The sequence below is a fragment of the Gordonia rhizosphera NBRC 16068 genome, assembly GCF_000298195.1.
GTDB classification, from domain to species: domain Bacteria; phylum Actinomycetota; class Actinomycetes; order Mycobacteriales; family Mycobacteriaceae; genus Gordonia; species Gordonia rhizosphera.
Map to the genome: position 1 here is coordinate 1 of NZ_BAHC01000126.1, position 57,117 is coordinate 57,117.

Annotated in this window: 54 protein-coding genes, 1 pseudogene and 1 riboswitch (1 of these 56 only partly in view); of the genes and pseudogenes, 14 read left to right on the forward strand and 41 right to left on the reverse strand. The window is 66.0% G+C overall.

From position 1 onward, the window contains the following. Positions 1–292 precede the first annotated feature (292 nt). The gene (locus GORHZ_RS15850) at positions 293–952 is read right to left on the reverse strand and encodes an MBL fold metallo-hydrolase (protein WP_006334583.1); all 660 of its coding nucleotides are present in this window, start codon (positions 950–952) and stop codon (positions 293–295) included. Positions 953–983: 31 nt separating this feature from the next. Continuing rightward, positions 984–1,436 (reverse strand): DUF2752 domain-containing protein, encoded by a 453-nt coding sequence (locus GORHZ_RS15855; protein ID WP_040532265.1) that lies wholly within the window; start codon positions 1,434–1,436, stop codon positions 984–986. Between the two features lie 164 nt (positions 1,437–1,600). Here GORHZ_RS15855 and GORHZ_RS15860 point away from each other — a divergent pair, with 164 nt between their 5' ends. Together GORHZ_RS15860 and GORHZ_RS15865 are read left to right on the forward strand one after the other, a co-directional pair. After that, a complete protein-coding gene (locus tag GORHZ_RS15860) occupies positions 1,601–2,971 on the forward strand; it encodes an acyl-CoA dehydrogenase family protein (protein WP_006334585.1) in 1,371 nt (456 codons plus the stop codon). Between the two features lie 29 nt (positions 2,972–3,000). After that, a complete protein-coding gene (locus tag GORHZ_RS15865; protein ID WP_006334586.1) occupies positions 3,001–4,224 on the forward strand; it encodes an acyl-CoA dehydrogenase family protein in 1,224 nt (407 codons plus the stop codon). A 9-nt stretch (positions 4,225–4,233) separates the two neighbouring features. Here the strand turns inward: GORHZ_RS15865 and GORHZ_RS15870 are convergent, their stop codons facing one another. The 11 genes from GORHZ_RS15870 to GORHZ_RS15920 form a co-directional block, all read right to left on the reverse strand. Continuing rightward, entirely contained in the window at positions 4,234–4,713 is a 480-nt protein-coding gene (locus GORHZ_RS15870; protein ID WP_040532260.1) for a universal stress protein, read from the reverse strand. Between the two features lie 97 nt (positions 4,714–4,810). Then, a complete protein-coding gene (locus tag GORHZ_RS15875) occupies positions 4,811–5,179 on the reverse strand; it encodes a fluoride efflux transporter FluC (RefSeq protein WP_006334588.1) in 369 nt (122 codons plus the stop codon). Beyond that, the gene (crcB, locus tag GORHZ_RS15880) at positions 5,176–5,679 is read right to left on the reverse strand and encodes a fluoride efflux transporter CrcB (protein ID WP_006334589.1); all 504 of its coding nucleotides are present in this window, start codon (positions 5,677–5,679) and stop codon (positions 5,176–5,178) included. Before crcB ends, GORHZ_RS15875 begins: the two co-directional genes overlap by 4 nt. Before the next feature lie 29 nt (positions 5,680–5,708). Next, positions 5,709–5,797, reverse strand: a riboswitch (Fluoride riboswitch). Positions 5,798–5,925: 128 nt separating this feature from the next. Further along, positions 5,926–6,990, reverse strand: a complete 1,065-nt coding sequence (locus GORHZ_RS15885; RefSeq protein ID WP_006334590.1) for an ABC transporter ATP-binding protein — start codon at positions 6,988–6,990, stop codon at positions 5,926–5,928. 32 nt (positions 6,991–7,022) lie between these two features. Further along, on the reverse strand, positions 7,023–8,051 hold the full coding sequence (locus tag GORHZ_RS15890; RefSeq protein ID WP_006334591.1) for a LacI family DNA-binding transcriptional regulator: 1,029 nt from the start codon (positions 8,049–8,051) through the stop codon (positions 7,023–7,025). Continuing rightward, the gene (locus GORHZ_RS15895) at positions 8,048–9,499 is read right to left on the reverse strand and encodes a GH1 family beta-glucosidase (protein ID WP_006334592.1); all 1,452 of its coding nucleotides are present in this window, start codon (positions 9,497–9,499) and stop codon (positions 8,048–8,050) included. The genes GORHZ_RS15890 and GORHZ_RS15895 overlap by 4 nt, the downstream gene beginning before the upstream one ends. After that, positions 9,496–10,326, reverse strand: coding sequence for a carbohydrate ABC transporter permease (locus GORHZ_RS15900; RefSeq protein WP_006334593.1), 831 nt, complete (start codon positions 10,324–10,326; stop codon positions 9,496–9,498). Before GORHZ_RS15900 ends, GORHZ_RS15895 begins: the two co-directional genes overlap by 4 nt. After that, a complete protein-coding gene (locus GORHZ_RS15905) occupies positions 10,323–11,345 on the reverse strand; it encodes a carbohydrate ABC transporter permease (RefSeq protein ID WP_006334594.1) in 1,023 nt (340 codons plus the stop codon). The genes GORHZ_RS15900 and GORHZ_RS15905 overlap by 4 nt, the downstream gene beginning before the upstream one ends. A gap of 4 nt (positions 11,346–11,349) precedes the next feature. Then, positions 11,350–12,639 carry an ABC transporter substrate-binding protein gene (locus tag GORHZ_RS15910; protein WP_006334595.1) on the reverse strand — a complete coding sequence of 430 codons (1,290 nt, stop codon included), beginning with the start codon at positions 12,637–12,639 and terminating at the stop codon, positions 11,350–11,352. A 363-nt stretch (positions 12,640–13,002) separates the two neighbouring features. After that, positions 13,003–14,883, reverse strand: coding sequence for a propionyl-CoA synthetase (locus GORHZ_RS15915; RefSeq protein ID WP_006334596.1), 1,881 nt, complete (start codon positions 14,881–14,883; stop codon positions 13,003–13,005). 154 nt (positions 14,884–15,037) lie between these two features. After that, positions 15,038–15,286: a DUF2630 family protein gene (locus GORHZ_RS15920; RefSeq protein ID WP_006334597.1), complete on the reverse strand. Its 249-nt coding sequence runs from the start codon at positions 15,284–15,286 to the stop codon at positions 15,038–15,040. Positions 15,287–15,502: 216 nt separating this feature from the next. Between GORHZ_RS15920 and GORHZ_RS31690 the strand changes: the two genes are divergently transcribed. Together GORHZ_RS31690 and GORHZ_RS31695 are read left to right on the forward strand one after the other, a co-directional pair. Continuing rightward, a complete protein-coding gene (locus tag GORHZ_RS31690) occupies positions 15,503–16,279 on the forward strand; it encodes a hypothetical protein (protein WP_245551440.1) in 777 nt (258 codons plus the stop codon). Further along, entirely contained in the window at positions 16,243–16,473 is a 231-nt protein-coding gene (locus GORHZ_RS31695) for a hypothetical protein (protein WP_006334599.1), read from the forward strand. Before GORHZ_RS31690 ends, GORHZ_RS31695 begins: the two co-directional genes overlap by 37 nt. Before the next feature lie 152 nt (positions 16,474–16,625). On the opposite strand, the gene GORHZ_RS15930 is transcribed toward GORHZ_RS31695, so the two are convergent. The 7 genes and pseudogenes from GORHZ_RS15930 to GORHZ_RS15955 all read right to left on the reverse strand — a co-directional run bounded on the left by GORHZ_RS15930 (position 16,626) and on the right by GORHZ_RS15955 (position 24,872). Continuing rightward, positions 16,626–18,032, reverse strand: coding sequence for an aldehyde dehydrogenase family protein (locus tag GORHZ_RS15930; protein WP_006334600.1), 1,407 nt, complete (start codon positions 18,030–18,032; stop codon positions 16,626–16,628). A 51-nt stretch (positions 18,033–18,083) separates the two neighbouring features. Beyond that, the gene (locus GORHZ_RS15935) at positions 18,084–18,887 is read right to left on the reverse strand and encodes an HpcH/HpaI aldolase family protein (protein WP_006334602.1); all 804 of its coding nucleotides are present in this window, start codon (positions 18,885–18,887) and stop codon (positions 18,084–18,086) included. Next, positions 18,872–19,657, reverse strand: coding sequence for a 2-oxo-hept-4-ene-1,7-dioate hydratase (hpaH, locus tag GORHZ_RS15940; protein ID WP_006334604.1), 786 nt, complete (start codon positions 19,655–19,657; stop codon positions 18,872–18,874). The genes GORHZ_RS15935 and hpaH overlap by 16 nt, the downstream gene beginning before the upstream one ends. 225 nt (positions 19,658–19,882) lie before the next feature. After that, entirely contained in the window at positions 19,883–21,046 is a 1,164-nt protein-coding gene (hpaD, locus tag GORHZ_RS15945; protein ID WP_006334605.1) for a 3,4-dihydroxyphenylacetate 2,3-dioxygenase, read from the reverse strand. 71 nt (positions 21,047–21,117) lie between these two features. Then, positions 21,118–22,635 carry a 5-carboxymethyl-2-hydroxymuconate semialdehyde dehydrogenase gene (hpaE, locus tag GORHZ_RS15950; protein ID WP_040532266.1) on the reverse strand — a complete coding sequence of 506 codons (1,518 nt, stop codon included), beginning with the start codon at positions 22,633–22,635 and terminating at the stop codon, positions 21,118–21,120. 171 nt (positions 22,636–22,806) lie between these two features. Beyond that, positions 22,807–23,397: pseudogene (locus tag GORHZ_RS31260) on the reverse strand (GntR family transcriptional regulator); the annotation flags it as partial. After that, positions 23,379–24,872: a fumarylacetoacetate hydrolase family protein gene (locus GORHZ_RS15955; RefSeq protein ID WP_040532262.1), complete on the reverse strand. Its 1,494-nt coding sequence runs from the start codon at positions 24,870–24,872 to the stop codon at positions 23,379–23,381. The gene GORHZ_RS15955 and the pseudogene GORHZ_RS31260, both read right to left, overlap by 19 nt. Positions 24,873–25,069: 197 nt before the next feature. Between GORHZ_RS15955 and GORHZ_RS15960 the strand changes: the two genes are divergently transcribed. Continuing rightward, positions 25,070–27,007: an FAD-binding monooxygenase gene (locus GORHZ_RS15960; protein ID WP_006334611.1), complete on the forward strand. Its 1,938-nt coding sequence runs from the start codon at positions 25,070–25,072 to the stop codon at positions 27,005–27,007. Next, entirely contained in the window at positions 27,004–28,476 is a 1,473-nt protein-coding gene (locus GORHZ_RS15965) for an NAD-dependent succinate-semialdehyde dehydrogenase (protein ID WP_006334613.1), read from the forward strand. Before GORHZ_RS15960 ends, GORHZ_RS15965 begins: the two co-directional genes overlap by 4 nt. A 64-nt stretch (positions 28,477–28,540) precedes the next feature. Here the strand turns inward: GORHZ_RS15965 and GORHZ_RS15970 are convergent, their stop codons facing one another. Next, positions 28,541–29,134: a TetR/AcrR family transcriptional regulator gene (locus tag GORHZ_RS15970; RefSeq protein WP_040532267.1), complete on the reverse strand. Its 594-nt coding sequence runs from the start codon at positions 29,132–29,134 to the stop codon at positions 28,541–28,543. 189 nt (positions 29,135–29,323) lie between these two features. On the opposite strand from GORHZ_RS15970, the gene GORHZ_RS15975 reads away from it, so the two are divergent. Genes GORHZ_RS15975 through solA form a run of 4 tightly spaced genes read left to right on the forward strand, consistent with a single transcriptional unit; the run spans position 29,324 to position 35,104 of the window. After that, positions 29,324–31,249, forward strand: coding sequence for a primary-amine oxidase (locus tag GORHZ_RS15975; RefSeq protein WP_006334617.1), 1,926 nt, complete (start codon positions 29,324–29,326; stop codon positions 31,247–31,249). 42 nt (positions 31,250–31,291) lie between these two features. Further along, entirely contained in the window at positions 31,292–32,770 is a 1,479-nt protein-coding gene (locus GORHZ_RS15980; RefSeq protein ID WP_006334619.1) for an APC family permease, read from the forward strand. A 46-nt stretch (positions 32,771–32,816) separates the two neighbouring features. After that, complete coding sequence (locus GORHZ_RS15985) at positions 32,817–33,947, forward strand: ornithine cyclodeaminase family protein (protein ID WP_006334621.1); 1,131 nt, start codon at positions 32,817–32,819, stop codon at positions 33,945–33,947. A gap of 35 nt (positions 33,948–33,982) precedes the next feature. Beyond that, positions 33,983–35,104, forward strand: a complete 1,122-nt coding sequence (solA, locus tag GORHZ_RS15990) for an N-methyl-L-tryptophan oxidase (protein WP_006334623.1) — start codon at positions 33,983–33,985, stop codon at positions 35,102–35,104. Between the two features lie 53 nt (positions 35,105–35,157). Here the strand turns inward: solA and GORHZ_RS15995 are convergent, their stop codons facing one another. The 14 genes from GORHZ_RS15995 to GORHZ_RS16060 all read right to left on the reverse strand — a co-directional run bounded on the left by GORHZ_RS15995 (position 35,158) and on the right by GORHZ_RS16060 (position 48,653). Continuing rightward, positions 35,158–36,039 carry an arginase family protein gene (locus GORHZ_RS15995; RefSeq protein ID WP_006334625.1) on the reverse strand — a complete coding sequence of 294 codons (882 nt, stop codon included), beginning with the start codon at positions 36,037–36,039 and terminating at the stop codon, positions 35,158–35,160. Then, positions 36,029–37,495, reverse strand: a complete 1,467-nt coding sequence (locus GORHZ_RS16000) for a purine-cytosine permease family protein (protein WP_006334627.1) — start codon at positions 37,493–37,495, stop codon at positions 36,029–36,031. The genes GORHZ_RS15995 and GORHZ_RS16000 overlap by 11 nt, the downstream gene beginning before the upstream one ends. A 1-nt stretch (position 37,496) precedes the next feature. Next, entirely contained in the window at positions 37,497–37,841 is a 345-nt protein-coding gene (locus tag GORHZ_RS16005; protein WP_006334629.1) for an EthD family reductase, read from the reverse strand. A 147-nt stretch (positions 37,842–37,988) separates the two neighbouring features. Beyond that, a complete protein-coding gene (locus GORHZ_RS16010) occupies positions 37,989–38,954 on the reverse strand; it encodes an AraC-like ligand-binding domain-containing protein (protein ID WP_006334631.1) in 966 nt (321 codons plus the stop codon). A 61-nt stretch (positions 38,955–39,015) separates the two neighbouring features. Beyond that, a complete protein-coding gene (locus tag GORHZ_RS16015) occupies positions 39,016–39,447 on the reverse strand; it encodes a nuclear transport factor 2 family protein (protein ID WP_006334632.1) in 432 nt (143 codons plus the stop codon). Positions 39,448–39,487: 40 nt separating this feature from the next. Further along, a complete protein-coding gene (locus GORHZ_RS16020; protein ID WP_006334634.1) occupies positions 39,488–40,003 on the reverse strand; it encodes a nuclear transport factor 2 family protein in 516 nt (171 codons plus the stop codon). After that, complete coding sequence (locus GORHZ_RS16025) at positions 40,003–40,503, reverse strand: PPOX class F420-dependent oxidoreductase (RefSeq protein WP_006334636.1); 501 nt, start codon at positions 40,501–40,503, stop codon at positions 40,003–40,005. The genes GORHZ_RS16020 and GORHZ_RS16025 overlap by 1 nt, the downstream gene beginning before the upstream one ends. 58 nt (positions 40,504–40,561) lie before the next feature. Next, positions 40,562–41,404: a mycofactocin-coupled SDR family oxidoreductase gene (locus GORHZ_RS16030; protein ID WP_006334638.1), complete on the reverse strand. Its 843-nt coding sequence runs from the start codon at positions 41,402–41,404 to the stop codon at positions 40,562–40,564. 17 nt (positions 41,405–41,421) lie between these two features. Next, entirely contained in the window at positions 41,422–42,549 is a 1,128-nt protein-coding gene (locus tag GORHZ_RS16035) for a sugar ABC transporter substrate-binding protein (protein ID WP_006334640.1), read from the reverse strand. A 91-nt stretch (positions 42,550–42,640) separates the two neighbouring features. Then, positions 42,641–43,681: an ABC transporter permease gene (locus tag GORHZ_RS16040; RefSeq protein ID WP_006334642.1), complete on the reverse strand. Its 1,041-nt coding sequence runs from the start codon at positions 43,679–43,681 to the stop codon at positions 42,641–42,643. Continuing rightward, positions 43,678–45,279, reverse strand: coding sequence for a sugar ABC transporter ATP-binding protein (locus tag GORHZ_RS16045; RefSeq protein WP_169330675.1), 1,602 nt, complete (start codon positions 45,277–45,279; stop codon positions 43,678–43,680). Before GORHZ_RS16045 ends, GORHZ_RS16040 begins: the two co-directional genes overlap by 4 nt. Next, positions 45,276–46,115 (reverse strand): mycofactocin-coupled SDR family oxidoreductase, encoded by an 840-nt coding sequence (locus GORHZ_RS16050; protein WP_006334646.1) that lies wholly within the window; start codon positions 46,113–46,115, stop codon positions 45,276–45,278. The genes GORHZ_RS16045 and GORHZ_RS16050 overlap by 4 nt, the downstream gene beginning before the upstream one ends. Before the next feature lie 55 nt (positions 46,116–46,170). Then, positions 46,171–48,141 carry an oxidoreductase gene (locus GORHZ_RS16055; protein ID WP_006334647.1) on the reverse strand — a complete coding sequence of 657 codons (1,971 nt, stop codon included), beginning with the start codon at positions 48,139–48,141 and terminating at the stop codon, positions 46,171–46,173. 14 nt (positions 48,142–48,155) lie between these two features. Continuing rightward, the gene (locus tag GORHZ_RS16060) at positions 48,156–48,653 is read right to left on the reverse strand and encodes a nuclear transport factor 2 family protein (protein WP_006334648.1); all 498 of its coding nucleotides are present in this window, start codon (positions 48,651–48,653) and stop codon (positions 48,156–48,158) included. Positions 48,654–49,002: 349 nt separating this feature from the next. On the opposite strand from GORHZ_RS16060, the gene GORHZ_RS16065 reads away from it, so the two are divergent. Then, entirely contained in the window at positions 49,003–49,992 is a 990-nt protein-coding gene (locus GORHZ_RS16065) for an AraC-like ligand-binding domain-containing protein (RefSeq protein ID WP_006334649.1), read from the forward strand. A 55-nt stretch (positions 49,993–50,047) separates the two neighbouring features. Here the strand turns inward: GORHZ_RS16065 and GORHZ_RS16070 are convergent, their stop codons facing one another. The 5 genes from GORHZ_RS16070 to GORHZ_RS16090 are packed head-to-tail and all read right to left on the reverse strand — an operon-like array spanning position 50,048 to position 53,789. After that, positions 50,048–50,479: a hypothetical protein gene (locus GORHZ_RS16070; RefSeq protein WP_006334650.1), complete on the reverse strand. Its 432-nt coding sequence runs from the start codon at positions 50,477–50,479 to the stop codon at positions 50,048–50,050. After that, entirely contained in the window at positions 50,479–51,726 is a 1,248-nt protein-coding gene (locus GORHZ_RS16075; RefSeq protein WP_006334651.1) for a molybdopterin-dependent oxidoreductase, read from the reverse strand. The genes GORHZ_RS16070 and GORHZ_RS16075 overlap by 1 nt, the downstream gene beginning before the upstream one ends. Further along, positions 51,723–52,412 (reverse strand): hypothetical protein, encoded by a 690-nt coding sequence (locus GORHZ_RS16080; protein ID WP_006334652.1) that lies wholly within the window; start codon positions 52,410–52,412, stop codon positions 51,723–51,725. The genes GORHZ_RS16075 and GORHZ_RS16080 overlap by 4 nt, the downstream gene beginning before the upstream one ends. Then, the gene (locus tag GORHZ_RS16085) at positions 52,399–53,094 is read right to left on the reverse strand and encodes a TIGR04282 family arsenosugar biosynthesis glycosyltransferase (protein WP_006334653.1); all 696 of its coding nucleotides are present in this window, start codon (positions 53,092–53,094) and stop codon (positions 52,399–52,401) included. The genes GORHZ_RS16080 and GORHZ_RS16085 overlap by 14 nt, the downstream gene beginning before the upstream one ends. After that, positions 53,091–53,789 carry a glycosyltransferase family 2 protein gene (locus tag GORHZ_RS16090; RefSeq protein ID WP_006334654.1) on the reverse strand — a complete coding sequence of 233 codons (699 nt, stop codon included), beginning with the start codon at positions 53,787–53,789 and terminating at the stop codon, positions 53,091–53,093. Before GORHZ_RS16090 ends, GORHZ_RS16085 begins: the two co-directional genes overlap by 4 nt. Before the next feature lie 112 nt (positions 53,790–53,901). On the opposite strand from GORHZ_RS16090, the gene GORHZ_RS16095 reads away from it, so the two are divergent. From GORHZ_RS16095 to GORHZ_RS16105, 3 genes are read left to right on the forward strand one after another with little or no spacing between them, the layout of a single operon-like run. After that, on the forward strand, positions 53,902–55,275 hold the full coding sequence (locus GORHZ_RS16095; RefSeq protein WP_006334656.1) for a hypothetical protein: 1,374 nt from the start codon (positions 53,902–53,904) through the stop codon (positions 55,273–55,275). Between the two features lie 20 nt (positions 55,276–55,295). Further along, positions 55,296–55,982, forward strand: coding sequence for a response regulator transcription factor (locus GORHZ_RS16100; RefSeq protein ID WP_006334658.1), 687 nt, complete (start codon positions 55,296–55,298; stop codon positions 55,980–55,982). Next, entirely contained in the window at positions 55,979–57,010 is a 1,032-nt protein-coding gene (locus GORHZ_RS16105; protein ID WP_006334659.1) for a sensor histidine kinase, read from the forward strand. Before GORHZ_RS16100 ends, GORHZ_RS16105 begins: the two co-directional genes overlap by 4 nt. A gap of 12 nt (positions 57,011–57,022) precedes the next feature. Here GORHZ_RS16105 and GORHZ_RS16110 read toward each other — a convergent pair whose 3' ends face one another. Then, positions 57,023–57,117 carry the end of an NAD-dependent epimerase/dehydratase family protein gene (locus tag GORHZ_RS16110; RefSeq protein WP_006334660.1) on the reverse strand. It continues 961 nt past the right edge of the window, so 95 of the gene's 1,056 nt are visible here — the last part of the coding sequence; its start codon lies beyond the right edge, outside the window; it ends in the stop codon at positions 57,023–57,025.

The following is a 57,117-nucleotide window of genomic DNA, read 5'->3' on the forward strand; positions in this document are numbered from 1 at the left end:
CCACGCTCGCCGCACTCCGACTGAAATCGGCCCCCTGAGGGTTCGCCGAGGGGTTATCCCCTCGGACGCGTGCCACGGGGCCGGTTTCAGTCCGCACCCGGTCGGCGGGGCCGATCCAGTCGGAGTCCGACCCCACCGCCGCTCCCTCGTCGTTGGATGTCACTGGCCCCACCCGACTGCTGAAAGTGACCCCGTGACGGCCGTCCGAGGGGATATCCCCTCGGACGCGTGCCACGGGGCCGGTTCCAGCAGGGCGGGTCGGCGTCGTCCGGGTCAGGGCCGATCGGTGTCGTCAGAGTTCGACGGCCGATTCCTTGTCGAGCACCACGAACTCGGTCGCCGCGGCCTTCATCTCGGTCAGCCGCCCGTAGTGGATGCCAGTACCCGCGTCGGACAGGATCGCCTGGTGGATCGGCACGGCGACACGGGGCGCCATCGCGCGCAGATAGTCGACCGATTCGCTGAGCTTCATCCACGGCGCCGCCGACGGCAGCGCGAGGACGTCGACCTTCTCGAACGGGATGTAGAAGGAGTCGCCGGGATGCATGAAGCGGCCGGTCCCCGACGATGAGTCCAGGACGTAGGCGACATTGTCGATCACCGGGATCTCCGGATGGATCACCGCGTGCCGTCCCCCGGTGAACCGCGCGGTGATCTCCCCGATCTGCACTCGCGAACCCGGCTGCGCGGCGGTCCACGGTCCGGCGACGTCGTCGCCGTTGAGTTGGGCAGTGGTCTGCGGGTCCGCGTACCGGATCGCATCGGGGTTCGCCGCGACGAGGTCGGGCAGCCGGGCGACGTCACAGTGGTCGGGATGCTGATGCGTGATCAGGATGGCGTCGAGCCCGGTCAGACCCTCGAAGCCGTGGGAGAAGTTGCCGGGATCGAAGAGGATCCGGGCGCCGTCGATCTCCACCAGGACGCACGAGTGACCGAAGTGAGTGATCTGCATGCATCCACTCTGCTACCGCGGCGCGCCCGCGTCACGTAACCGACGGGAAGAATCCCCACCCGCACGCGGCGAACACTGCACGCACCGTGCCGTAGCCCAGCCATACAGCGATCACACCCAATGCGAACCTGCCGGTCAGGGCGGTCCGCAACCGATCCAGGGCCGGTCGGCCGGCGATCAGAGTCCAGATCGCCAGACCCGTGGCCACGACGGCGATCGCCGCGAACACCGGCCCGAACGCGTTGAACCCGAACGACGACGCGATGTCGCCGTGTCCGAGCGCGACCCAGCTGCGGGTCAGGCCGCAGCCCGGGCAGGGCAGCCCGGTGACATGTCGGAACGGGCACAGCACCGGACCGTCGCTCAGCGCCGCGGGACTCACGGCGGTGGCGACGCCGACCGCAGCCAAGCCGGCGACCACGACCGCCGCTGCGGTGCCGCGGGCACCCATGTCCCGGCGGTCGGTCTGCTCTGCAACGGTCACCCGACCAGGGTAGATCGCGATCTGGCGACGGTTGTGCATATGCACGTGACAAGGTTCTTACCGAGTAGTAAGGTTTGGACTTACCAACGAGTAAGATCGGTCGCCGATCGAACCGTGACCGAGCCATCCGTCCGAGGCATCCGCCCGAGAAACAGCTGGTGATCATGACTACACACACCGAACCGCGCGACACCTCCGCCGTCGGTAAGACCTCGCATCCCCGCAACTTCATCGGCACCGCCATGCGCGTGCTGACCACGGTGACCGGCTCCGAGTTCGCCGAGAAGTACAAGCTTCGCGAGCCGCTCAACCGGATCGCCTACCAGGGCACCAAGACCGGCTTCCAGACCCTCGGCGCGGCCAACCGCGCGTTCCGCAAAGCCCAGGGCGGCTCGGGTCAGGCGAAGCGTCTGACCACCGCACCCAAGGACTACTTCAACCTCGCCCCCGACGACGAGCAGCAGATGATCACCGACACGGTGAAGGAGTTCGCCGTCGAGATCCTGCGCCCGGCGGCCCACGAGGCCGACCACAACGCCGCGGCACCGAAGGAGATCCGGGAGCGGTCCGCCGAACTCGGCATCACGATGATCAACGTGCCCGAGGAGTTCGACGGCGCCGCGTCCGAGCGCGGCGTCGTCACCAACGCGCTGGTCGCCGAGGCGATGGCCTACGGCGACATGGGTCTCGCGCTGCCGCTGCTGGCGCCCAGCGGCGTCGCCACCACGCTGACCAACTACGGCACCGACGAACAGCAGCGCACCTACCTGCCCGATTTCGCCGGCGAGGACGTCCCGCAGTCGGCGGTGGTGATCGCCGAGCCGAAGCCGCTGTTCGACGCATTCGATCTGGCCACCAGGGCTACCCGGGTGCCCAGCGGCTACCGCCTCAACGGTGTGAAATCCTTCGTGCCCGCCGCGGGTTCGGCCGAGCTGTTCATCGTCGGCGCCCAGCTCGACGGACACCCCGCACTGTTCATCGTCGAGTCCGACACCAAGGGCCTCATCGTCGAGGCCGATCCCGGCATGGGAGTGCGCGCGGCCGGTATGGGCCGTCTGCTGCTGCACGATGTCGCGGTGCCCGCCTCCGCGCTGCTCGGCGGCGCCGAGGACGACGCGGCGTTGGCGGCCTACCGCGACGTCGTGCGCCTGTCTCGGCTGGGCTGGTCGGCGCTGGCCGCCGGAACCGGCCGGGCGGTGCTCGACTATGTGGTCCCCTACGTCAACGAACGCGAGGCGTTCGGCGAGCCGATCTCGAACCGGCAGGCGGTCGCGTTCATGGTCGCGGGCATCGCCACCGAACTCGACTCGATCCGCCTGGTGACCCTGCGGGGTGCGGCGCGGGCGGAGCAGGGTCTGTCGTTCGCCCGCGAGGCGGCGCTGGCCCGCAAGCTGACCATCGACAAGGGCCTGCAGATCGGCCTCGACGGTGTGCAACTGCTCGGTGGCCACGGATTCACCAAGGAACATCCGGTGGAGCGGTGGTATCGCGACCTGCGCGGCGCCGGCATCGGCGAAGGCATCGTCGTCCTCTAGGGGACCGGGACTGCTGAGGAAGAACTGACATGACCATCAATCTCGAACTGCCGAAGAAACTGAACGCCACCATCGATCAGGCCCATCAGGCGGCTGCGGAGATCTTCCGGCCGATCTCGCGCAAGTACGACCTGCGTGAGCACGACTACCCGGTCGAACTCGACACCCTGGCGAGCCTGTACGACGGGCTGTCCGAGGCCGGGCAGGCCGGCGCCGGCGCCGACGGTGGCCGCAGCCAGAAGAAGTCGAGCCGGCCACGCCCCGAGGGTGCGGTGGTCAACGGCGGCAACATGCAGTCGGTTATCAACACCATGGAGACCTCCTGGGGCGACGTCGGCCTCATGCTGACGATCCCCTACCAGGGCCTGGGCAATGCCGCGATTGCCGCGGTCGCCACCGACAAGCAGTTGCAGCGGTTCGGCAAGGTGTGGGCGGCTATGGCCATCACCGAGCCCGGCTTCGGATCGGACTCGGCGGCGGTGTCGACGACGGCGACCCGCGACGGCGACGAGTACGTCATCAACGGCGAGAAGATCTTCGTCACCGCCGGGTCGCGGGCCACCCACATCGTGGTGTGGGCGACCGTCGACAAGAGCCTCGGCCGCGCGGCGATCAAGAGCTTCGTGGTGCCGCGAGAACATCCGGGCGTCGAGGTGGTGCGACTCGAGCACAAGCTGGGTATCCGGGTGTCCGACACCGCGGTGATCCGCTTCGACAACTGCCGCATCCCCGCCGACAACCTGCTCGGCTCTCCGGAGGTGGACACCAAGAAGGGCTTCGGCGGTGTCATGCAGACCTTCGACAACACCCGGCCGATGGTCGCCGGGATGGCCGTGGGCGTGGCGCGCGCCGCGCTCGAGGAACTACGGCGCATCCTCGACGACGCCGGCATCGAGATCGACTACGACCGCCCAGCCGCCGACCAGCATGCCGCCGCCGCAGAATTCATCCGCATGGAGGCCGATTTCGAGGCCGCCTATCTGCACACGATGCGGGCCGCGTGGATGGCCGACAACTCGCAGCCGAACTCCACCGAGGCGTCGATGTCGAAGGCGAAGGCCGGCCGCACGGTCACCGACATCACCAATAAGGTGGTGGAACTGACCGGGACACTGGGCTACTCGGAGCGATTGCTGGTCGAGAAGTGGGCGCGCGATTCGAAGATCCTCGACATCTTCGAGGGCACCCAGCAGATCCAGAACCTCATCATCGCACGCCGTGTGCTCGACAAGAGCAGTGCCGAGCTGAAGTGAACCTTAGGCTCAGCGGGCGATGACCGCGGTGTCCGCCGGCACCAGCAGCAGCGGCGTGTGGCGTTCGCCGATGAGCCGGTGCGACACCGACTGACCCATGACGGTGTCGATGAAACTCATCAGCCCCCCGCGCGGGCTGCCGATCACCACCGCGATCGCGGAATAGGTGTCGGCGACCAGCGAGAGCAGGTGCGCCGGGTCGCCGCGTCCGCCGTGATAGGTCCACGACGCCGCCAGACCGTCGAGCAGGGCGCGGGCCTCGGCGGCCTCGCCGGTGACCGTGGCGAGCATCTGCTCGCCCCAGTCGGGCGCGTCGGGGTCGATCGGCATGTCGTCGAGGTCGACGATGTGCACCACGTGGATGTGCGCGGTCAACCGGTGCGCGAGGTCCACGGCGTAGCGCAACGCGACCGTGCTGGCCGGTCGCCGATCCCAGCCGACGACGAGGCAGGTCGTGGGTTCGGCACGCTGCGGTGGGCCGGGGACCATCCGGCGCAGCGGTCCCCCGGGTTGCGAGATCGGTGGTTGTCTCCTCGGCCCGTCGCTCATCCCAGCACCTTTCGTCCCACTACCACTCTGCCCGTCGTCAGGCCGCCCACGCCACGACCAGCCCCGCCGCCGCACCGGCGACACCGCAGAGCACGGATGCGACCGCGTAGGTCAGGGCGACGACGGTTTGTCGTCCCTCGGCCAGTCGCACGGTCTCGAAACTCGCGGTGGAGAACGTCGTGTAGCCCCCGCAGAATCCGGTACCCGCGATCGTCGTCAGAGCACTCGGCGACGTATGGAACAGGACTGCGCCGGTGAGCACGCCGAGCAGGAACGATCCCGTCACGTTGATGACGAACGTCGCCCACGGGAAGGTTGTCGACCACCGACTCTTGACCGCACCGTCGACGACGAAACGTGCCACCGCACCGAGCGCGCCGGCCAGCATCATCGTCAGGACCGTCACGCGACCTCACCCACCCGCCGCAACGCCCGGCCGGCCACGGCGATCCCCAACCATGCGGCGATCAGGCCGCCGACGACGGTCACCAGTGCGTACGCGATCCCGAGCCCGATCGCGTCGGCGCGACCGAGGAGTGACACCTCGAGTGCGAAGGTGCTGTAGGTGGTGAAGGCCCCGCACATGCCGGTGCCGGCCAGCAGGCGTATCCGCTGGCGCCAGCCGTCGTCGGTACCAGAGAGCGCGAGGGATTCCAGGAGCGCGCCGAGGAGGAACGCGCCGGTCAGGTTGACTGCGAAGGTCGCCCACGGCCAGGTGCCGTCGGGGGTCGGCCAGAGCTCCTCCAGCCCGTATCGCAGCCCGGTACCGACCATGCCACCGACGAAGACCCATACCAGCGCCATCGGCCGCAGATGCAGCGGGAGAGGCGGGGTGTCCGGATCGAGTGGCAGCTCGGCATGTTCGTCATCCGGAGACAACCGTTCAGAGAATCGGTCAGCGGCCATGCCTCAATCCCATCCTGCGGTCGTAAGAGCCAGGAACAGGAACTATCAGCCGATGTCGGCGGTTCGGGCGACCACGTCGGTGACGCTCACCCCGGCGAGATCCATCACCGCGGGCCTTTCTGGAGGGCCAGCATATCGTGATCGAGGTGCTCGGGGCCCCATGAGCCCGCTGTGCATCCGGTCACCTCCGGAGTCCGCCACCGCCGGATCACTCCACGGGCACTCCCCCGCTCGCCGTCCGAGGAGTCAGTCGATCCGCACGCCGGTCGCAACGTCGAACAGGTGCACCCGTGCGGGATCGGGCTCCAGGCGCAGGTGATCGCCCTTGGCGGTGGTCCCCCGCGCCGGTCCGCGCACGACGACGGACCGAGGGGCGCCGTCCACCTCGGCCACACCGTGAACGTAGCTGTCGGATCCGAGCTTCTCGACCAGCGTCACCGTCACGGCGAGTCCGTCGGGTTCGTCGGTGATCTGCCAGTCCTCGGGTCGGACTCCGACCGTGACCGGGCCGCGGGCCGTCGTTCGCACCGCCATGATGTGTCCACCGATCCTGACTCCGCCCTCGGCGGCGACCCCCGGGAGGAAGGTCATCTGCGGGGAACCGATGAAGCCCGCCACGAACTCGTTGGCGGGCCGGTCGTAGAGCGCGAGCGGGCTGTCGACCTGTTGGAGCACACCGTCGCGCATCACTGCGACGCGTGCGCCGAGCGTCATGGCCTCCACCTGGTCATGGGTGACGTAGACCGTGGTCACACCCAACTCGGCCTGCAATGCGGCGATGTCGGTGCGCGTGCGTACTCGCATCTTCGCGTCGAGGTTGGACAGCGGCTCGTCCATGCAGAAGACCTGAGGGGACCGCACGATCGCCCGTCCCATGGCGACACGCTGCCGTTGACCACCCGAGAGCGCCTTCGGTTTCCGGTCGAGATACGCGGTGAGATCGAGCATCTCGGCTGCGCGGGCCACCCGGTCGCGCCTCTCCGCCTTGCTCACCCCGGCCAACTTGAGGGCGAAGGCCATGTTGTCGGCGACCGTCATGTGCGGATACAGAGCGTAGTTCTGGAAGACCATAGCGATGTCACGGTCCTTGGGCGGTGTCTTGGTGACGTCGTGATCGCCGATGAGGATGCGCCCCTCGTCGTTGCGCTCCAGACCCGCGAGCATCCGCAGGGTGGTCGACTTGCCGCAGCCGGAAGGCCCGACGAGGACCAGGAGTTCGCCGTCGGCGATCTCCAGGTCGAGGCCGGCGACCGCGGGTCGATCAGAACCGGGGTAGCTGCGGCGGACTTGTTCGAAGGTCACAGTGGCCATTGGTTTCTCCAAAGGGTTTGATGCCGGCGGTTTCAGGCGGACGCACGGCGAACGAGGTCGGGGGCGAAGACAACTCGGCGGGGCGCTGTCGATCCGGCGTCGAGCTGACCGAGCAGCAGGGCAACGGCTTCGGCTGCCATGTCCGACAGCGGACTACGCAAGGTGGTGAGGGGCGGGTCGGTGCGTTCGGCGACGCCGAGGTCGTCGGCGCCGGTGATCGCGACGTCATCGGGAACATGACGGTCCGCCGCGGCCAGCACGCGCAGGGCGCCGACCGCCATCAGGTCGGAGGCGATCACGATTCCGTCCAGATCGGGGTGTTTGTCCAGCAACTGCCGGCAGGCAAGGGCACCACCTTCCTCGGTGAAGTCGCCGTAGGCCACCGCGTCGGTGGGTCGGCCCTCGGACTGCATCGCCTGTTTCCAACCCAACAGGCGGTCGACGCCGACGGTCATGTCCTCTGGCCCGGCGATGGTGGCGATCCTTTGACAGCCGCGATCGAGGAGGACTTGTGCGGCTTTGAGGCCACCCGAGATGTTGTCGGTGTCGACCCAGGACAGCCGGTCGGTGTTACACCAGGGTCGACCGATGAACGCGCTCGGCAGGCCCAGGGTGGCGAGGTGATCGGGCAGACTGTCCCCCCGATGGTGCGACACCACGATGGCACCGTCGACCTGCCGGTTGCGCAGAAAACGCAGCATCCGCGCTTCTTGGTCGTCACCACTTCCGGCGAGGAGTAGCACGACCTGATAGTCGTGGTCGGACAGCTCGCGGGTGACGATGTGCACCGTGCGCGCGAAGAACGGGTCGGAGAAGACACGCTCGTCGGGTTCGGGTACCACCAACGCGATCGATTGTGTCCTGCGCGTGACCAGCGATCGCGCAGCCTGATTGGGCGTGTAGCCGAGCCGGTGGACGGCCTCGTCGACGGCCTTCTGTGCGCGCGGACTGACCCGGCTGCCGCCGTTGACTGCGCGCGAAGCCGTCGCGCGGCTGACGCCGGCCAACCGGGCGACCGCGTCGAGCGTCGGTGAGGTGTCGCCGGAATCCGAGCCGGTCATGAGTCATCACCCCCGATCGCGGGTAGACCGTTCGCCGCTGCGACGCCGGCGTACCAGAGCGCGCTGTCCTTGGGAGTGCGGGTCTGGGTGGCGTAGTCGACGTGGACGATGCCGAATCTCTGCGTATAGCCGTAGCCCCACTCGAAGTTGTCCATCAGCGACCACACGAAGTAACCGCCGACATCGACGCCCTGTCCGATCGCATCGTGCATCGCCCGGAGGTGCAGATCCAGGTAGTCGGTGCGCGCATCGTCGTGCACGGCGCCGTCGGTCGAGACCACGTCGTGGTAGGCGGCGCCGTTCTCGGTGATGTAGATCGTGGGCACTGTGTAATCGTCCCGCAACCGCACGAGCAGGTCGGTCAGAGCGGAAGGCGTGATCTCCCAACCCATGTCCGTGACGGGGTATCCACGGCGCGGGAAGGTGATCTTGCGTCCATCCGGCTGCGCGGGCGCGAGGGGTCGTGGCGGAAGCAGGACGTCGTCGCCCAGGAGGTCGGTGCGAACGCCGGTCGAGGCACCGTCTCCGTGGTAGAAGTTCACGCCCAGCGCATCGATCGGCTGCGCGATGATGTCGAGGTCGCCGTCGCGCACCCAGTCCTGCCACTGTTTGCCCGCGAAGGTCAGACCTGCGGTGTCGGCCACGACATCCTCGGGATATCTGCCATTGAAGAGCGGATCGAGAAAGACCCTGTTGAAGAACCCGTCGAGTCGTCGGGCCGCATCGACATCATCGGGGTCGGTCGGATCGAACGGCTCCGCGACGGTCAGGTTCAAGGTGATACCCACCTGCTTGCCCGCCTCCGGAGTCGCGCCGCGCCGGCGCAACTCGTCGACGGCGAGGCCGTGACCGAGCAGAAGGTGATGGGCCGCGACCAATCCCGCGACACCCTCCTGCCGGCCGGGAGCATGCTGACCGCTCGTGTAACCGAGGAACGCCGAGCACCACGGCTCGTTGAGTGTCGTCCAGTGGTCCACACGGTCGGCGAGCGAGTCGTACACGCTCAGCGCGTAGTCGACAAATCGGTATGCGGTGTCCCGGTTGGTCCATCCCCCGGTGTCCTCGAGGACCTGCGGTAGATCCCAGTGGTACAACGTGATCCACGGAGCGATCCCTGCATCGAGCAGTTCGTCCGCGAGACGGGCATAGAAGTCGATGCCCTTCTGGTTCTCGACACCGGCGTCGGGACGCACGCGCGGCCAAGCGACCGAGAATCGGTATGCGTTGTGGTTGAGTTCCTTCATCAACGCGACGTCGGCAGGCATCTTGCGGTAGTGGTCGCACGCGACGTCTCCGTTGTCGCCGTTGACGATTGCGCCGGGCACCCGCGTGAAGGTGTCCCAGATCGATGGTGAGCGACCGTCGATGTCGTGGGAGCCCTCGATCTGGTACGACGCGGTTGCCGCGCCCCAGAGGAATCCGTCGGGGAAGTGAAGTGCAGAAGTCATCCTTTTACGGCTCCTTGCATGATGCCGGTCACCAGGTGGCGTCCGGTTGCGATGAACAGGAGGAGAAGCGGCACCGTCGCGAGGATGGTGCCGGCCTGCAGAAGCGCCATGTCGCTGATCCCTTGGCCGGGGGCGATCTTGAGTTGATCCAGCGCGGTCTGCAGGGTCTGGACGTTGGAGCCCTGGAGTACGAGCAACGGCCACATGAAGTCCGTCCACGCCTGCATGAAGGTGAACAGGCCGAGGATCGCCATCGCCGGCCGGGCTGCGGGGACGGCCACCGTCCAGAAGGTGCGGAGCATGGAGCACCCGTCGACGCGGGCGGCGTCGATGAGTTCGTCCGGGATGGCATTGACCAGGTATTGCCGCATGAAGAACACGCCGAACGCGGTCACCAGCCACGGGAGCGCCACCGCGAATCGTGTTCCGGTCAGCCCCAGGTTGCTGAACTCCTTGAGGAGTGGGATCAGTGCGAGCTGCGGCGGGATCGCCATCGTCAGCACCACGAACACCATCAGGGCGTTGCTGCCACGGAAGCTCAACTTGGCGAACGAGTATCCCGCGAGCGTCGAGAACAGCACGACCGAGACGGCCGCCACGCCCGACACGATGATCGAATTGCCCAGCGCCGACCAGAAGTCGATGCGGTCGAAGACCCGGCGTGCGTTGTCGAGGAAGTGTCCCCCCGGAAACAGCGGCAGGGGTGTCTGATTGGCGCGTTGCGAGGTCACCGAGCCGATGACGAACGACCAGTACAACGGGAACACCGAGCCGAGCAGGAACGCGACCAACAGTCCGTATACGAGGAATCCGGGACGACGATTCATGACGAGGACCTCTTCTGGACGGCTCGGGTGACGAAGAAGTTCACCAGGGCGAAGGCGACGATGATGAGGAACAGCAACCACGCCGCCGACGCCGCACGGGGGTACGGGTCGGTTGCGCTGTTCGCGGTGTTGAACACATACATCGCGAGCGTCTGGTACTCGTAGTTCGCACCACCTTGATGCTGCAGATTGGTGTCGAAAAGCCTTGGTTCGGTGAAGATCTGTAGCCCGCCGATCGTCGAGGTCACGATGACGAAGACCATCGTCGTGCGGATCGACGGCAGGGTGACGTGCAGGAATCGCCGGACACTGTTCGCCCCGTCGATCGCCGAGGCCTCGTACAGGTCACGCGGAATCGCCTGCATCGCGGCGAGCAGAATGAGCGCGTTGTAACCGGTCCATCGCCAGTTGATCATCGTGGCGATAGCCGTCCAGCTCGCGAGCCGATCGGCATGCCAGTCAACGGGAGACAACCCGACGCCTTGCAGCACGTCGTTGATCAACCCGGACTTGTCCGCGAAGAGGGACCCGAAGATGAGCGCGGCGGCCGCGGGCGCGACCACGAACGGGATGAGTACGCTCATCCGCCACCAGGAGCGGCCTCGCAGACCGGTGTCGAGCAGCGCGGCGACGATGGTGGCGATGATGATCTGCGGTATCGAGGAGAGCAGGAAGATGCCGATGGTGTTCACGAATGCTTTGTGAAATACCGGGTCGCTCAATACATATCGATAGTTCTCGAAACCCACCGCGTCGCCGTGGGTCGCGCCGAAGCGCGGCCAGGAGAAGAACGAGAGGTACCCCGTGTACAGCATGGGATACAGCCCGATCACGGCAAAGACGAGGAAGAACGGCAGGACGTAGAGATACGGTGACACCGTGCGGTCGAGGAAGGACATACGCTGCCGCAGAGAGCGTTTCGGCGGGGTGGCGCCTCGTCCCGAGGAGGCCGGGACCGAGGTCTCCGGCCTCTTCGCGTCCCCGGCAGGATGCCGGGTTTCGCTGGGGATCAGAGTCATGTCGTCAGTCCATCTTCTGAACGGCCTGGGTGAATGTCTGCCAGGACGCCTCCGGGGACTGCCCCTCGTCGACGCGTTGGATCGCGGTCTGGAAGAGCCCGAGAATGTCGGAGTACTTGTCTCCCTTGTATGGCACACCGGCGGGCACGGCCTGCGCGCGGTCGGCGAGGATCTGCGCGGTCGGGGCGTTGGCGAAGTAGGGGTCGGGCGTGTTGATCTTGCTCAGTTCCTGTTCGGCAGCGAGATTCGCGGGGTAGGCACCGGCACTGTCGAAGGCACTGATCTGCTGCTGCGTGTCGGTGATCCAGTTGGCGAATTCCTTTGCCTCCTTTTGGTGTTGAGACTGCACGGGCACGGCGAGGAATGATCCGCCCCAGTTGCCGCCGCCCCCGGGGAAGACGTTGGCGATGTCCCAGCCCTGCACCGACGGCGCGGATTCCTTGATATAGGCGAACATCCAACCGGGACACGGCATCGTCGCGAAACCGTTGTTCGTGAAGTTCGCGGTCCAGTCATCGCTCCACTGCACCGCACGCGTCGACAGCGCGGGTGAGTACTCCGACACCGTGTCGAACACATGCTTGAGATCGGCGTTCTCGACATCGACCATGTTCTCGCTCGTCTGGAACGGGAACTTGACCTGATTGAGCATGGCCTGCGCGATGGAGCCACTGGAGTCATACCACTTGGTCGCGGGCACCTTCTTGACGAATTGCTGACCGGCGGCGAAATAGCTGTCCCATGATTCGAACATCTTCGCGACCGCTGCCCGATCGGTGGGAAGTCCCGCTTGTCGGAACAGGTCGGCGCGGTAGCAGATCGCTTCGGGACCCGCGTCGGTCGGATAGCCGATCTGCTTCCCGTCGGGAGTCTGCCCCGCGACGTACTTGTAATCCACCCATCGGTTGTCGAGCGAATGGTCGGTGAGATCGGCGAACTGCTCCGAGGCACCGGCGGTGAGGAACTGCGGCATCGCGTCACCCTCGATCGCGACGACATCGGTGAGCCCGGTTCCGGCCTGCATGTTCGAGGTCAGTGTCTGCTTCCAGGTGTCCCACTGCGCGATCTTGGTCTCTTTGACCTTGAAGGGACTCGCCGGGTCCGCGTTCCACTCGGCGATCGCGTCGGAGTATCCGAAGTCGCCGAACGTGGTGATGGTCAACGTGTCGTTCTTCCCGAGCTCGGTCTGCGCGGCGTCTCCACCACCGCCGCACCCGGCCACGAGTGCGGCGACAAAGCCGGCGGCGGCGCCCAGTGCCACCGCCCTGCGCAAGGGGTTGGTTTTTCTCTGCACGTGTTTGCCTTTCCTCGGGATGATTGGGGGCGGTCCCGGTGGCTCCGTTGCCGTGGGTGTGAGAGCGCTTCCACTCTCGCCGCAACTAACACTATGGTGCAGATCACAACGGGGTGTCAACCCCCTGGTTCCTCACGTGACCAGCAATTTGGGAGCGCTTCCATCACGTGCGCACGAATCCGGCAGCCAACCACTGATCGAGGAGGCACCCCGCCGCCCAACCGCTGATCGAGTAGGCACCGAACCCACCGCTGATCGAGTAGGCACCGAACGAAGTGAGGCGCCGTATCGAGATCCACAGATCACCGTGGTCTCGATACGGCGCCTCGCTGCGCTCGGTGCCTACTCGACCGCCGGGGACAATCAGCCGCCGAGTTGCTTCGCCAGCGCGCTCAGCACATCAGGATCCTCGATCGTCGACGGCACGGTGTACTCCTCGTGGTCAGCGATCTGCCGCATCGTCTTTCGCAGGATCTTGCCGGAGCGGGTCTTCGGCAGGGCCGGCACCACGGTGACATCGCGGAAGGTCGCGACCGCACCGATCTCGTCGCGCACCATCTTCACCAACTCGGATCTCAAGGTGTCAGGTTCGATCTCGACGCCGGCCTTGAGGACCACGTAGCCGCTGGGACGCTGACCCTTGAGGTCGTCGTGGATACCGATCACGGCGCATTCCGCCACCGCCGGATGCGACGCGACCACGGCCTCGATACTGCCCGTCGAAAGGCGGTGTCCGGCAACGTTGATCACGTCGTCGGACCGGCCGAGGACGAAGACGTAGCCGTCGGAGTCGACGTAACCGGAGTCGCCGGTGAGGTAGTAACCGTCGAAGGCCGACAGGTAGGACTTGCGGTAGCGCTCCTCGTCGCGCCACAGCCCGGCGAGGGTGCCCGGCGGCAGGGGCAGCTTGATGACGATGTTGCCCTCCTCGCCGGCCGCGACTTGCTTGCCCTCCGCATCGAGCACACCCACCTGGTAGCCGGGCACCGGCACGGTCGGGGAACCGGCCTTGAGCGGCATCGGCTCCAGCCCACGCAGATTCGCCGCGATCGCCCAGCCGGTCTCGGTCTGCCACCAGTGGTCGACCACGGGCACCCCGAGGATGCTGCCCGCCCATTGGAAGGTGTCGGGGTCGAGTCGCTCACCGGCGGCGAACAGCGTCCGGAGCGAGGAGATGTCGTACTTGGCGAGTTCGGCCGCATCCGGGTCCGCCTTGCGGATCGCGCGGATCGCGGTCGGGGCTGTGAACAGGGCGTTGGCCTTGTGGTCGGCGATGACCCGCCAGAACGCCCCGGCATCCGGGGTCCCGACCGGCTTGCCCTCGTACATCACCGTCGTCGCGCCGACCAGCAACGGCCCGTAGACGATGTAGGAGTGGCCGACGACCCAGCCGACGTCCGACGCGGTCCACCACACGTCGCCGGGTTCGATGCCGTAGATGTTGGACATCGACCAGGTCAGGGCCACCGCGTGTCCGCCGTTGTCACGGACGACGCCCTTGGGCTTCCCGGTGGTGCCCGACGTGTAGAGGATGTAGAGCGGGTCGGTGGCCGCGACCGTCGTCGGGTCCGCCGGCTCGGCGCCGGCCATCGCGGCATCCCAGTCCAGCCAGCCTTCGTGATCGGCTGCCGCGCCGGTGATCTCGGAACGGTCCTTGACGATGACGGTGGACGGCGGGGTCTCGGACAGCTCGATCGCCTTGGCGACCATGGGCAGGTACTCGACGGTGCGCCCCGGCTCGAGGCCACCGGAGGCGGTGACGATGGCGACCGGTTCCGCGTCGTCGATGCGGGTGGCGAGCTCGGGCGCGGCGAATCCCCCGAAGACCACCGAGTGCACGGCCCCGATGCGGGCGCACGCCAGCATGGCAATAGCGGCCTCGGGGATCATCGGCATGTAGACGACCACCCGGTCGCCCTTGGTGATGCCGCGGGCTGCGAGCACACCGGCGAAGCGGGAGACCTCGTCGAGCAACTGCGCGTAGGTGTAGGTCCGGGTCGTCCCTACCATCGCCGAGTCCCAGATCAGGGCGTCGCGGTCACCGTTGCCGGCCGCGACGTGGCGGTCGAGGGCGTTGGCCGAGGTGTTGAGGCTGGCGTCGGGGAACCAGCGGTACATCGGCGCGAGCGTGTCGTCGAGGGCGCAGGTCGGCGGGGTCACCCAGTCGACAGCCTCCGCGGCGGACAGCCAGAAGCCCTCCCGGTCATCCCGTGCCTGTTCGAATGCGTCGCTGTATCGCCCCATTGCCTTCCCTCTCCGCTCGCCGGGCGCGCCTCACCGTCGGGCCGTGCCCTGTTCCGCTTCGAGGGTAACGATGTGACCGTTGCCACGGCGTTGCTTCGTCAGAGAAGCGGTTACCGGTCGGTCGGATGCGCCGAACGGTCGATTCGGGCCCGGCTCAGTCCTCGTAGTTCTCCACCACGTCGGCCGGGCGCACACTGGTGTAGTCGGGATCGAAGCCGGCATTTCGTCGTGCCTGCCGTTGACGCAGCAGATCCCAACACTGGTCAAGGGAGACCTCGATCCGGCTCAGCCGGCTGTTCTCCTCCTGCCGGGAGATCTCGCCGCGGCTCAGCTTGTCGCGCAGGTCGTGCTCCTCGGCGATCAGATCGGTGATGTGCTGGTGGATCGACTTGTCGGTGACCATACCTCCACCGTATCCCGCCCTACGGTCTCCCTCCCTACGGTTCGTCCCCCGGAACTCCGAAGACCCACCGTCTGCTGCAGGTGGAGGACGACCCGGCTTCTGGGGTACGAACCAGCAGAGGGCACCGGGCGGGGCGCCGCGCGTGGCTGTGGATGGTTGTGGTGGGCCGTGGATGGAGTCCGTGGCGTACGCGGGATTCGGGGCACGATCGTCGACATGGACGATCTCGTGACACGCCTCGTACACCGAGCCGACGCCCGCGCAGCCGGGATCACCGACGATGAGCTGCGGCGCGATGTGAAAAACAAAGTAACCGAACGGGTCTGGCGCGGCGTCTACCTGCCCACCGGGACCGGCGCGCCCGACGGGTCGTCGCAGGGCCGCACGGCCCGACTCGACCGGTACCGGGCCACGGTCATCGGAGCCGCACGCCATGGCGGACCCGAACGCACCGCCAGCCACGTCTCCACGGCCGCTATGCAGCGTGTCCCGCTGCTGTGGCCCGATCTGTCGAAGGTGCACTTCACCTCCGCGACGACGGGCAAGAGCACCGGACGCGCGGTGATCCACCAGTCGGCTCTCGAGCCGGACGACATCGTCGTCATCGACGACATTCGGGTGACCTCGCCGGCCCGCACCGTCTACGATGTCGCTCGGACGGGCGATCTCCGGCGGGCAGTATGTGCACTCGACTCCGGACTGCACCTCGGCGCGACGCCCGACGAACTCGCCGCACATGCACAACTGCTGAAGCGACATCGCGGCGTGGCGATGTTGCGGGCGGCCCTACCGCTGGCGAACGGACTATCGGAGAGTGTCGGTGAGTCGCTGAGTCGGCTGGTCCTGGCCGAAAACGAGCTGATTCCCACACCGGAACTGCAGGTGGAGATCGCCGTCGTGCTCGACGGCCGCAAAAAACCGTCCGCTGCGACTACGGGTGGCGCGACGAGGACGGTGTGCTGCGCGTCGTCGGCGAGTTCGACGGAAAGATGAACTACCACCGCTCGAGCCCGTTCGTGGACAAGCTGCCCGAAGATGTCGTCTACGACGAGAAGCTGCGCGAGGACGCGATCAGGGTGACCGGGCCGCACATGGTCCGTTGGACATGGAAGGACTCGACGAACCCATCGGGACTCCACGCGAAGGTCCTCGCCGCCCTGCGCATCGGCGGCCTCATCGCCGTCTGAGGCCGGTTCCTCCCCCGGACGTCGGGTCGTCCGCCACCTGCAGACAGGGGGTCTTCGGACTCCCGGGGGAGGAACCGGCGTGTGACCGCGGGTGTGGCGGAGCCGGATCGGCCACGGGCCACCTCCGGCGAGCGCGCTCCGCCGATGGCTGCTCAGCCGTTGATCACCTGCGGCACCGAGACCCCCTTGAGGCCTTCGACGCCGAACTCCATTCCGTAGCCGGACTTCTTGACACCGCCGAATGGGATCATCGGGTGCACACCGCCGTGCGAGTTGATCCACACGGTGCCCGCCTCCAGCCGCGCGGCGACCTCGCGAGCCCTGTCCCGGTCACTGCTCCACACCGACGCTCCCAGGCCCACATCGAGACCGTTCGCCCACTTCACGACGTCGTCGACGTCGGTGTACCGGATGATCGGAAGCGCCGGACCGAACTGCTCTTCGGCGACGAGCGGATTGTCGTTGTCGATGTCGGCAACCAGGGTGGTCGGGTAGAAGTTGCCTGCAGCACTCGTATCGGGGTCACCGCCGGTGAGGATCTTGGCGCCCGACTCCTTGGCCGCCTCCACCAACCGCGCAACGATGTCGAACTGCTTGCGGTTCTGCAGCGGTCCGAGGACGTTCTCCTCGGACAGCCCGCGACCCATCGGCATGTTGCCGGCGACCTCGAGCAGGGCGTCGCACACCTGGTCGTAGACGTCGGTGTGCACGTAGAGTCGCTTCATCGCGGCACAGGTTTGCCCGGTGTTGATGAATGCACCCCAGAACAGATCCTGCGCAATGGCTTTCGGGTCGACGTCGGGCAGCACGATGCCGGCGTCGTTGCCGCCGAGCTCGAGGGTGAGCCGCTTCACGGTGTCCGCGGAACTCCTGATGATGGCCTGTCCGGTCTTGGTGGAGCCGGTGAACATCACCTTGTCGATGTCGGGGTGGCTCGAGAGCCGGGCACCGACTTCACGGTCGCCGACGACCGGGATCAGCAGGTCGGCGGGCAGCACGCTGTTCATGACGGTGATGAGCGCCAGGACGCTGAGCGGGGTGAACTCCGAAGGCTTGACCACTGCGGTGTTTCCCATGCGCAGAGCCGGGGCGATCTGCCAGATGGTGATCATCATCGGCCAGTTCCACGGCCCGATCGCACCCACGACGCCGACGGGGCGGTAGTGCAGTTCGGCATGGGTCTCGTCGTCGTCGACGACGGTCTGTCCCGGCAGCTCGGTGGCGGCGGTGGCGCGCAGCCAGGCCGAGCAGCCACCCAGTTCGAAGCGGGCATTGGGGCCGTTGAGCGGCTTGCCTTGTTCGCGTGACAGCAGCTCGGCCAGCGGCTCGGCGGCGGCGTCGATCGCGTCAGCGGCCTTCATCAGCAGCTCGACGCGTTCGGAATCGGTCCGCGCCGCCCATGCCGGCTGCGCCGCCCGGGCACGGGCGACGGCGTCGTCGAGCTCGTCGACGGACTGGAAGCGGACCTTGCCGACCACCTCATCGGTGGCCGGATCGGTGATCTCCCGACCATCGGGGTCGGTGATGTCGGCGAGGAGGGAGTCGTAGGTGACACTCATGATGCGGTTCCTTACATATCGGTCCGGCCACGTTGCCGGATGTTCTGCGTGTCAGTAACTGCTACGGCCGGCGTCAGGCCGGTCGGTGACAAATCGTGCGGTGAGCGCCTCCGAGCCACGCGCGAGTAGCGCGACGTCGGCACCGACGAGGAGGAAGGTCGCCCCGCGTGCAACGTAGTCGTCGGCCTGCTCGGGGACGAACGCATTGACGCCCACCGGCTTTCCGGCCGACCGGACTCCGGCGAACGCCTTGTCGACCTGCGCGACGACGTCCGGGTGGGTCTGCTGCCCGAGCAGTCCCATCGACGCCGCGAGGTCGCTGGGCCCGACGAACACCCCGTCGATGCCCGGGGTCTCCGCGATGGCGTGCGCGTTCTCCACGCCCTCGACCGTCTCGATCTGAACGAGCACGGAGACATGTTCCGAGGCGCTCTGCAGGTAGCCGTCGACGCGGTTCCACCGCGCCGATCGCGCGAGCGCGCTACCCACGCCGCGACGCCCGATCGGAGGATATTGCGCGGCCGCAGCGACCTCGCGGGCTTCGGCGGCGGTCGAGATCATCGGAACCAGGATGGTCTGCGCTCCGAGATCGAGTACCTGTTTGATGACCGTCGCGTCGCCGATGGGAACCCGCACCACCGGCACGATGTCGTAGCCGGACACCGCATACAGTTGCGCCTGCACCGATTCCAACCCATTCGGGGCATGCTCCATGTCGATGAGCACCCAGTCCAGCCCGGAGCCGGCCATGATCTCGGCCGAGACCGGCGATCCGAGACAGATCCAACCGCCGAAAAGCGGCCGGTCACTCAACGAAAGCGCTTCACGCAGGGTGGGTTTCAGACGAATCGACATGACACCGTGCCCATCGGACCGTAGTCGGCGAGCACCGTGTCGCCCTTCTCCACCCACATCGGTCGCGTGAAGGATCCGGCGAGCACGATCTCTCCCGCCTCGAGCCGATCCCCATGCTGCGCAAGCTTGTTGGCCAGCCATGCAACACCGGTGGCGGGATGGTTGAGCACCGCGGCCGCCACGCCGGACTCCTCGATGGTCTCGTTGCGGTAGAGCAGGGCAGACACCCAGCGCAGGTCGATCTCATCGACCTGCTTCGGGTTTCCGCCGTAGACCATCCCGCCCATGGCGGCGTTGTCGCTGATGGTGTCGACGATGGTGCGGCCGGCCATCTCGATGCGTGAGCTGAGGATCTCGAGGGCCGGCACCACGTAGTCGGTGGCCCGCAGCACATCGAACACCGACACATGCGGGCCCTTGAGCGGATCGGCGAGGACGAATGCCAACTCAACCTCGATTCGGACGTTCGAGAACCGACCGTGGTCGATGACCGATCCGTTCTCGAACACCATGTCGTCGAAGATCGCCCCGTAGTCGGGTTCGGTGATGCCGGTCGCGGCCTGCATCACCTTGCTGGTGAGCCCGATCTTGCGGCCGACGGGTCGACGGCCGGATTCGATTCCGCGACGACGCCACTCGTTCTGCACCGCGTAGGAATCCTCGACGGTCATGTCCGGATATCTCGCCGTCAACAACGGCACCGTCGTGCGATCACGTTCGGCTGCCGCCAGCTCGTCGGCGATGTCGGTGATGGTTTGGGCGGGAAGCAACTTCGCTCTCCTTTTGGTGCGGGTGGGGTGGTTTCGATCTCGACAAGCTCGACCCGGCGGATACGCGGGCCAGTGGCCTCGATACGCACCGGGCTCGCTCCGCTCGCACGCTGCCACTCGACAAGCGGGAGGATTGCGTCCCAGCGCTTTTCGACACCTTGCTCGACCACCGGTGGACTCCACTCGTCGAGTAGGCGAGGGAGCCCACCGAGGCCACCAAGCCGGTTAGAGCTGGGCGCCGAGCTTGTACTCGCCCTTCTTCCAGTCGGGCATCTCCTCGTCGTCATCCTTGCGGGTGTAGGAGAATCCGTCGGCACCGATGGTCACCGCCATCTCCGAGTCGTCGGTGCGGGCGACCACCGGCTGCGGGTTGCCGTCGAGGTCCAGCACGAGCGAGGCCTCGGTGTACCAGCTGGGGACCACCGGGTTGCCCCACCAGTCGCGGCGCTGATTGTCGTGGACGTCCCAGGTGACGACCGGGTTGTCGGGGTCACCGGTGTAGTAGTCCTGCGTGTAGATCTCGACGCGGTGGCCGTCGGGATCCCGCAGGTACAGGTAGAAGGCATTGGACACGCCATGACGGCCGGGGCCGCGTTCGATGGCGTCCGAGCGGCGCAGCGCACCGAGCTTGTCGCAGATGGCGAGGATGTTGTGCTTCTCGTGGGTCGCGAACGCGACGTGGTGCATGCGCGGTCCGTCGCCGCCGGTCGTCGCCGTGTCATGCACGGTGGGCTTGCGTCGCATCCACGCGGCGTAGACGGTTCCGTTCTCGTCCTGAATGTCCTCCGTGACACGGAAGCCGAGATCCTGGTAGTGCCGCACGGCGCGGGGCACGTCCGGGGTGACCTGATTGAAGTGATCGAGGCGTACCAATTCGCCCGGCGTGTGCAGGTCGTAGCGCCACGACAGCCGCTCCACGTGGTCGGTCTGGTAGAAGAACTCGTACGGGAACCCGAGCGGGTCCTCGACGCGCACCGAGTCGCCGATGCCCTTCACGAAACCCTCCGCACGGCGCTCGACGCGGCAGCCGATCTCGCTGTAGAAGGCGACCGCCTTGTCCAGGTCCTCGGGGCTGCGCACACGGTAGGAGAATGCCGCGACGGCGGCCACCGGACCCTTGCGGAGCACGAGGTTGTGGTGGATGAACTCCTCGGTCGACCGCAGGTAGATGGCCTCGTCGTCCTCCTCGGTGACGTACAGGCCGAGGACATCGACGTAGAACTGGCGCGACGCCGCGAGGTCCGTGACGACGATCTCCATGTACGCGCAGCGCAGGATATCGGGGGGCGAGGACTGCGGGGTGCTCACCGGGTTGTCGGAGTGAATGGGTGCTTCCTGCGAGACGTAGTAGCCCGACGAGGTCAGGGTCATCTCTTCGCGGTTGGTCATGTCAGCGTCCTTGCTTGTGAGGGAGTGAAACTCGGGGTCGGATGCTCCGCGGCTGCGGCGCGGTGGTTGTCTTACTGCTTGCCGAAGGTCGGGTTGTGGACCTTGCCGAGCGTGATGTGCACGGCCTGCTGGTCGGTGTAGAAGTCGATGGAACGGTAGCCGCCCTCGTGCCCGAGACCCGACGCCTTCACACCGCCGAACGGCGTGCGCAGGTCGCGGACGTTGTTGGAGTTCAGCCACACCATGCCGGCCTCGACGGCCTGCGAGAAGTTGTGGGCGCGCTTGAGATCGTTCGTCCAGATGTAGGCGGCCAGTCCGTACTTCACACCGTTGGCCAGTTCGAGGGCTTCTTCGTCGGTGTCGAACGGGGTGATGGCGACCACGGGGCCGAAGATCTCCTCCTGGAAGATCCGGGCGTCCGGCTTGACGTCGGCGAACACCGTCGGGGCGACGAAGTTGCCGGTCTCGAATCCTTCGGGACGGCCACCGCCGGCGACGAGCCGGCCTTCGGTCTTGCCGATCTCGACGTAGCTCATGACCTTCTCGTAATGCTCGGGGTGCACGAGCGCACCGACCTCGGTGTTCTTCTCGTGCGGATACCCCACAACCACGCGCTTGGCCTGGGCTGCATAGCGTTCGACGAACTCGTCGTAGACCGGCCGCTCGACGAGGATGCGGCTGCCGGCGGTGCAGCGTTCGCCGTTGAGGGAGAACACGCCGAAGATCGTGGCGTCGATGGCGGCATCGAGGTCGGCGTCGGCGAACACGACGGCCGGGCTCTTGCCACCGAGTTCCATCGACAGACCCTTGAGGAACGGTGCTGCGTTGCCGAAGATGATCTGGCCGGTGCGGCTCTCGCCGGTGAACGAAATCAGCGGCACATCAGGGTGTTTCACGAGTGCGTCGCCGGCATCCTCACCCAGCCCGTTGACGAGGTTGAACACACCCTCGGGAAGTCCGGCCTCCTCGAAGATCCCGGCCCACAACGACGCGGACAACGGGGTGAACTCCGCCGGCTTGAGGACCACGGTGTTGCCGGTGGCCAGCGCCGGGCCCAGTTTCCAGGACTCGAGCATGAACGGTGTGTTCCACGGCGTGATCAGACCGGCCACACCGATCGGCTTGCGGTTGACGTAGTTGATCTGGCGGCCCGGCACCTTGTAGGTGTCGTCGGCCTGCGCGACGATCAGGTCGGCGAAGAACCGGAAGTTCTCCGCGGCCCGGCGCGCCTGCCCGAGCGCCTGGGTGATCGGCAGGCCCGAATCGAATGACTCGAGCTCGGCCAGTCGCGCGTCACGGGACTCGACGATGTCGGCGATCCGGTGCAGAATACGGGAACGTTCACGCGGCAGCATCTTCGGCCACGGCCCGTCGGTGAAGGCCTTCGTGGCGGCCGCGACTGCGAGGTCAATGTCGGCCTTCTTGCCCGCCGCAGCCTGGACGTAGGTCTCGTTGGAGACCGGGTCGAGGACATCGAAGGTGTCGCCGTCGATCGAGTCGACGAACTTGCCGCCGATGTAGTGCTGGATGCGCGTGGGCAGATCTGCAGGGACGTGTCGGGTTGCGGCAGTGCTCACCGTATTCGTCATGGTTACTCCGTTTCTTGAGGGTCTGGAGGTCGTCAGATGTTCTGAAGGTCTGTAGGCCGGAAGGCCCAGCGTCTCGTCGGGATGTTCGTGGACCATGTAGGCGTCCAGAGTCGCTGCGCGGTGCCGCCGCGCCACCTTCTCGATCTCGCCGAGCGGCGCACCGATTTCGATGAGCCGCACGATGTTCTCGTGTTCGCGCACCGACTCCTGGGCGCGACCGGGAACGAAGGAGAATGTCGAAGCACGTAGGTGGCCCAGGCGCGCCCACTCGGACTCGACGAGCGTGACCATCCGCGGGTTGATGCACCTCGTGAACAGGGTCGCGTGGAACTCCTGGTTCAGCGCGGTGAACAGGCTCGGGTCGAAATGGTCGAGCGAGGCGATCATGCGTTCGTTGATGTCGCGAGCTTTGCGCAGGTCTTCCTCGGTGAGTCGGCGTGCGGCCAGTGCCGTCGCTGCACCCTCGAGGATCGAGAGGGCCTGCATGCTGTGCCGGTACAGAGAGTCGTCGACCATCGACACCTGCGCACCGACATTGCGTTCGAACGTCACGAGGCCCTCGGCCTCGAGTTGCCGGATGGCCTCACGTACGGGCACGACACTCATGTCGAGACTCTTCGCGATGGTGCTCAACACCAGGCGGTAGCCCGGCGAGTACTCCTGCCGCGAGATGCGCTCCTTGATCCAGTGGTAGGCGATCTGTGACTTACTTTGTGTTGGTTGCTGATTCGTCACGTCGTCGCTCAGCGATGGTGGCGCCATTCGAGATACCTCGCCTTCCACTCGGCGTTCGGGGGAAACAACCCGTCGACGGGGTGACCGGCGGCCACCTGATCGGCAACCCACGCGTCCTGCTCTTCTTGCTCGATCGCCGCATCGGCGACCTCTTCGGCGATGGCCGGGGGGATGACGATCACGCCGTCGTCGTCACCGACGATGATGTCGCCGGGCTGCACGGTGGCGCCGCCGCACGCGATGGTGAGGTCGAAGTCCCAGGGCACATGCTTGCGACCGAGAACGGCGGGATGTGCTCCCGCGGTGAATACCGGCAAGCCGATCTCGGCGACCGCATCGTAGTCGCGGACGCCGCCGTCGGTCACGATGCCTTCCGCCCCAAGGGTCTTGGCGCGGATGGCGAGGATGTCACCGAGCGTGCCGGAGCCTTTTTCGCCGCGGGCCTCGATGACGATGACCTCGCCGGGGCCGACCGCGTCGAATGTCCGTTTCTGTGCGTTGTAGCCACCGCCGTGGGATGCGAACAGATCCTCACGGTTGGGCACGAACCGGAGCGTCTTGGCGGTACCGACGATCTTGCTGCCGCGGGTCTGGGCGCGGACACCGTCGATCGAGACGTTGTTGAGTCCCCGTTTGCGGAGCTGCGCGGAGAGCCCGGCGACGGGAACACGTGTCAGCTTGTCGCGCAATTCCTCGGAGAGCGCCGATGCGGCGACATCCGGAAGGCCTGCGGCCTCGCGCGATCCCCACGCCTCGGCACGCTGGGTGTCGTCCACTGCGGGCAGCGATCCGAGGTCGGAGTCGAATCCGCGGGTGCCGGCGACCACGGTCGTGACCAGTCGTCCCGACGTCGGGGCACCGGATGCGGTCGGTGCGTCGACCTCGACCTCGACGACATCGCCGGGAACGACAACCGACGAGCCGGCCGGCGTCCCGGTGAGAATCACATCACCCGTTTCCAGCGTGAGGTGTTGGGATAGATCTGCCACCAGCTGGGTCAGCGGGAAGATCATTTCGCCTGTGGTGTCCTCCTGCGCCAACACGCCGTTCACCCAGGTGCGCAGCCGGAGTGCATCCGGATCAACCAGGCGCGCATCGATCGGGCCGGGACCCAGCGGAGTGAAACCATCGCCACCCTTGGACCGCACGTTGGAGCCCTTGTCATTGGCTCTGAGGTCATATAGCCCGAAATCGTTCGCCGCGGTCACGGCGGCAACATGATCCCAGGCGGTTTCCATCGAGACCCGGCGGGCCGGGTTCCCGATGACCAGCGCGACTTCACCCTCGAAGGCCAGCAATTCGGTACCTGCGGGACGCTCGATCACAGAGCCGCTCTGCGCGACCGAGCTGGACGGTTTGAAGAAGTACGACGGATGCGCCGGTCGACGCCCACGCTGGTCGGCTCGCGACGCGTAGCTGAGGTGAACCGCGATGATCTTCCCCGGCCTGCCGCTCAGGGCCACAGTCTGTGCCTCGACTGCCGGCTCGTACTCGGTCGTCATGAGGGCCTCCTTGTCGGCGTTAATCGTATACGAAAACGTATCTTGCAACGTGTATACGAGATCGTATATGTTTGGTCTCACAGATTGCAAGTGACTCAGGTCGCACGATTTCCACATCGGTGACCTCCGCCACCCGAACCCGACCATGAAGCCAAACAATCAGCCAGTCCGATCAGAGAATGACGAGGGTCTGAACAATGCAGTTCCATCACCACGGCTACGTTTCCGGTGATCCGCGGGTGCAACCCGCCGCGGGCGTGGGCATCGACCGGCCCGACGAACTCCCCGACGAGGTCGACGTCCTCATCGTCGGCACTGGGCCCGCCGGCATGATCACCGCCGCCCAACTGTCCCAGTTCCCGAACGTCACCACACGCATCGTCGAACGGCGCCCGGGCCGCCTGGCGATCGGCCAGGCCGACGGTATCCAGGCACGCAGTGTCGAAACCTTCCAGGCCTTCGGGTTTGCCGAGCGCATCATCGCCGAGGCCTACCGGATCACCGAGATGGCCTTCTGGAAGCCGGATCCCAACGATCCTTCGCGCATCGTCCGCGCCGCACGAACCGAGGACGACCCGACCGGGATCAGCGAATTCCCCCACCTCATCGTCAATCAGGCCCGCGTCCTCGACTACTTCGCCGAGGTCATGGTCAACTCCCCCACCCGGATGACGCCCGACTACGGTTACGAGTTCTCCGGCCTCGAGGTCGGCCAGGACGGCGAGTACCCAGTCACCGTGACGCTCACCCACGCCGTCGGCCCGAACGAGGGAGCCACCCGGACGGTCCGCGCCAAGTATGTCGTCGGCGCCGACGGCGCACGCAGCGGCGTGCGCGACGCAATCGGCTGTACTCCGCACGGGGACAAGGCCAATCACGCGTGGGGTGTCATGGACGTCCTGGCGGTGACCGACTTCCCCGACATCCGCACCAAGTGCGCGATCCAATCGGGCTCCGGCGGGAGCATCCTGCTCATCCCACGCGAGGGCGGCTTCCTGTTCCGCATGTATGTGGATCTCGGTGTGGTGCCCGAGAACGACCACGGCAACGTCCGCAAGACGAGCATCGAGGAGATCATCAAGCAGGCCAACGAGATCCTGCATCCCTACACCCTCGACGTGAAGAACGTTGCGTGGCACAGCGTCTACGAGGTCGGCCACCGGGTGACCGACCGTTTCGACGACGTCCCCGTCGAGGAGGCGGGCACCCGCACCCCGCGCGTGTTCATCACCGGCGACGCGTGCCACACGCACAGCGCCAAGGCCGGCCAGGGCATGAACGTGTCGATGCAGGACGGCTTCAACATCGGCTGGAAGCTCGGTCATGTGCTCGAAGGCCGTAGCCCCGAGAGTCTGCTGGCGACCTACTCGGCCGAGCGCCAGGTGATCGCGCAGAACCTCATCGACTTCGATCGCGAATGGTCGTCGATGATGGCCAAGCGTCCCGAGGAGTTCGACTCCCCCTCGGAGCTGGAGGACTTCTACGTCAAGACCGCCGAATTCCCGGCCGGTTTCATGACCGAATACCAGCCATCGATGATCATCGGTGCGAGCACCCATCAGGACCTGGCATCCGGCTACCCCATCGGCAAGCGGTTCAAGTCTGCGCCGGTGGTCCGGGTCGCCGACGCCAATCCGGTGCAGCTCGGCCACCATCACCGCGCCGACGGGCGTTGGCGCATTTACGCCTTCGCCGCGGATACGGCCGCAAGTCACAACGCCGGGGCGCCGGACGTCTCGGCGCTCGACGACTGGGCGAACTGGCTGGCGCGGGATCCCGAGTCCCCGGTCGTCCGCTACACCCCCGACGGCGTCGACATCGACGCGATCTTCGATGTCAAGGTGATCTATCGGCAGGATCACACCGGTATCGATCTCGGTACCGTGCCGTCGATCTTCCTGCCCAAGGTCGGTCCGTTCGCGGTCACCGACTACGAGAAGGTGTATGCCACCGACCCGAGCGCCGACATCTTCGCCGAGCGCGGCATCGACCGGCGCGGCGCGATCATCGTCGTCCGACCGGATCAGTATGTCGCGCAGGTTCTTCCGCTGTCAGCGACCGATGAGCTCACCGCCTTCTTCGCCCAGAACCTCCTCCCCCACAACGCCGCATCGCTCACCAAGGAGTCCGTGTGACCGTCACCCAGGACACGAATCTGCTCGACACCGTTCCCGACGGTCTGTTCATCGGCGGCACCTGGCGCGCGTCGTCTTCCGGCGCGACGCTCGCCGTCACGAACCCGGCCACCGGAGAGGTGATCGCCGAGATCGCCGACGCGACACCCGAGGACGGCATGGCTGCGCTGGACGCCGCCGATGCCGCTGCCGCGGCGTGGGCAGCCACCCCGGCACGCGAACGCGCCGACATCCTGCGTCGCGCTTTCGATCTCGTGCAGCAACGCAAAGAGGACTTCGCGTTGGTGATGACCCTCGAGATGGGCAAGCCGCTCGCCGAGGCACGCGGTGAGGTCACCTACGGCGGCGAGTTCCTCCGGTGGTTCAGCGAGGAGGCCACCCGCATCCAGGGACGATACGGCCCGAACCCGGAAGGCACGGGACGAATGATCGTCTCCCAGCACCCCGTGGGGCCGTGCTTCCTGATCACGCCGTGGAACTTCCCGCTCGCCATGGCGACCCGCAAGATCGCCCCGGCCCTCGCGGCGGGCTGCACCGTCGTCGTGAAACCCGCCGCCCTGACGCCACTCACCACATTGCTGCTGACACAGGTACTCGAAGAGGCCGGTTTGCCGGCAGGTGTGGTCAACGTGGTGACCACCTCGAAGTCCTCGGCCCTGTCGGCGCCGATCATCGCCGACCCGCGTCTGCGCAAACTGTCGTTCACCGGGTCGACCCCGGTCGGTCAGCGCCTTCTCGAGCAAGCCGCGTCCGGTGTGCTGCGCACATCGATGGAACTCGGCGGCAACGCACCGTTCGTGGTCTTCGACGACGCCGACCTCGACAAGGCGGTCGACGGCGCGATCGCGGCGAAATTCCGCAACATCGGACAGGCCTGCACGGCAGCCAACCGCTTCATCGTGCATCGCAGCGTCGCCGACGAGTTCGCGCACCGCGTCACCGAACGGGTCAACGGCTTCACGGTCGGGCGCGGGACCGATCCGGACGTCACCATCGGTCCACTCATCGACGAGAACGCCGTGGCGAAGACCGAGGAGCTCGTCGCCGACGCCGTATCCCGAGGTGCCCGGGTCACCACCGGCGGCGAACGTCTTGCCGGCCCCGGTACCTTCTACGCGCCGACCGTGCTCACCGGGATCGCCTCTGGCAGTGACATCCTGCGCGAGGAGATCTTCGGCCCGGTCCTGGCGATCGCCACCTTCGACACCGAGGAGGAAGCCGTCCGGTTGGCCAACGACACCGAATACGGTCTCGTTTCCTACGTCTACACCGAGGACCTCGCCCGCGGACAACGCATGATCGAGCGATTGGGCACCGGGATGATGGGGCTCAACGTCGGCGTCGTGTCCAACGCCGCCGCACCGTTTGGCGGCTGGAAGATGTCCGGCCTCGGTCGTGAGGGCGGTGCCGAGGGCATCGGAGAGTACCTGCAGACGAAGTACACGCTCACGCCGAATCCGTTCGGCTGATCAGGCCGCAGACGATGTGCGGGGTCCGGGGTGGTGTCGTCCCCCGGTGTTGCGGCAGGTGTGGTCACGCACCGGAATGCAGTTCGACGATGAAGTTCTCGAACAGCTCGTCCTGCCGCGACGGGGGCATCATCTCCGGACTCAGCACCGCCAACACCTGCATGCCCATCAGCAGAGTGAGCAACGTGTCGGTGGTCAACACGGTGTCCGACGGTGGTATCTCGCCGTCGGACACCGCCTGGTCGAGCAACTCGATCATCTGGACTCGCCAGTCCTCCCACGCTTGCGCGTTGATCTGCCTCATCGCCGGGTCGTGCATCGCGCGCTCCCACAGCGTGGCGGCGATCCGAGCCTCCAGCAGCGCTTCGTCGGTGCGCGGCATGATCTCGTAGCAGAGGATTCGCAGGGCTGCCAGTCCTCGGGCGTCGCCCAACTTGCGCGCCACGCGGTCATTGGTGGCCAGGGAAACATGCTCATAGGCCCGCCTGACCACCTCGTCCTTGTTGGCGAAGTAGTAGGACAGCACGCCGTTCGCGTAGCCCGCTTCCTCGGCGATCGTGCGCATCGTCATCGCCTCGATCCCTCTGGTCGCGATCAACCGCCACACCACAGCGATGATCTCCCGACGCCGCTCGTCGTGATCAACGATCTTGGGCACGCCCTCCGTCACCTCCACGCGGTGTCTGCACACCAGCCCGAATTGCCGTCTCCGCCCTGATCCGGGGCGGGTTACACACTACGCAACATCAAACACACAAATCGGTAACAGAGCGCGTCCATTATTTCCTACGAGCGTAGGAAATAGGTTATGGTGTGTTCTGCACCACATCCCCGAACGGAGATCCCGATGGCCGTCAGCCCCGATACCGTCGACCACCCCCTGTCCATGCCCGTCCCCACCGAGATCGACGACGTCAAGGCGATCCTCACCAGGGACGGCCTCGCCGGAAGCGAAACCCGTTTCGCCTATGTCGGACTGGTCGAGCCAGAGAAAGCCCTGCTCTACGGTGACACCGAACTGCCGTCGGAGCGCCGATTCCGCGTCCTGCTGCTCGACCCGACCAAGCCGGAGTCGATCGACGCTGTCGTCTCGGTGACCGAACGCAAGGTGATTTCCCATCGCGTCGTCGACACCGCGACCGACGGTCAGGTGCCAGTCCTCGACGAGGAGTTCGGACTCGTCGAGGACATCCTCGCGACCGACGAACGCTGGCTGACCGCGCTCGCCGCTCGCGATCTCGACCCCGCGCAGGTGCGCGTCGCTCCCCTGTCGGCCGGCGTCTTCGACTATCCGGGCGAGGAGGGGCGCCGCATCCTGCGCGGGCTGGCGTTCCTGCAGCCCAATCCGAACGACCATCCCTGGGCGCATCCGATCGACGGACTGGTTGCGTTTGTCGATGTCACTGCTCGCGAGGTACTCCAGGTCCTCGACCTGGGACCCGTGCCGATCCCGCAGGAGTCCGGCAACTTCACCGACCCTGAGGTGACCGGTCCGGTGCGCACGACCCAGAAGCCGATCGAGATCACCCAGCCCGAAGGCCCCAGTTTCACCGTTACCGGCAATCTCGTGGAATGGGAGAAGTGGAGCCTGCGAGTCGGATTCGACGCGAGGGAGGGCCTGGTTCTGCACCAGATCGGGTTCACCGACGGCGAGCGCCTCCGGCCGATCATCCACCGCGCCTCGATCGCCGAGATGGTGGTGCCCTACGGTGACCCGTCTCCGGTTCGCTCCTGGCAGAACTACTTCGACACCGGCGAATACCTCGTCGGTCGGTACGCCAACGCCCTCGAACTCGGCTGTGACTGCGTCGGCGACATCACCTACTTCGACGCCGTCATCGCCGACGAATCCGGCGCCCCGCACACGCTGCGCAACGCGGTCTGCATGCACGAAGAGGATTTCGGCATCCTGTGGAAGCACACCGACCTGTGGGCCGGTTCGCACGAGACCCGACGTCAGCGACGCCTCGTCATCTCCTTCTTCACCACGATCGGCAACTACGATTACGGTTTCTTCTGGTACCTCTACCTCGACGGCACCATCGAATTCGAGGTCAAGGCAACCGGAATCGTCTTCACCTCCGCCTACCCCGGCAACGACTACCCGTACTCGTCGGAGATCGCACCGGGCCTCGGCGCCCCTTATCACCAGCATCTGTTCAGCGCCCGGCTCGACATGATGCTCGACGGCCCGCGCAACAGCGTCGAGGAACTGGAAAGCGTGCGCGTACCGATGGGCGAGGGCAACCCACACGGGAACGCCTTCACACTTCAGAAGACGCTGCTGCGAACGGAGGACGAGGCTCAGCGCGACGCCGACAACACCGTCGGGCGCGTCTGGCACATCGTCAACCCCACCGTGAAGAATCGGCTCGATCACCCGGTGGCGTACGCGCTACTCCCCGAGGGCAAGCAGACACTGCTGGCCGACCCGGCATCGTCGGTCGCGCGCCGAGCGGCCTTCGCGACCAAACATCTCTGGGTCACCCCCTTCGAGCCCGACGAGCTCTACGCGTCCGGCGATCTGGTGAACCAGCATCCCGGCGGAGCCGGGCTTCCCACCTACGTGGCCGGAAACCGCGGCGTCGAGAACGAGGACATCGTCGTCTGGCACACCTTCGGACTCACCCACTACCCCCGCCCGGAGGATTGGCCGATCATGCCCGTCGACTACACCGGCTTCACCCTCAAACCGGTCGGCTTCTTCGATCGCAACCCGACCCTGGACGTTCCGGCAACGGTCCGCCACGGCGAGTCCCATTGCCACTGCTGATCCCTCGCCATCGAACCGCATCACCACCCTCTGGAGAATCCCATGAGTACCGACATTCCCTCACCGACGGCCAATGAGTCGACGCGCTCCGAACACCAGCTGCGCCGCGGATCCCTCGGCGTCTTCGGTGTCACCTTCTTCGTGATCTCGGCGGCCGCACCGCTCACCGCCATGGCCGGCGGCGCCCCGGTCGCGATGTTGCTCGGCAACGGCCCCGGCGTGCCCGGTGCATACCTCCTCACCGCCATCACGTTGCTCGTCTTCGCCGTCGGCTACACGGCGATGGCGCGCCATCACACCAGCACCGGCGCCTTCTACTCCTATGTGACGCGGGGTCTTCGACAGCAACTCGGTGGCGCTGCCGCCTACCTCGCACTGCTGAGTTACAACGCCATGCAGATCGGCCTGTGGGGCCTGTTCGGCGCGGCGGTCGCGGGATTCTTCACCGACGAGTTCGACCTCGACGTCAAGTGGTGGATCTTCGTCCTCATCGGCATCGCGATCGTCGCGGTCCTCGGTTATCGGCAGATCGATCTCTCGGTGAAGGTGCTCTCGGTCCTGGTCGCTGCGGAATTCCTCGTCGTGATCATCCTGGCCGTCGTGATCGCCATCAAGGGAGGCGATTTCGGTACGACGTCCCTGAGCATCACACCGCTGACACCGAGCGCCCTGACCACCGGTTCCCTGCCGATCGCGCTGCTGTTCTGCTTCGCATCGTTCGTCGGTTTCGAGGCCACCTCCATCTACAGCGAGGAGGCCAAGGACCCCAAGCGCACCGTGCCGCGGGCCACCTTCCTCGCGGTGGGCACCATCGGCATCGTCTACACGGCGGTCACCTTCCTGATGGTCAACGGCGCCGGGGTCGGCAACATCCCGGACTACATCGCCCAGCTCGCCGACCCGACCAGCTTCCTGTTCGAACTGTCGAACTCCTACATCGGCCCCTGGTACACGACGATCATGCGGATCCTGTTCATCACCAGTGTCTTCGCCGCGGTGCTCGCATTCCACAACGCCGTGGCGCGCTATACTTACGCCCTCGGCCGTGAGGGCCTGCTCCCGAATCATCTCGGGCGCACCCACCGCGCACACCAGAGCCCGCATGTCGGATCGGTCGTGCAGTCGGCCGTCGCATTCGTCGTCGTGATGATCTTCGTCCTCGCCGGGCAGGACCCAATCCTCGCCCTGTTCACCTGGCTGACCAACCTCGGGACGCTCGGTGTCATCGCGCTGATGGCTTCCGCGTCGTTCGCCGTGGTGGCGTTCTTCCTGCGGCACCGGGACCTGGACCGCAATGCGCTGCGGACACTGGTCGCGCCTGTGGTGGCCGGCGTCGCCCTGGTCGCCATTCTGATCTATGCGATCTCCAACTTCGGTCTGCTCATCAGTTCCGGCGGCGTACTGGTGTGGCTGCTGCCGAGCCTGCTGCTCGTGGCGGCAGTGCTGGGCGCCATCGCCTCGGTCGTGCTGCGCTCGCACTCGCCGCAGCGCTACGCAGAAATGGGGCGCCACCGCGAGTGATCAACCCTCGACGATCAGTACCCCACCGAATCACAAGGAAACATCCATGAACTCCTCGATCGACTTCCTCTATCTGTCAGAGCCCGACATGATCGCGGCCGGCGTCACCGACATGGCCGCCTGCGTCGACGCCATGCACGAGACCTTCGTGCTGCTCCACAACGGTGACTACCGGATGGCCGGGCCCAACAGCGACTCGCACGGCGCGATGATCACCTTCCCCGACGAGTCACCCTTCCCGGGGATGCCTCATAACACCGCCGACCGCCGATTCATGGCGATGCCGGCTTACCTCGGTGGCAGCTTCGGCACCACCGGCATGAAGTGGTACGGCTCCAACATCGCCAACCGGGACAAGGGACTGCCACGATCGATCCTGATGTTCATGCTCAACGACACCGACACGGGCGCGCCCCTGGCGCTGATGTCGGCGAATCTGTTGTCGGCCTACCGGACCGGAGCGGTACCGGGCGTCGGCGCACGCCTGTTGGCTCGCCCCGACTCGCAGGTCGTCGGCATCGTCGGCCCCGGCGTGATGGCCCGGACGTCGCTGGCCGCGTTCGTCGCCGCGTGCCCGAAGATCGACACGGTGAAGGTGAAGGGCCGCGGGCGGGCGAGCATGGAGGCGTTCACCGCCTGGGTCGCCGACGAGTACCCGCACATCACCACCATCGAGGTCGACACGCTCGAGGACGCGGTGCGCGATTCCGACATCGTCACCTTCTGCACCACCGGGGTTCCGGGCGACCCGTCGACGTACCCGACGATGACGCGTGATCTGATCAAGCCCGGTGCGTTCCTCAGCATGCCGGCGATGTGCAACATGGATGAGTCGATGCAATCCGCGGATGTGCGCCTGGTGGTCGACAACACCCGACTCTACGAGGCGTGGTCGGAGGAGACCGGATATCCGTCACACCAGACGATCCCGATCATCGGCTGCAAGTTCATGGACATGATCCACGAGGGTGTGCTGGATGCCGACGCGGTGATCGACCTCGGCGCGGTCGCCGCGGGCACCGCCGTGGGCCGCCGCGACGACGACGAGATCATCGTGCTCTCGGTGGGCGGCATGCCCGTCGAGGACGTCGCATGGGGCACCGTCATCTACCGCAACGCCGTCGCGAAGGGGATCGGCACCACGCTGAATCTCTGGGATTCGCCGGCGCTGGCATGAGTTCGGTTGACGTGAATCACGAAAGGACATCCACGATGGATGCAGATGTTGTCGTCATCGGACTGGGTTCCACCGGGTCAATGGCCCTGTGGCAGTTGGCGAAACGTGGCCTGCGGGCCGTCGGGCTCGAGCAGTTCGGAATCGGCCACACCCGCGGTTCCTATGCGGGTGACTCACGGCTGTTCCGGTCCGCGGTGCACGAGGGGCCGCGATTCGTGCCGATGCTCGCCCGGGCGCGCGAACTGTGGTTCGAATTGGAGAAGGAGTCCGGGCGCCACCTCTATGACGAGTGCGGTGCGTTGCAGATCGGCGACTCAGGCTCGGGTAGCCTGCTCAAGTCGATCGAATCCGCCGAACAGTTCGGTCTCCCCCACGAGGTCCTCGACGCCGCAGCGCTCCGGGCGCGTTACCCGCAGCACCGCGTCGACGACAACACCGTCGCCGTGCTCGACCACCGCGCCGGGAGCCTGTTCCCCGAGGCGAGTGTTCTCGCCGCCGTCGAGGCCGCGAAAGCCTGTGGCGCCCAGGTGCTCACGAACACCGAAGCGATCGACTTCGACGAGGACGGCGGCCGCCTGAAGATCATCACCCCGGACCTGAGCATCACCTGCGACAAGGTGGTGGTGGCGACCGGGTCGTGGACACTGAGGCTGCGTCCCGACCTCAAGGGATTCCTGTCGATCATCCCGCTGTCGCTGACGTGGTTCATGCCCCGCCACCCGGAACTCTTCGGCCCCGACCGGTTCCCGGTGTTCATCCGCGACGAGGACGGTGTGCACCTGTACGGCACTCCCAGCCACGACTCCTACAGCATCAAGGTCGCTACCGAACCGCTGTGGCCGGCCATCCCATCCCCCGATCAGGTCCCAGACTTCAGCCGCGAGGATCTGCAGAAGATCGGCGGGTGGGCCGCCGACTTCATCCCCGACCTCAACCCGGAGCCGGTCCGCCACTCGATGCACCACGAACTGTGCACACCGAGCGGGCTTCCGTTGATCGACCTCGACGACGACACGGGAATCCTCCTGCTGACCGCACTCTCCGGACGCGGGTTCAAGTTCGCACCGGTGTACGGCGAACTGGCGGCCGATCTCGTCACGGGCAAACCCAACGACCTGCACGACGCCGGGTTCGCGTTGGGGGCGCAGCACCGGTAGCGGGAGTGCTCGAGGACATTGCTGCTCTAGACCCATACCACGTCGGGGTGGGTCTAGAGCAGCGGAAACCCGTCGACGAATCGCTGCATCGCCAGAACCTGCCGTGGGATGTACTCCGCAACCGTCAGCGCCACAACCTCCGTCGCGGCGCTGATGTCGCCGACGATGCGACGCACCTGCTCGGTCGTCAGTCCTCCGGGTTCCATACCGAGGCCGAATACGGCCTCGTCGCTGTCGACGACGTCGACATCGAGATGAATCGCCACCCGACTACAGCCGGTGTCGGCGATCCACTGCAGCAGCGACGACGTCGAGGAGCGCAGATCATCGGGCGAGAACGCCGAGATACCCCACTCCTCGACATGCGGGAAGTCATCGTCGGTCCATGAGTGCAACCCGACGAGTGCCACATGTTCGGCCGACACCGTCGCCGGAAGCATGCTCTGGATCTCGCTGTCTCCCTTGCCCAGCAAGGTGCTGACCGCCATCGCGTGGTAGCCGGGATAGGAGCTGTCCGGCGTACCGACATCAGGGTGCGAATCGATCCAGATGATCGCGAGATCGCCCTCGTATCGTGATGCGAGCGCCGAGAACGGGGCCACACTGACCGAGCATTCGCCGCCGATCGTGAGAATCTTTGCCGGCGAGTGCTTGCCGATCACCTCTAACGCGTCCCGCAGCTGGGTGATCACTGCTTCCCGTGCCTCGATTCCGTCGACCAGTGCGAGCCCCGACTCGTTCATCGACACCGGCACATAATCGGTTGGTCCGTCGGCTGCCGGGAGTACGCACTCGAGGACCGCCGCTCCGGTTGCATAACCGCGGCGGGCCTGGTCGAGCGGGATGCCGGGGGTCAGCGACGCGACGACGTCGTGGCCGGCGCCCTGCCATTGCGGCCAGACGAGGCGGAGCGTGGCGTTCGAATCAAGAGTCATAAGAAGCTCCTTCGGTGATGAGTTCTGCAGGTCGGGGTTTGGTGACGATCGTGGCGGTGTGCAGCGGAGCGGCCTCGACCGCAGCCGCCTCGGCGTCGAGGTCGACGGAACGCATCGACACCACATACCAGATGCTCGACACCGCCAGGCCGACGACAAAGGCCACGTCTGCACCGCCCAACGCGTGGGCCGCCGGGCCGGTGTACAGGCTCGTGCTGAAGAACGGGATCATCGCGATGAAGCCCACCAGGTAGGCGGCGAGACCACGTCGGCCCCATCGTCCGTAGATGCCGCCGTCGGTCTTGAGGATGTCGGTGATCGAGTACAGACCCTTGCGCACGAAGTAGTAGTCGGTCAGGTTGACCGCCGTCCACGGGATGAGCAGATATCCCAAGAGCGATAGGAACACCGAGAAGGTCGTCAGCATGTCGGACGGCAGGAGCAGGCCGGTGATGACCACGGCCGCGGTGATCGCGATCAGGGTGCGGATGCGGAGGCTTCGGCTCGATCGGATCGGGCGGAACGATTCGACCCCGCTGAGAAAGGACACACTTCCGCTGTACAGGCTGATCGCCGCGGTGACGAGGCAGACGATCGCCGCCACGACCATGGTCAGGGTACCGAGTGCGAATCCCGCGTCATCTCCGAGTTGACGGATGCCGGAGATCACGTCGAGATCCGGAAAGCTCAGGGACACAAGCGCGCCGAGGGATTCGATCCATATCGCGGAGACCGACGTGCCAATGAAGACCGCGGCCGAGACCGCCCGGGTGCCGGTGTCGTGCGGGAGATATCGTGTGTAGTCGGAGACGATCGGCGCGATGGCGATCTGGTAGCCGGCGGCGGCACCGAATTGGGCGAGGAAGCCGGTTGCCGTGACGGCGGTGTTGCTCAACAGGTGCCCCACGGGCAGCGTGGTGAGCGCCGCCACGGTCAGCGCCACCAGGTTGATGACCATGACGTAGGCGATGATGCCCTCCGCCCGGACGATCCAGTGGTACCCGACGATGGCGAGAACACCCGCCGCGGCGCCCAGCACGACGACGATCGGGTTCACCGAGACCGGTACGAGGGACTTTGCCGCTTCTGCTCCGGTCTGCAAATAGAAGACCGAGAAACCGATGGGCACGATTGCAGCCACTGCGATCGGGACCACGGCCCCTCGCGATCCGAACTGGACGCGACTCTGGATCATCTGCGGCAACCCCATATGAGGGCCCTGCGCTCCGTGAAATGCCTGGAACAAGGTGCCGAAGGCAGTTCCGAGGACGATGGCCACCAGAGATGCGGGCAGGCCCAGACCGAAGAGCGATCCGACCGCGCCGGTGTATGCGGTGATGAGGGTTGCGTTGACCATGAACCAGAACTTGAACTGGCCGCCGACGGTTCCGGAACGCTCGGATTCGGGGATGTGGTCGAACGAGTGTGCTTCGATGCCGCTCTGTGTCGTGCTCATGTCAGGCCTCACCGTGCGCAATCAGTTCCGATTCGATCGAGACGATGGAGTCCCAGTCCATGAAGGTTCGGGTGTCGGCGTCCAGCGCGATCCCCGCATCCGAGGCGAAAGCCGACGTGACCGCTTCCGCCGATTCGAACGTGTAGGTCGAGAGAGCGTCATACTCCGGGAACCCGTCGTCGGCGGCCGCCCAGGCTCCGGTACCGTGACAGAGGATCGTCTGCCGATACGAGACCAGACCGGGCATGCGCATCGCGAGTTCGAAGTGTGTCGTCTGGTAGTGGTCACGGAACTCGTCCGCAGACATGCCGGGAATCCGGCGTGTCAAGAATGTCAGCACGTGCATTGAGGTTCGAACCTCTCGGGGTAGATGGGTCACGGGGCCACGTTGCCTGGTGAATCCATGAGACCCGGTTGCATGCGTTTGCGGGAGTCGCGTGCCCGAACTGCCGAGCCCGATGCCGAAATCGACGTGTCAGGTGGTGGCGGCGGGTCAGTCGACGCTGTCGGAGCTCCCGCCGGGCTCGCGGAGCGCCACCGTGAGCTGTTCTCTCACCATCGAGGGCGTCGTATCGAATTCGCGGCGAAAGGCCCGGCCGAATGTAGACGGATCCAGGTAGCCCCAGCGTGCGGCGATTTGTGCGACAGGGACGCCGAGAAAACGCGGGTCTCGCAGATCGGCAGACGCCCGCCGTAACCGCTCACGACGCAGGAATGCCGCGGGACTGTCTCCGGGTCCGAAGATCGCGCTGAGCTGGCGGACGGATATTCCGTTGGCGGCCGCAATTCGCTCCATCGTCACCGTCGGGTCCGAGAGACGCGACAGCATGTAGTCCTTCACCGCCCGGAGCTGCGTATCGTGCGACCACGGCCGGGTGTCCACGACCGCGGTCGACGCGAGAACGGCTATGCTGCGCAACAGTTCCGCGGCGGCGTTGGCGACGCCGGTCCCTTCGCGTTCGTGGCCCGAACCCGGATTCGTCGCTACTTCCTCGGCCAGCAGCCGAAATACCCTGACCGGAGCGAGCGACAGGTCGAGAGCGCGCAGCCGTATTTCCGCCGATCCGGACCCCGGCGACAGCACTTCGTAGCGCGGGACCATCGTGACGATCTGATGCCCGTGGGTCTCCACGATCGAATACGGGACTGTCGGATCACAGTACGTGGCCTGTCCGGCAGTCAGTTCCAGCGTGCGCCCGCCCTGCTCGATCAGCGCGTGGCCGGACACCTGCACCAGAAACAGGAGATCGTCCGAGGGTGATGACGCGACGAGTCGCGGCGTGCGCCGCAGTCCCGAGGACGCTGTCTCGATCTCCGCGACGCGAATGCCACGGCTCATCTCCGCAAGGCGGGTGCGCGCCCAGAAGTCCGGCTGAGCAGCCGTCAACGCCAGCGGGTAGAAACTGTCACTGACGAACTGCTCCCACTGTTCCGAATCGGTGAAACGGAACGAACTCATCCACTCGATCCTACGAGCAGTCGGCCCGATCGGCCGGTTTCCGCGGCATCCCGACCGGTGGTCAGAACGACCGGTCGAGCCGGAGCAGTTTCTCGGCGATCAACCAACGGCCGCCCTGTCGTACGACACGATCGTGGTAGACGCCGGCCGTGACCACCTCGGTGCGTTCCGGCGTTGTCGCCAGAACCGACACGTAGGACCGAACGTTGGCCGCGTCACTGTTGACTATGGTGACAGTGATATTCGTGATCACATGGCGCCGGATGTCGGATTGGCGCGACTTGAACTCGGATATCTGTGCCACGATCGCGTCCCGCCCCTGTCGGGGCCCGATCGTATCTCCGCCCGCGATCACCATCGTGTACAGCGCATCGTCGGTGAACAGTTCGCCGAGTCGACCGAAGTCCCGCTCGTCGTGGTGGTATCCGTAGTCGCCGACGAGTTGGACTATTTCTGCGCGGTCGTCGATAGACAATGCGGCAAGCGAAGACATGACAATTCCTAACAACTCTGGCTATCTGGCGAATTCACGTTCAGAACGGTCGGTCGAGTCCATCGAGTACGGCCGAGATTCTCCATCGATCATCCCGGCGCACCAGCTCGAAACGGTAGAAACCGGTGGTCACCAGCTGCGCCGTGGCAGCGACCGAGAACAGGGCCAGGTAGGCGACGACGGTCGCGGACTCAGGCCCGAGGTGTTGGGTGACGATGTTCGACACGATGTGGCGCCGCTGGTCGGCTTGCGATGCCATGATCTCGTCGAGCCAGCCGATGACGGCATCCCGCCCGTGAACTTCGCCGATCGGCCCACCACTGACCGTGTAGGAAAAGACCACGGACTCGGTGAACAGTTCGCGCAACGCAGACAGCGACCGTTCATCGTAGGCGTACGCATATCGCTGAACGGTGTCGATCAGCGCGTACCGGTTCGCCAGTTCCGCTGCGTCCTCCGGAATCTGTTGCGCCCCCACAGGTTCCACGTGCCCGGCGCGCGCCGCCCACGCCGGCGAGCAGTCCGCGATGACCTCCAGCGCTCCGTCGGCAGTCATCAGGCACCCTCACCCATCGCCATCACGCGGTCTGGCCGAATGAAATACAGGCTTCGCACCTCGCCACGCGGGTCGCGCACCGGATAGACATCGGTCTCCATGTACAGCTTCGATGCCTCGTTGATCATATCGGTTGCGAGGTATCCGCGATCTGGATCGTCCTCGTCCACGATCTCGACCACCTCACCCTGAATGCTCATCCACTGAAACGGATTCTCTGGATTGACGAGCATCACGGTCACCTGAGGACGTTCGCGGATGTTGCGATCCTTCAATCTGCCGCGGACCGAGTTGACCAGGATGTTGTTCCCATCGTCCATGACCCACACCGGTGTGAGCTGTACAGTGCCACTTCGGTTCACGGTCGACATGACTCCGGTGACCGGCCCTCGCAGCAGTGCCAGATGCGACTCGGGCAGATCGAGGATCCCGCCCTCCTCCCGGTCGCCGATCTGGAGTCCGTTCTCGGTGCCGGGAGCGATGACCTTGCCTATTTCCATGCCTGACTCACCTTCTGAATCTGTCGATGCCCTGACGCCATGTTGCCGGTTGCGCGCATCATGCTCCCGGCCACTTGACCACCGTTCCGGTGTCGACCGGCAGCATCACGCCGGTGAGGAATCGGGCTTCGTCCGAGCACAGCCACAGCACGGCATTGGAGACGTCGTCGCTCTCCACCCACGGAACGTCGAGCAGGTTGTACGAGGAGAAGGCGGGAATCGCGTCCTCCTGGGTGGCTCCCGGCACGTCCGGCCGGAAATGCTGGTACGTCGCGTCATTGAGGATCATCGGGGTCGCAACATTCGACGGGTTGACGCTGTTCACCCTGATACGATGCGGCGCGAGCTCATTGGCCATAGACTTCACCAGCCCATTGACTCCGTGCTTCGTCGCGGCGTAGTGCGCGAGGTATGGCATCCCGATGATTCCTGCGATCGAGCCGGTGAGGACAATCGAACCACCGGCGCCGCGCTCGACCATGGCGGGGAGCGTCGCCCGCAGCGTGCGCCACACGCCCGAGAGATTGATCGCGACCATCTCGTCCCATTGTTCCTCACTGAGTTCCCACGTCGCGCCGAGCGATGTGATGCCGGCGGTGGGGAGGACGATGTCGATCCCGCCGAATGCCACCAGGCCGTCCGCCACCGCCCTTTCCAGACCTTTCAGATCACGGACATCGCAGGCGTGCAAGCGATACTCGGCGCCGGTCTTCTCCAGAAGGCGACCGGTTTCCTCGAGGTCATCTCCAGTCGCGCCCGGATAGTGGGTCGTGCTGACGGGCCCCGCGAGATCTACTCCGATGACCCGGGCACCCTCCTCCGCGAACCTGATCGCATGGTTGCGGCCCTGCCCACGGGCGACGCCGGTGACGAAAACGGTCTTGCCGTTGAATCTGTTCATGGTGTGTTCCGAATCCCTTACTGTGAGGACGCGCCGTTGACGTGCCAGAGGTCGAGGTAGGCAGACTTCCAGTCGACATCACCGTTCCACGGGATGGTTGTGATGTCGTCTTTGGTCATCAGCTTGATCGGCACGTTCACGGTGTTCTCCACCGGCTGCCCGGCGAAGAGCCGATTCATCTGATCGAGCGCCACATACGACTGCCACTCGATGGGATAGGCGACGGTTGCCGACAGCGGCTTGTCTCCGGCCTTGATATCGGACAATGCGAAGGAATCGCCATTGTTCGAGACGATGGTGATCTTGCCTGCAGATGGGCTCCGCTCGATCACCGGCGCAATCGCGGCCGCGACGGGGTCGTAGGCCGACCAGACGAAGTCCGCGTCGGGATTGGCCTGCAGCGCGGCCTGGAACTGGGTGGGGAGCTGTGTCTGCAGGTTGGCGATCTGGAACTCGATCTCCTTGACGACCTGGCAGCCTGGGCAGAACTCTTTGAGACCGTCGGTGAATCCCTTGTACCAGTCCGACACCGACTGAAACTCCGGGTCATTGACCGCGATGATCTTGGCTCGGCCATTCGAGGCGACAGTCGTGTACGCAGCAGAAACGCGGCCCGCGGCGAGATGGTCGGTTGTCGCGTTGGCGTCGAACAGATCGTTGGGGGGTTCGAGGCTGTTGATCACCTTGATTCCGGCGGCTTTGGCCTGGTCCACGGCGGTGCGCACCGACGAGGGCGGCGTCGCGGCGAGCAGGATGCCATCGGCATGCAGCCTTGTCGCGGTTTGTATCGCCTGCCGCATCTTCTCGGGATCACCAGCCGGGTCGATGTTTTGCGTTCGCCAGCCCACCTGTTTCGCGGCGTCCGCGAAACCGTCGACGGAGCGCTTGCAGCCCTCTGCCGCATAGGAGCACGGAATCGTGACGACGAACTTGTTCTTCTCGATGGCTGGAGATGTGGACGGTGCGTTGACCTCGGTGACGTTCTTTGAACCGTCGGCGAGGACGGCCTGGGCCGTGGTGATACCGGCCTGAATATCTGCATCGGATGCAGTGTTCGCGGAGTCTGCACCGCCGCAGGCTGTTCCGAAGAGCGCAATGGCGATCGGTATGGCGATCGCAGCGATCGCGCGGGTTTTCTTGTTCACTGACTCGGACTTTCTCGTGAGGGGGCAGGCGGGGACACGAGTCCCGACCGGAGGGATGAGGGAGGAGCGTCAAGCGTTGGGGCCGAACAGGTCACGTCCGCTGGGCACGGTCGCGGCGTCGCGCAACCTGAACCGAAAGGCTCACTGCGATCATGAGTGCCACGCCGTTGAACACGTTGGTGACCCAGGTCTCGGCACCCAAGAGGGTGAGCCCGTTACTTCCGACCGCGAGGAGCAGTACACCGACGATCGTTCCCCACACGTTGAAGTACCCGGGTCTGATGGTGGTGGCTCCGAGGAAGGCTGCGGCGTAGGCGGGTAGCAAGAACTCGGGACCGAGAGTCGGCGGAACCGATCCGGACCTCGAGGAGAAGAGGAAGCCCGCAAAGGCGGCCATCACGCCCGCGACGATGAACGCGCTCGCGAGGTAGCGGTTGGTCCGGATACCACTGAGCCGTGCGGCGTCGCGGCCCATGCCGGTGGCCCGCAAGTATCGGCCGTACGGACTCTTCTCCAGCACGTACCACAGGACCAGGGCGGTGCACGCAGCGAACGCGAAGACAACCTGCACGCCGAGAACTGTTGTTGCCGTGATCTTCACGTAGGAATCCGACTCCACTGTCAGTAGTGAACCGTTGGTGATCAGCAAGTTCAAACCTGCCAGCACCGTCGCCGTCGCGAGGGTGGCGATGAATGCGTTGACACCCAGCTTCACGACGAGCAGCGCGTTGATGGCACCGATCATCAGACCTGCGAGGAGCGTCGCCAGGACGACGACGGGCACCGGCAAGCCGGCGTTGGAGAGCGAGATCGCGACGATCGCGGAGAACCCGAGCGTGGCGCCCAGCGACAGGTCGAATTCGCCTGCAGCCAGCGGCAAGAGAGCGGCCAGCGCGAGGATGGCAGGGATGGACTGATCGCCCAGAATTCCCCGGAAGTTGTCTGGTGTGGGGAATGTATCCGGAATCGCGATCGCGAACACCAGAATCATCAGCAGGAGGAATCCGACCACTCCATAGTTGCTGGCGAGATTGTGCAGTCGCGAGGGGCGCACTTGTTTGACGCCTTCGGGGTGCGTGGTGGGCTCGTCGGTGACGTCTGGTTTGTGGATGACGTCGGATGTCTTGGTCATGCCGGGGCCTTCAATCCTGCGTGTTCGGGTGTTGATGGTGCGGGCGAAGACCCGCTGCTTGAGAGAGCCGCCAGCTGCGACTCGTTGATGTCGTCACCGGTGACCTCGGCGACCTGACGCCCCCGATCCAGCACGATCACACGATCGGCCAGGGTCTCGAGTTCGCTGAAATCGGTCGATGCGAGGATGACCCCGGTTCCGGAATCTGCCAGTTGCCGAACGAGATTCCATATCTCTTGCTTGGCGAGTGCATCGACTCCCTGAGTCGGCTCATCCAGAAGGAGCACGGCCGGCCGGTGGCTGGCGGCGCGGGCGACGACCACCTTCTGCTGATTGCCGCCGGACAGTGTCGCGATCGGTTTTGACAATGAGGGGGGCTTGATGTTGTAGGCAGCCACCTTGGCCAGGCTGTCGGCGAGTTCGGTCCCCGATCGCACCGTGGCCGCTCGATTGGTGAACTCACGCAGGCGACCGAGAGTCAGGTTCTCACCCACGGTCATGGGAAGCACACAACCGTCAACCCGCCGGTTCTGCGGAACGCAGGCCACACCGGCCGTGATGGCCGAGGCCGGGTCGGCAGCGGAGTGTTCTCGGCCGCCGACCTCGACAACACCTGCACTGCGTCGCTGGGCGCCGGCGAGGATGCGGACCATTTCGCTGCGTCCGCATCCGACCAGGCCGGCGATGCCCAGAACCTCTCCGGACCGCAGATCGAGATCGAGTCCGGCCAGTCTCGGGCCGCGCAATCCGCGCACCTTCAGCACGATGTCGCCTTCGCGTTCGGCGGCACCCCGCAGTTGCACCTTTTCCAGCTTCTGGCCCACGATGTCGTCGACGATCTGGCTCTCGGTCAGCGCACCCAGGTCCTTGTCGTCGACCAACTTCCCGTCGCGGAGAATGACCATGCGGTCCGCGATCTGGCGAACCTCGTCGATCCGGTGGCTGACATAGATCGCCGTTCCACCGTGAGAGCGGAGGGTCCGGAGGATGTCGAGCACGCGGTCGACCTCACCGGCCGGCAGCGACGCCGTCGGCTCGTCGAGGATCAGGATGTTGCGGGCAAACGCGGCCTCACCGGCCTCCTCTTCGTCCTGGAATGCTCGCGCTATCCCGATCATCGTCCTCGTGGTCGGATCGAGTTCGGAGACGAGACGATCTGGTCGCTCGTCGATGCCGAAGTGCTCGAGGGTCCGACTGACATGCCGGTACTGCGCTTTGCGGTTGATCCGACCGAATGCGTTGCGGCGGAATCGATCGACGAAGGCGAAGTTGTCGGCGATCGTGAGGGCGTCGACGAGACCCACGTCCTGATGAAGGAATCGCAGTCCCGCGCGGTGGGCGGCGCCAGGGCTGACGGGCAGCGCAAGGCTGTCGCCGGAAACCTCGATCGTGGCGCCCGGGTCCGGTTGGTACACGCCCGCCAGGATCTTGATCAGCGTCGATTTACCCGAGCCGTTCATCCCCAATAGTGCGGTGATCTTGCCGCGGTGCAGATCGAATGTCACGTCGTCGAGTGCCCGCTGGCCGGCGAACGTCTTGGACAGGTTGTGCACCGACAAGGCCGGGGACACAGCAGAACTCGACGGGCTTGTCCTCATGCGCTCCATTGCGTACTCATTCCTGCGGTCACGTCGAGAGCCGTGCCGCTGATCATCTGGGCGCCGTCGGACACGAGATACAGCAGCGCATCGGAGATGTGCTGGGGAGCGAACGATCCGACGGGCAGGGTGTGCTGGGTCGTTTTCACCACCTCGTCCGACGTCTCTCGCGTCGGGTCCGACAGATCCGGCCGGAACATCCGGTTGTACCCGTCGAAGTTGATCATCGGAGTATCAACGTACGACGGGCAGATCGCGTTGACGGTGATGCCGTACTCGCCCAGTTCGATGGCCGCACTCTTGACAAGCCCGATGACGCCCCACTTGCTGGCGGTGTAGGCACCAAGGTTGGGTGTGCCGCGACGTCCGCACATCGACGAGGTCGCGACGATCCGCCCGCCCCGTTGTTCGATCATGTGTGGTGCCACCGCCCGAATGGCATGGAAGACGCCGCCGAGGTTGGTGTCGATCGTGTCGCGCCAGAGATCATCTGATGTTTCGGTGAGCAGCGCCGGCGCCCACACCCCGGCGTTGGCGGACAAGATGTCGATGCGACCGAAACGCTCGATCGTCGCGGCGACGAACCTGTTGACCTGCTCCGGATCCCGCACGTCCGCGGTCTCGGCGAAGCACTCGCGCCCCGCCTCCTTCACGAGTGCGACAGTGGTGTCCAGATCGCGATCCTGGGTCATGTCGTACGGAATCGTCGGGTACTGCATGTCGATGTCGCAGATCGCCACAGACGCCCCGTGCCGGGCGAGAGTGACGGCGTGTGAACGGCCCTGGCCACGTCCGCCGCCGGTGATGAGTGCGACCTTGCCGTCGAGTGTTCCCATGTCGTGGTTACTCCTGAATCAAAGGGGAGAGGGTTGTGTTGTCAGCTGGTGCTTCTCAGTACTCGGCGGTCGCCCAGAATCCGTCCTGGGTCGCCTGATACAGGCGGCCTGCCGGTGTCGCGACGGTCCCCAGGAAACGAAGATCCTGCTCCGCATTCCATTCTGAGACCGCTGATGTCGGCTTCAGCGACACGATCGCGTGATCGACGGTGACGGTGATATCGCCGGTGTCAGCAGTACGTAGACCGAGCACCGATCGTGCACCCTCACGGCCGGCCGAGACCACAGCCGCGTTCTCGATGATCCGGACTCCGGCCTCACGAGCCTGATGCAGCATTTCGTTGCGCATCAGATCACTGATCTCGGGCCCGATCGTTGCATCATCGACGAGGGTGGTCTCGGTCCCCGCCTCGGCCAGAGCCAACGCGGCATTGAGACCGGCCTCGGTTCCTCCGATGACGACTGCCGACCCGGCGAATGCCGCGACGTCAAGGAGAACGTCATGCGAGGTCGGGCGGTCACCGAGCAGCTCGACCAGATGTGCCGGCGGCTGCCAGAGCGCACCCGAGGCCACCATGATCTGATCGGCGGCGAAATCGTTGAGCATCTCCGCACGCACGCGCGTACCCACGCGGATCTCGACCTTCAACCGGTCCAGCTCGCGCTTCCACCAGTTGAGCAGCGAGGTCATCTCCTGCCGATGGAACCTGGGGAGCAACGAGTGGCGGAGCTGACCGCCGATCTCGGGTTCGGCCTCGACCAGCACGACGTCGTGCCCGCGGATCGCCGCCGACCGCGCTGCCTCCATGCCGGCCGGCCCTGCCCCAATGACAACGATGCGCTGAGACACCGGCGCCGGCCGCATAGTGCCCCGAAACTCATAGCCCAGTTCAGGATTCACGACGCACTGCATACGCTTCTGCTTGGCGATGAACTCACGGGCGCACTCCGCGCACGCAATGCACGGTCGGACGTCGTCGGCCCGGCCCGCACGGTTCTTGGCGACCGTGTCGGGGTCGGCGAGTTGGCTGCGCCCCATGCCGACGAGATCGATCGCACCGGACGCGACGAACTCGGCTGCTTTCGGAAGGTCCATTCCGAGGCGGCTGATTCCGATGACCGGCTTGCCGGTCGCCTCACGTACCGCGGTGGCCAGCGGCACGAGGACGCCGGGCTCAACACCGGCGGGCACGTAGATCCATTGGCGCGCTTCGTACGTGCCTGCGGAGACATTGAAGACGTCGATTCCGTCCTCGGCCAGCCAGCGTGCCAGCTGCAGGTTGTCCTCGATCGATGCGCCGCCGGGGACCCGCTCGTCGGCACTGAACCGGCAGATGAGGGGATAGTCCGGTCCGACGACCTCACGCACCCTGCGCACGACCCGCCGCAGGAATCTCGCCCGGTTCTCGAGACTTCCGCCGTACTCGTCGTCTCGATGGTTTGTCTGTGGGGAGAAGAACTGGGTGAGCAGGTAGCCGTGCACCGCGTGGACCTCGATCACATCGATCCCGGCGTTCACCGCACGCAAGGCGGCCGCGGCGAACTTCTCGACCATGTCATCGATTTCCGAGACAAGCATCGGCCTGGGCTGATCGCCGATCGCCGTCGACGTGACATCCGAGGCCGACAGCGGGGCGGGCTCGTCGGTTGCGATCCCGGCCTTGACCAACCTCGCACGGGCATCGCTTTGGCGGCCGGCATGGTAGAGCTGGACGCCGATCTTGGCACCTTCACGATGCAGCGCGTTTGCCAGATCATTGAGTCCGGGAATGAACCGATCCTCGTCGATCCGGATCGGCATCCCCGACCCTCGGCCGGTTGCCCAATCGATGCAGGTGTTCTCGACCATGATCAGCCCGGCGCCACCGCGGGCGCGTCGGACCATGTACGCCATGTGCCGGTCGGAGACCTCACCCTCGGAGGTGGCGTACCAGCTGTACATCGACGTTTGCACCAACCGGTTCTTGAGGGTCAAGTTCCGGATGGAGAAGGGCTCGAAGAGCGGTTCTAGCTTGGTGGGAGTCATCGTCGTTGCCTCGCTCAGAACGCGGCGTCGAAGCCGCCGAACACGTGACGGACCGACCACGCGCCGTCGTCGTTCACGAGATCGAACCTGTAGAAGCCGGTCGTGACCAAACGAGCCACGCCGTCGGCAACTGCCGTCAGCACCAGGTAGCAGTTGACGGTCGCGGTCGATTCCGTCTGTGAGACGAAGATCGGATTCAGGATTGTGTGACGCCGTTGTTCCTGCTGGGCTGCCATGTGTCCCTTGAGCCATTCGATGATCGCCTCGCGCCCCTCATAGGGTCCGACGTCCACCGATCCCGCCACCGATCCGTCGAAGACCGCGTCCGCGGTGAATGTGCGCTCCAACGAATCGAGGTCGCGTTCGTCGTAGCTCCATCCGTAGCGATTGACGACATCGAGGATCACGAGCCGATCGGACACCTCACGGTCGGACAACCCGGACGCTGAAGTACCCACATCGATGAAGCCGTTCCGCCGACCCCACGCCGGGGTGTCAACCGCCTGTGTCATTTCGTCATCACCTTTCTGAGTGGAGATCGTGTAAACCGGCACGTGCCGGGGCCTGCGAGTCTCGAAGTCTGATCCGTCTCCGCGTTGGCAGTCCCATGACCTCGGCGTTTCCCACCTGGTAGCCGGTCTGTGGTGTGGTGCATATGATGCTGCCACCTGTTACTGAGATCACTCTTGCTCGTCGCGGCACTGGTGTTGACCACCGCGGCACCAGTCATCGTCGGTGGCGACAGCGAGCAGCGGCCGGCACATATCGCAGTCGTTTCCAATCGGGCCTGCGTCCGGTAACGTCATAAGGTCAAGCGTTGAATGATTCCGCCGGGATCTCTCACCGATCGACAGGAGCGCGATGATCGACACCGACGGCAGCCGATTGCCGGGTAGCGACGATCGGGGCTTTGATGTGTTCCGGGACAACCTGTCCCAGGCTTTTGTGCCGGTCGTCGCCGAGGAAGGTGCGGACGGTTTTCGGGGGCGCATCCGGCTCGCAGACCTTGGGTCCATGCGGCTCGCCCATATAGTGGCCGGAGCGCACACCGTTCATCGCACCACGAAGATCATCCGACGCGGTGATCCCGATTTCTACAAGCTCAGTCTGCAGAGCTCAGGTCGTTCACTGCTGAGGCAAGCCGATCGCGATTCGATCCTCACGGCCGGCGACATGGCGCTTTACGACACGAATCAGCCCTACGACCTGCGCCTGGACGGACCGTTCGAGATGATCGTTCTGTTCTTCCCGCGAAACCTTCTGAATCTCCCGGAGCGGTCGATGAAGGCGATCACCGGCCGACGAATCTCCGGGGATAACAGTCTGCCGCGACTCATCACTCCGTTCATGACCGGACTGACCGAACGCATGGACCAACACGCGCCAGAGACCAACCGACTTCTCGGCGATGCCTTGTTGGACATGCTCGCCGCAGCGACTGCTGACGAGCTCGGCATCGACGACGAGACGTCGTCAGGCTCCCGGCAGCCGACGATGCTGCGGGAGGTCAAGGACTACATCGAGGAGAATCTTGGCGATCTGATGCTGGATCCAACGAGCATCGCTGCGGCGCACCATATTTCGCCGCGATACCTGCGCAAGCTGTTCGAGGCGGAGGGCGAGAGCGCATCTCGATGGATTCGCAAGCGCAGGCTTGAGGGGTGCCGACGAGATCTCGGCACGCAAGACCTCGCGCACCTGTCGGTCAGCCGAATAGCGAGCCGATGGGGATTCACCGACGCTGCCCACTTCTCGCGGCTGTTCCGTTCGACGTATGGCCAATCCCCTCGCGAGTTCCGGCAGCACACCCATTCGGCTTCGTCACGGTCGCCCGTCGACGAAGCCGTCTGAGCTCGATGAGCGGCCCAGATCAGCCCCCGGCATCGATGCACTCACCGTGCCCGGGTTACGCCTGCGGTCGCGACCTCCCGAGCCGTCGAGGCAGCACCATCACCGCGAACACCCCAACCCAGACGGCGATGATCGCGACCATCAGCCCGAGGCCGTAGTTGCGATCGAGCACCGTCGGATTGTCGGGGTACTGACCCGCCGGGCGGGGCAAGATGACCGGGAGTGCAAGCAGCAGTAGGATGTTGGTGTACGCCAAGGCGAGCAGCACCGGTTTCCACCAGTCCGGGGGCAGTACGCGACGGACCAGCCAGGCCACACCGAGGGCGACCGGCGCGAGGATCGCGTCGTGGGCGATCAGACCGAGGGCGAGCCAGAGCACGATCGAGACCTGATCGCTGCGCGAGAAGTCCCAGATCAGGGCCACACCGTTTGCTATCGCGAGCACACCGACGATGATCAGCAGCACCCGAATCACCCGCGTCGTCATCAGAGCATCTCGATCCGTGACAGCCACTTCGTCTGCATCACGCCCGGGAGGTTCGGGGCGATCAGCCGGCACGGGTAGCCGTGGTCGACATCGAGTTCGGCGCCGTTGAGCCGCAACGCGATCAGCGTCGACGGATTGCGCACCTGCGCGATCGGGATGTCGGCGGTCCCGTAGAGGCCGCGATCCAGCGATACCATTCGGACGTCGGTGTCGCCGCCGTGTCCGGCCATCGCGGCGAGATCCGCCAGCCGCACGCCGGTCCATTCGGCCTCCACGCTCCAGCCCTCCACGCACGCGATCGGCAGGCGCACCGTGTGCTGCGGCATCGCCCTCAGCTGATCGAGGGTCAGCACGTGCTCGCCACCGGGCCCGGTGAGAAGCAGCCGATGGTCCGGGCTCTGCGCCGCGGCCACGATGCCGGCCTGTGCGGCGGTCCGGTTGATCGGCAACGCCTGCGGTCCCTCGCCACTGCGGGGCGCGAGGACCGCGAGCCTGCGCAGCGGTGTGACGGTCTGGCCCGCGAAGGCGACCGCGCCGATCCCCGCGGCCACCCATGCGCTGCGGAGCACGGTGCGGCGAGTGAGCAGGCTGCCGAGGCCGTCGCGTTCCTCTGCCGGCTCGGTCATGTCGCCGGCCCCGTCGTCCTCGCCCACGTCCTCGTCGTCGACCGCGTCGTCGTCGCCCGAATCCTCCGGTGCGGCAGGCGGTGTAACGTCGGTCCGCTCGGCATCGACAGGCGACTCCAGGGCGTCGCGGATGATCGGCAGTTTCACCGCGATGTGAATGAGCAGCGCCCCGATCGCCACGTAGGCCATCGCGTAGTGCGCGGAGGGGAAGAAGAAGCGCCAGGGATACCACTGGGCGATGTTCATCAGCCCGGTGACCAGCTGGAAGATCGCCGACGACACCAGAACCGCGATCGACATCCGCTCGATCGCGCGCACCGGGGAACCGATGAGTGGGCGCTCGAACAGTTTCGGATAGACGATCCCGAGCTTGACCAACAGCAGCGGGATGGCCGTGACCCCCGAGATCACGTGCAGGCCCTGCGTCACCCGGTACAGCCAGGCCGGTCGGCTGATCCACGCGAACCAGTCCGGCGGGTGCTGGATCCAGTGACTGAGCAGTCCGGTGACGAAGCAGACCACGAAACACGTTGCCAGCGCGAGTCCCACCCGCGTGGTGACCCGGCGGTCCCGGAGCGGCTCGGCGGCTGCCGACGTCGTGGTGATCCGATCGATGCTCACGACGCACCCCGCAAAACCGGCCCGTGCCCCTGCGATCGGATCAGCTCGACCACCTGACGGCCCGACTCCTCCCAGACGCCCGCCACCGACATCCCGAGCCGATGCGCGATGTCCTCGGCACCCAGGATGCCCAGCCGCGCCCAGCGAAACCACGGTCCGACGATCGCGCCGGCCTCCAACCGGATCACCTCGACCGCGACATGTTCGACGTCGGGATCGAGTTCGACGAGGACCGAACCGGTCGTCGAAACGATTTCGGCGGCCCGCCGCAGCACACGAGTGGGGTCGCCCGCGATCCCGACATTGCCGTCGATCAGCAGCGCCCGATGCCACCTCCCCTCCCCGGGAAGACCATCGAAGATGCTGCGGCACAACGCAACAGCTCCGCGCTCACGGGCCAGTCGCACCGCGACCCGCGAGTGGTCGACGCCGAGTGCGGCCACTCCGACCGCCGCGAGAGCCGTCACGAACCGGCCGGGACCGCAGCCGAGGTCGATCGTCGGGCCGGCGCACCGTGCGACGACGGCGTCGTCGAACCTGCCATCCGCGCTGTCGGGCGCGCTGCCGAACCACCGCGCGACCGGAAGTGGGCCACGTGCACCGTCGTTGCGCCGGCATGACCACGACCCACCGCGCAGCGCCGGGTCGAATACCGGCACCGGACCGGCCGCCTCAGTGTGCCCCATGTCGGCTCCGATCGGTCGAGAATCCCAGTTGCGCTGCTGTTCTGGCGAATTCGCTGTCCGCGGGACACTGAACCGCGACCCGGTCGACGTCGGTGGGCACGTCGACGTCGTCGAGCAGGTTCGCACGACGCACCCGCAGCCCCTCCCCGCGTAGCGCCCGCTCCGTCAGAGCGCCCGTGTCCGGCCTCGACATCGGCACACTCGGCAGCACCGATGCGCCTCGCCCGTCGCGGAGCCCCAGCGCCCACCACCCGCCGTCTCCCGCGGGCGCGAGTATCGCGTCGGTGTCGTCACGATCGAGGTCCTCGACCATCTCGGCGAGCTGCCCGGCGGTCACCTGCGGTGTGTCCATGCCGATCTGGACCACCCGGTGCGCCCCCAGGCCGACGGCGTCGCGATGGGCATTCGCCAATCGCTCGCCGAACCCGTTTCCGCGCTGCCCGATGACCGCACACCCGGCGAACGCCACCGCGAGTTCCTCGGTACGGACCGCGTCGCCAAGGTGGCCGCGGCAGGCGACCACGACCCGGGCCCCGGGGACCGCACCTGCGATGCGCACGGTGTCGAGGAGCGCAGCGGCGGCCAGCTCGGCGGCCCCGTGTGGCCCGTACCGCGGGATGAGACGTGTCTTGGCTTCTCCCGGCACCGGGGACTTCGCGACCACCAGCACCGCCGTCGTCATGACAGGGCCGCCAGGAAGTCACGGCCGGCGCGCACCGAGCCCCTCAACGAGCCGGAGACCTTGGACGTGCCCGCGGTCCGGGGCCGGTAGATCACATCGCACTCGTCGACGCGGAGTCCGGCCCGCCCGGCCCGCACCAGCACCTCCACGGGATATCCGGACCGGCGATCGCCGACGTCGAGTCCCAGCAGCACCTCGCGCCGAATCGCACGCATCGGGCCGATGTCGTGTACCCCCATGCCGTACATCCGGCGCAAACGCCAGGCGACGAACAACGATCCGAGACGGGCGTGCATCGGCCACGCGCTCGAGGGTTGCGGGATTCGGCGCCCGACGGCGAGATCGGCCCCGGCGGCGAGGCGCTCAAGCAATCGCGGTAGCTCCTCGGGCGACAATGAGCCGTCGCCGTCGATGGTGCAGAGCACCGGTCTTCTCGCAGCCACCACACCGGCGTGCACCGCCGATCCGTAACCCGGTCGGCGCTCGGTCACCACAGTGGCGCCGCAATCGCGTGCCACCCGCCCGGTGCCGTCATCCGAGCCGTTGTCGACCACAAGGGGCTCCATCCCGGCAGGAATCCGTGCGAGCAGATCCGGGAGGGAACCCGCCTCATTGCGGCAGGGAATGATCACCGACACGTCGTCGGGCTCGACCCTGGTCCGATCGGCGCCGGTGCGCTCACCGCTGCTACCCATGACGTTCACGCTAGAACCCCACCGGTCGGGTGGGTAGGCGAAAACGATGACAGAACCGTGACATCGGACCACCGGGGTGCGCTCGAGGCGCCCGGCAACCTAGGTTGGACACGTGAGCGACACCGCGACCCGGTCCGTCCCCGGCACCGGATTCCTCGACGACGAGTCGGCGCGCCGGATCACGTGGCGCCGCGATGCCGTCTGCGTGACGCTGGGCGCCGCGCTCGTCGCGACAGCGGTCATCCTGCCACTGGCCGTGGGTGATTCGCTGCGCGGGGTCATCTTCGCCGAGGCCGCACCGCTGTTCGGGAAGTGGCTGCCGCATCATGGCCCGGGCACCGTGCCCGCGGTACTCATCGCCGTCGCGGCCATCGCAGCGCTGCCGGCACTGGCCAGGCGGCTGCCGTGGCATCGACTGCAGCTCTTGGTGTTCGGAACGGCAACGGCATGGACGTTCGCGCTCGCCCTGGTCGACGGCTGGAAACGGGGTTTCGCCGGCCGACTCGTGCGTCCCGACGAATACCTATCCGTGGTCGGGGGCGTGCACGATATCCCCGAGATGCTGCGCACGTTCGCTGATCGCATCGTCGACGGCCGGCCGGAGTCGTGGACGACGCATGTATCCGGGCACCCGCCCGGATCACTGCTCACCTTTGTGTGGCTCGACCGGCTGGGGCTGGGCGGCGGGGCCTGGGCTGGGGTCTGGTGCGTGCTCATCGGGTGCAGCGCCACGGTCGCGGTGATGGTCACCCTGCGCCGGGTCGGGGCCGAGGACTGGGCACGTCGATGTGCGCCCTTCCTGGCGCTGTTTCCCGGACTGGTCTGGGTGGGTGTGTCCGCCGACGGCTATTACATGGGTGTCGCAGCCTGGGGCGTTGCGCTCCTCGCGGTGTCAGCGACCGCATCCGGGCTGTGGGGTGGTGTCGCCGGAGTCGCGAGTGGCCTGGTCCTGGGGTTCTCGATCTTCCTCAGCTACGGGATGGTGCTGATGGGGATCGCCGCGGTGGCAGTACTGATCGGCACCCGCACCGCGCGTCCCCTGCTCTTCGGCGTGCCGGCGGCACTGGCCGTGGTCGGCGTCTTCGCCGCATTCGGCTTCTGGTGGCTGGACGGCTATCACCTCGTCGTCGAGCGCTACTACCAGGGCATCGCCTCCCGGCGGCCGTTCTCGTATTGGGGTTGGGCCAACCTCGCCGCCACGACCTGCGCGCTCGGCCCGGCCGTGCTCGCCGGGCTCGGGCGGATGTGGCGACCGCGGATCTGGACGCAACCGGCAGCGCTCTTGGCGATGTCGGGTGTACTGATGATCCTTGCCGCAGACCTGAGCGCGCTGAGCAAGGCTGAGACCGAACGCATCTGGTTGCCGTTCAGCATCTGGGTCATGGTGTGCACGGCCGCGCTCCCGGTCCGGCACCAGCGGTTCTGGCTGTGCGCGCAGGCGGCGCTGGCGCTGACGATCAATCACTTGCTGTTGACGTACTGGTGAGATGGGAGTGGGCTGAGGCCATGCACATCCTGGTCGCGGACGACGATCCGGTGGTCACCGACGTGGTGCGGCGCTACCTCGAGCGCGACGGTATGCAGGTCGTCGTCGTGGGGTCCGGGGCTGCTGCCCTCGACGAACTCGACCGCAATCACGTCGACCTCGCGATCCTGGATGTGATGATGCCCGAGGGCAACGGGATCGACGTGTGCCGACGCATCCGCGCGGGCCGCCACGGCAACCTGCCGGTCATCATGCTGACGGCGCTCGGCGAAGCCGAGGACCGGGTACTGGGCCTCGAGTCCGGTGCAGACGACTATGTGGCGAAACCCTTCAGCCCACGCGAACTGAGCCTGCGTGTGCAGTCGGTGCTACGCCGCTCGTCGGCCGCGGCGGCAGAACCCGCCGGCGGTTCGGTCACCGACGGCGACGTCACCGCGGACCTCGCCGCCCGCGAGGTCGTGGTGGGCGGCCGGGCGGTGTCGACCACCAAGCGGGAGTTCGATCTTCTCGTCTTCTTCCTGCGGCATCCCGACACCGTGTTCGCCCGCGACGAGTTGCTGGAGCGGGTGTGGGGTTGGAAGTTCGGCGATCTGTCCACGGTCACCGTGCACGTCAAACGACTACGCGCCAAGCTCGGCGAATCGTCACGCATCGAGACCGTGTGGGGACGCGGCTATCGCTGGACGAGCCGCGGTGACACACCGTGAACTCCGAGACCGCGCGCATCCTTCTGCTGGCGCTGGCCTGGACGGCGCCGGTGGTACTGGCAGGTGGGCTGCTGCTGGTCTGGATGCGCCGCGCGTCGCTGCTGTTCAGCATGGTGGTGATGGTGCTCATCCCCCTCGCCGCCACCTTCGTCGGTGTGTTCGGCGTCAGCGGGCTGATGTTCACCGGCGACATCTGGCGGACCGGCGCGGTTCTGGCCGCCGTCGCCCTGGTCACCATCCCGGCCGCGCTCTGGCTCGGACGGTTCCAGGCCCGCCGCACCGTCTGGGAACGTCATATGCGTGAGCAGGAACGCGCTGCCGAGCAGTCGCGGCGGGAACTGATCGCCTGGGTCAGCCACGACCTGCGTACTCCCCTCGCCGACATCAAGGCACTCGCCGAGGCGCTCGGCGACCGGGTGGTCACCGACCCGGAAGAAGTGGCGTCGTTCGCGACGCAGATCGACCGTCAGACCGTGCGGCTGGCCCGTATGGTCGACGACCTGTTCGAGATGGCGCGGATCAACGCGGGAGCGTTGACGCTGGACATGGAGACCATCGACGTCCGCGAGGTCATCGACGAGGTGGCCGGGGCGACGAGCACCCTCGCCGAGCGGGCAGAGGTGTCACTGCACGTGGCGTGCCCGGCCGAACCGGTTCCGGTCCTCGGCAGCGCGTCGGCACTGTCCCGGATCCTGACGAACCTCGTCGTCAACGCCATCACGCACACCCCACCTGGCGGGCAGATCGACATCGCACTCGGACAATCCGACCGTGACGCGTGGATCCGGGTCGACGACACCGGCGTCGGGATCCCCGAGAGCGACCTGGAACGGATCTTCGAGACGTCGTATCGCGGCAGCACATCCCGCACCCCCACCGGCAACGACGGTGTGCCCGCCGGGGCAGGCCTCGGTCTGGCGATCGCGCAGGGCTTGGTCGACGCCCACTCGGGATCGATCGTCGCGTCGAACACCGACTCCGGCAGCCGGTTCGAGGTGACACTGCCGCTCGTCGGTACACCGGCGTGACGGCTTCCCTCCCTACGTGGTCAACCCCGACGGCGCGCGCAGCGGCTCCGACGCGAATCGCACGATCCCGTCGGCCGGCGCGACCTCGGCGGTAAAGCCGATGCGGT

Coding starts and splice junctions, on each gene's coding strand:
- hpaD (WP_006334605.1), bottom strand. CDS start 21,046: ATGACCAACCGCGAAGAGATGACCCTGACCTCGTCGGGCTACTACGTC.
- GORHZ_RS31690 (WP_245551440.1), top strand. CDS start 15,503: ATGGACGATCTCGTGACACGCCTCGTACACCGAGCCGACGCCCGCGCA.
- GORHZ_RS16055 (WP_006334647.1), bottom strand. CDS start 48,141: ATGACTCCCACCAAGCTAGAACCGCTCTTCGAGCCCTTCTCCATCCGG.
- GORHZ_RS16050 (WP_006334646.1), bottom strand. CDS start 46,115: ATGGGAACACTCGACGGCAAGGTCGCACTCATCACCGGCGGCGGACGT.
- GORHZ_RS15985 (WP_006334621.1), top strand. CDS start 32,817: ATGAACTCCTCGATCGACTTCCTCTATCTGTCAGAGCCCGACATGATC.
- GORHZ_RS16080 (WP_006334652.1), bottom strand. CDS start 52,412: ATGGGGCACACTGAGGCGGCCGGTCCGGTGCCGGTATTCGACCCGGCG.
- GORHZ_RS15930 (WP_006334600.1), bottom strand. CDS start 18,032: ATGAGTGTCACCTACGACTCCCTCCTCGCCGACATCACCGACCCCGAT.
- hpaE (WP_040532266.1), bottom strand. CDS start 22,635: ATGACGAATACGGTGAGCACTGCCGCAACCCGACACGTCCCTGCAGAT.
- GORHZ_RS16015 (WP_006334632.1), bottom strand. CDS start 39,447: ATGTCTTCGCTTGCCGCATTGTCTATCGACGACCGCGCAGAAATAGTC.
- GORHZ_RS16040 (WP_006334642.1), bottom strand. CDS start 43,681: ATGACCAAGACATCCGACGTCATCCACAAACCAGACGTCACCGACGAG.
- GORHZ_RS16010 (WP_006334631.1), bottom strand. CDS start 38,954: ATGAGTTCGTTCCGTTTCACCGATTCGGAACAGTGGGAGCAGTTCGTC.
- GORHZ_RS15960 (WP_006334611.1), top strand. CDS start 25,070: ATGCAGTTCCATCACCACGGCTACGTTTCCGGTGATCCGCGGGTGCAA.
- solA (WP_006334623.1), top strand. CDS start 33,983: ATGGATGCAGATGTTGTCGTCATCGGACTGGGTTCCACCGGGTCAATG.
- GORHZ_RS15915 (WP_006334596.1), bottom strand. CDS start 14,883: ATGGGGCGATACAGCGACGCATTCGAACAGGCACGGGATGACCGGGAG.
- GORHZ_RS15995 (WP_006334625.1), bottom strand. CDS start 36,039: ATGACTCTTGATTCGAACGCCACGCTCCGCCTCGTCTGGCCGCAATGG.
- GORHZ_RS15870 (WP_040532260.1), bottom strand. CDS start 4,713: ATGGTCCCCGGCCCACCGCAGCGTGCCGAACCCACGACCTGCCTCGTC.
- GORHZ_RS16030 (WP_006334638.1), bottom strand. CDS start 41,404: ATGAACAGATTCAACGGCAAGACCGTTTTCGTCACCGGCGTCGCCCGT.
- GORHZ_RS16070 (WP_006334650.1), bottom strand. CDS start 50,479: ATGACGACGCGGGTGATTCGGGTGCTGCTGATCATCGTCGGTGTGCTC.
- GORHZ_RS15955 (WP_040532262.1), bottom strand. CDS start 24,872: ATGACGACCGAGTACGAGCCGGCAGTCGAGGCACAGACTGTGGCCCTG.
- GORHZ_RS16045 (WP_169330675.1), bottom strand. CDS start 45,279: ATGAGGACAAGCCCGTCGAGTTCTGCTGTGTCCCCGGCCTTGTCGGTG.
- GORHZ_RS15900 (WP_006334593.1), bottom strand. CDS start 10,326: ATGAATCGTCGTCCCGGATTCCTCGTATACGGACTGTTGGTCGCGTTC.
- GORHZ_RS16020 (WP_006334634.1), bottom strand. CDS start 40,003: ATGACTGCCGACGGAGCGCTGGAGGTCATCGCGGACTGCTCGCCGGCG.
- GORHZ_RS15890 (WP_006334591.1), bottom strand. CDS start 8,051: ATGACCGGCTCGGATTCCGGCGACACCTCACCGACGCTCGACGCGGTC.
- GORHZ_RS16090 (WP_006334654.1), bottom strand. CDS start 53,789: ATGGGTAGCAGCGGTGAGCGCACCGGCGCCGATCGGACCAGGGTCGAG.
- GORHZ_RS15865 (WP_006334586.1), top strand. CDS start 3,001: ATGACCATCAATCTCGAACTGCCGAAGAAACTGAACGCCACCATCGAT.
- GORHZ_RS16100 (WP_006334658.1), top strand. CDS start 55,296: ATGCACATCCTGGTCGCGGACGACGATCCGGTGGTCACCGACGTGGTG.
- GORHZ_RS16025 (WP_006334636.1), bottom strand. CDS start 40,503: ATGGAAATAGGCAAGGTCATCGCTCCCGGCACCGAGAACGGACTCCAG.
- GORHZ_RS15905 (WP_006334594.1), bottom strand. CDS start 11,345: ATGACTCTGATCCCCAGCGAAACCCGGCATCCTGCCGGGGACGCGAAG.
- GORHZ_RS16065 (WP_006334649.1), top strand. CDS start 49,003: ATGATCGACACCGACGGCAGCCGATTGCCGGGTAGCGACGATCGGGGC.
- GORHZ_RS15975 (WP_006334617.1), top strand. CDS start 29,324: ATGGCCGTCAGCCCCGATACCGTCGACCACCCCCTGTCCATGCCCGTC.
- GORHZ_RS16060 (WP_006334648.1), bottom strand. CDS start 48,653: ATGACACAGGCGGTTGACACCCCGGCGTGGGGTCGGCGGAACGGCTTC.
- GORHZ_RS15895 (WP_006334592.1), bottom strand. CDS start 9,499: ATGACTTCTGCACTTCACTTCCCCGACGGATTCCTCTGGGGCGCGGCA.
- GORHZ_RS16085 (WP_006334653.1), bottom strand. CDS start 53,094: ATGACGACGGCGGTGCTGGTGGTCGCGAAGTCCCCGGTGCCGGGAGAA.
- GORHZ_RS15980 (WP_006334619.1), top strand. CDS start 31,292: ATGAGTACCGACATTCCCTCACCGACGGCCAATGAGTCGACGCGCTCC.
- GORHZ_RS15850 (WP_006334583.1), bottom strand. CDS start 952: ATGCAGATCACTCACTTCGGTCACTCGTGCGTCCTGGTGGAGATCGAC.
- GORHZ_RS15935 (WP_006334602.1), bottom strand. CDS start 18,887: ATGTCGATTCGTCTGAAACCCACCCTGCGTGAAGCGCTTTCGTTGAGT.
- GORHZ_RS15860 (WP_006334585.1), top strand. CDS start 1,601: ATGACTACACACACCGAACCGCGCGACACCTCCGCCGTCGGTAAGACC.
- GORHZ_RS15920 (WP_006334597.1), bottom strand. CDS start 15,286: ATGGTCACCGACAAGTCGATCCACCAGCACATCACCGATCTGATCGCC.
- GORHZ_RS16005 (WP_006334629.1), bottom strand. CDS start 37,841: ATGCACGTGCTGACATTCTTGACACGCCGGATTCCCGGCATGTCTGCG.
- GORHZ_RS15885 (WP_006334590.1), bottom strand. CDS start 6,990: ATGGCCACTGTGACCTTCGAACAAGTCCGCCGCAGCTACCCCGGTTCT.
- GORHZ_RS16000 (WP_006334627.1), bottom strand. CDS start 37,495: ATGAGCACGACACAGAGCGGCATCGAAGCACACTCGTTCGACCACATC.
- crcB (WP_006334589.1), bottom strand. CDS start 5,679: ATGGCCGCTGACCGATTCTCTGAACGGTTGTCTCCGGATGACGAACAT.